Origin of the sequence: Amycolatopsis ponsaeliensis (assembly GCF_030182635.1) — a bacterium.
GTDB lineage: Bacteria > Actinomycetota > Actinomycetes > Mycobacteriales > Pseudonocardiaceae > Amycolatopsis > Amycolatopsis ponsaeliensis.
On sequence record NZ_JAPZLD010000010.1, the window covers coordinates 223348 to 280080 of the forward strand.

Consider the following 56733-nt stretch of genomic DNA (forward strand, 5'->3'; position numbering starts at 1 on the left):
GGAGGAGGTCCCGGGCGGCCGGCTGCTCGCACACGTCGGCCCAGTTCTCCGGCGTGCTGTGGAAGATCCCGTCCTGGGCCTCGAGGTCGGCGCCGTTCTCGACGAGGACGCGGATCGCGTCCAGGTGCCCGGACTGCGCGGCGAGGTGCAGGGCCGTGACGCCTTCGCCGTGGTTCGGGCCGCCGAAGGTGCCGGCGTGGTTCACGTCGGCACCGAGGTCGAGGAGCGTGCGGATCGCGGTGACCCGCCCGGTCGCCGCTGCCCAGGTCAAGGCCGTGCCGCGGTAGACGTCGGCGTCCACCTCGGCGCCCCGGGCGACGAGCGTGCGGAGGGCTTCGGCGCGGTCGTTGCGGGCCGCCCAGGCCAGGGCTTCGTTCTTGACCTCGGCGGGGTCGTCTTTCGGGTGCCAGGCCGGGAAACCGCTGTGCGGGCGGTAAAAGCCCCGGTGTGCGCCGGCCGCGGGGTGTCCCGGTCGCAGGAGTTCGCCGAGCAGGTCGGCGTCGCCGAGCCCGGCCGCGACACGCAGGTTGCCGGGCGCGCGGCTGTGGGGCGCCAGCTTCTCCGCGGCCTCACGGTGACCCCAGAACAGCGCGACGACCAGGGGAGTGCCGCCGTCGCCGCGAGCCGGGACGTCGACCGGGGCGCCCGCGTCCAGCAGCATGTCGAGCAGGAGCGGGAGGTTGCTGTAGGCGGCTTGGTGCAGCGGGGTCCAGCCGTGGACGTTGCCGCGTGCCGGGTCGGCGCCGTGGTCGAGGAGGACGCGGGTGAGCCGCTCGTCGCAGGTGGCGCCGGCCATGCCGAGGAGGTCGTTGCCGTTGGTGCCGCGGGCGGTGACGAGTCCGGGGAACTCTTCGAGGAGCCTGCCGAGGCTCTCGACGTCGCGCGCTTCGACTGCCCGGTATGCGCGGGCGAACGGTTCACCACTGTCCACAAGGGACTTTATGTGGGTGCGAAGTCCTTGCCAGGAAACGAAACCGTGTTCTCGGGCGACGACGGCGCGAGCTCCGTCTCGGGTGAGCGGCTGGTTCCAGCGCTCGAACGGCTCTCGCGCGCCGGGTGTCTCGTCTTCGGCCGAGGCGAGCAGGCCGAGCGCGCGTTCGGCGTAGTAGTGGACGTCCTGGTGGTACGGGTGCTGCAGGTTCTCGCCGTGTTCCGTGACGCGCCGGACGTACGCCTGGAGTTTCGGCCAGCTCGGGAAGCCGTGGTCGCGGGCGATCCGGAACTGCGCTTCGGAGAGTTTGACGCCCTCGGCGCGGGCGAGATCCTTCGCGCGCTTGCGGAGCTGGTCCAGGCTGGGTTTGGCGGGCAACGTGCCCATGGTGCCTCCTTCCCTCGACGCCCGTGGTCCGCCGGCACCGGGCAGGAAAGAAGGTGCGGAGCTGGGTGGTGCGGTGCTGCGGGGGTGGGCTCGGCCCTTTCCGCGGACGGGACGCGGCCCTCACCGCGTCCCGCCACCCTACCTCGATCACGGAACTCGCGTGATTGGCGACGGAACTCGCGTGATTGAAGCCGTGACTCGTGTGATTGGGGCCGGAACTCGCGAGTTCCGGCCCCAATCACACGAGATCCGGTCCTGATCACGCGAGTTACGGGAGGAGGTCGGCCAGGCGGTGGTAGGAGTCCGGTTTGCGGGCCAGGACCTGGACGCAGACGTGGTCGGCGCCCGCGTCGAGGTGGGCCCGGATCCGGTCGGCGACCGCCTGTTCGCCGGTCGCGACGATGGCGTCGACCAGGCGGTCGCTGCCGCCGTCGGCCAGGTCCTCGTCGGTGAAGCCGAGCCGGCGCAGGTTGGCCTGGTGGTGCGGGGCCTGCCGGACGTACATCTCCACGTGCTCCCGGGCGACCGACGGGTCGGCGTCCAGGACCACCGCCTGCTCGACCGCCAGGTACTTGCCCGGCCCGAGCCGGTCCCTGGCCAGTGCCGTGTGCTCCGGCGGGACGAAGTACGGGTGGGCACCGTCGGCGCGTTCGGCCGCCAGACCCAGGAGCTTCGGACCCAGCGCCGCGAGTACCCGGCGCGGCCGCGGTGCCGGCTGGGGCAGCCCGGGCAGCTCGGCCGCGTCCATCCCGTCGAGGTACTCGCGCAACGCCGTCAGCGGCCGCGCGCCCGGCCGGTGCCCGCCCAGCCCGGCGATGAACCGGCCCGGGTAGGCCTCGCCCAGCGCGCGGATGGCGCCCTCCGCGGCGAGTGGGGAGCGCTGGTCGAACCGCGCGACGCCGGTGGCGATCGTCAGCCTCGACGTCGCCGCGAGCAGCAGCGCCGCCTGCGTGAACGCCTCTCGCCCGGCGTATTCGCCGAACCAGATCGCGTCGAAGCCCAGCTCCTCGACCTCGATGGCCGTCTCGCGCAGGACGCCGACCGGGTCGCCGTCGAAGAACCGCCAGATCCCGACGCTCACCGGAGCACCGCCGGGGCCAGCTCCAGCAATACGTCCACAGTGGACTCGAAGGTCGCCGCGGACGGCGTCAGCAGCACGTGGTCCGCGCCCGCGTCGAGGAGTTCGTCCAGGCGCTTCGCGATGGTTCCGGCGTCGCCCCACAGGACGAGGTCGTCGACGAACCGGTCGCTCGGGCCGGCGATGTCGGCGTCGGTGTAGCCGAGCCGTTTCCAGCCCGCCAGGTAGACCGTGACGGAGTATTCGCGCGACTGCGCCACGCGCCGCCGGACGCTCTCCCGGGCGTCCTCGCGGGTGCCGAGCAGCACGGTCTGTTGCGGGATCAGCAGCTTGTCCGGCCCGAGGATTTCGCGGGCGTACGGCGTGTGCGAGACCGGCTGGGCGAAGGGGTGCGCGCCGTCGGCGTGGTCGCGCGACAGTTCCAGCATCTTCGGCCCGACGGCGGCCAGCACGCGCGGAAACGCGACCGGAGAAGGGTTTTCGGCCGCCGCCGCGTCCATTTCGGACAGGTAGTCACGCATCCGGTCGATCGGCCGGTACTCCTCGCCGAGCTTGGTGGCCTGGAACGCGTGCCCGATGCCGACGCCGAGCACGAACCGGCCGGGGTGGGCCTGGGCGAGCGTGGCGCCGCCCTTTTCGGTGGTCACCCCGCGCCGCAGCCAGGTGTTCGCGATGCCGGTGCCGAGCACGACGTCCGGCACCGAGGCGAGCAGGTCGCCGAAGTGGGCGAACACCTCCCGGGTGCCGGGTCCTTCGCCGCTCCACACCGAGCGGTAGCCGGCGCCGGCGAGCCGGCGGGTGGCCGTTCGCTCGACGTCCGGGGGTGGTTGCAGGGGCGCGCTCGGCAGCCAGGCGCCGATCGCGCTTAGCCGGGCACGCGTGTCTTCGACCAGGGTCATCCTCGTTCCCTCCAGTAATGTGAGGCTGCCTCCGGTTAATATACGGAGGTAGCCTCCGATTGGCTACCCGGTAGGGTCGGAAGGGCGATGACCGAAGTCAAGCCGATGCGCGCGGACGCCCGCCGCAACTACGAGCGCCTCCTCGAGGAGGCCCAGCGCGCCTTCGCCGAACACGGCGTCGAGGCGTCGCTGGAAGACATCGCGCGCCGCGCCGGGGTCGGCATCGGCACGCTCTACCGGCACTTCCCGACCCGGGAGGCCCTGCTCGAAACCCTGCTGCGCGCCCGGTTCGACGCTCAGGCCGAGCGGGCGCGCGACCTGCTCACCCACCCCGAGCCGCTGACCGCGCTGCAGACCTGGCTGGCCGGGCTCGGCGACGCCACCGGCACGTTCCGCGGCCTGGTGGAGCTCACCGCCGACGCGCTCAGCGACGAATCATCCCGTTTGTACGCGTCGTGCCACGAGATGCGCGAAGCAGGTTCCCATCTGGTGGAACGGGCGAAAAAAGAAGGCGCACTACGCAAGGACGTCACCACCCACGAGCTTCTTCTCTTGCTGCACGCGGCATCCTGGGCGGGTGGCCACCTGCCCGGCCCGGGCGGCATGCAACGGCTCCTGGCGCTTGTTTTCGAGGGATTACGAGTGAGTTAACACCGTGGGAAGCCAGGGGGCGGTCCAGCGGGTTAAACTCCGCCTCGACCGGGGCACAACGACGTGCACAGACCGTTTGTCGACACACAGCGTCCTGGAAGTGACCAGATAGTGGGAGTCGCATCGTGAGCAAGCCCAGCAAACCCGTCGTCCTCATCGCGGAGAAGCTCGCCCCCTCCGTGCTGAGTGTGTTCGGTGACGAGGTGGAGGTCCGGCACGTCGACGGCACGGACCGCTCCGCGCTGCTCGAGGCGGTGAAGAGCGCCGACGCGCTGCTGGTGCGCTCCGCCACCAAGGTCGACGCCGAGGTCCTCGGCGCCACGACGCAGCTGAAGGTCGTCGCCCGCGCCGGCGTCGGGCTGGACAACGTCGAGGTGCCCGCCGCCACCGAGCGCGGCGTCCTGGTCGTCAACGCGCCGACGTCCAACATCGTCTCCGCCGCCGAGCACGCCGTGGCCCTGCTGCTGTCGGTCGCGCGCCGGGTCCCGGCCGCCAGCCAGAGCCTGCGCGCCGGCGAGTGGAAGCGCAGCTCGTTCTCGGGTGTGGAGCTGCAGGGCAAGACCGTCGGCGTGGTCGGCCTCGGCAAGATCGGCCAGCTGTTCGCCCAGCGCCTCGCCGCGTTCGACACCAAGATCATCGCCTACGACCCCTACGTCTCGGCCGCGCGCGCCGGCCAGCTCGGCATCGAGCTCGTCACCCTCGACGAGCTCCTGTCGCGTGCCGACGCCATCTCCATCCACCTGCCGAAGACGCCGGAGACCAAGGGCCTCATCGACGCCGGCGCGCTGAAGAAGACCAAGCCGGGCGTCATCATCGTGAACGCGGCCCGCGGCGGGCTGATCGTCGAGGAGGACCTGGCCGACGCGCTGCGCTCGGGTCACGTCGGCGGCGCCGGCATCGACGTCTTCGTCACCGAGCCGACCACGTCCAGCCCGCTGTTCGAGCTGGACAACGTCGTCGTGACGCCGCACCTGGGCGCGTCGACGGCCGAGGCGCAGGACCGCGCGGGCACCGACGTCGCGAGGTCCGTGCTGCTGGCGCTGCGCGGCGACTTCGTGCCGGACGCGGTGAACGTCTCCGGCGGCGGCGCGGTGGGCGAGCACGTCCGCCCGTACCTGACGCTGACGCAGAAGCTCGGCCAGCTGCTCACCGCCCTGAACCCGACGGCGCCGAACTCGGTGACCGTGCAGGTCAAGGGCGAGCTGAGCAGCGAGGACACCGGCGTGCTGCAGCTGGCCGCGCTGCGCGGGGTGTTCACCGGCGTGGTCGAGGACCAGGTCACGTTCGTCAACGCGCCGCAGCTGGCGGAGAAGCTGGGCGTGCAGGTCGAGCTGGTGACCGAGTCGGAGAGCCCGAAGTTCCGCAGCCTGGTCACGGTGCGCGCGGTGCACGCCGACGGCGCGGTGCTGACCGTGTCCGGTTCGGTCACCGGCAAGGACGAGGTCGAGAAGCTGGTCGAGGTCAACGGCCGCGGCTTCGACCTGCGCGCCGAGGGCACGGTCCTGCTGGTCGAGTACGGCGACCGCCCGGGCGTGATGGGCCGCGTCGGGACGCTGCTCGGCGAGGCCGGCATCAACATCGAGGCCGCCCAGATCAGCCAGACGACCGACGGCTCCGACGCCGTGATGCTCCTGCGCGTCGACCGCCACATCGACGCGCACCTGCTGGAGCCCATCGGCGCTTCGGTCGGGGCGCACACGATCCGCGCCGTCGACTTCAACTGACGCGAAGCACGACAAAGGCCCCCTCGCCGTTCGCGGTGAGGGGGCCTTCGCGTGCAATCACATCTGTATAACGGAGTCCTTTGCCTACGTAAGTAGGTGTTTTGGGGCATTAAGTTCTCCCCGCGAGGTTGAACCACGCGCCGTCGAGGGCACGGCGCGGTCGCCGTGCTTCACCGTCGGGGGTGCTAGGAGCGGCAGGCAGGTTCGGGTCCAGACCTCGAGTAAGGGGCCGACTCATGAGCAGATCCCGCTTACCCGCTCGCGTCACGACGGCGTTCTTCGCCGTCGTGCTGGCGGCCGCGTTGGGGGCGCCGGTCGCGAGTGCCGCCACTGTGTCTACTCAAGACGCACCTCTCGCCGACGGAGTGGCGCCGGCGAAGATCGACGACGCGAAGCTGCAGGGCAAGCTCTCGCCGCGGCTGGGTGCCGCGCAGGGCCGTGTCACCGCGTTCGTCGAGCTGGCCAAGAAGCCCGCCGTCGACGCGTTCACCGCCGCGCAGCCGCAGGGCAAGGACCAGGCCAAGCGGGCCGCCCGTGCCGCGAAGGCCGACACCGCCGCCGCCGTGGAGTCGGTCCTCGGCCAGCTGCGCTCGGCCGACGCCAAGCCGCAGGTCGTCACTCAGACCGCCAACGCCGTCCCCGGCGTGGTCGTCACGGCCGACGCCGCGAAGCTGCGCGAAGTCGCGAAGCGCGCGGACGTCGTTTCGGTGCGCACGGTCGTGCCGAAGACCCGCACCAACGCCAGCGCCGAGCAGCTGACCAACACGCTCGCCGCGTGGCAGCAGACCGGCAAGTTCGGCGACAACGTCCGCGTCGGCGTGATCGACGACGGCATCGACTACACCCACGCCGACTTCGGCGGCCCCGGCACGAAAGCCGCGTACAACGGCGTCGACCGCAGCAAGCCGACCCCGCTCTTCCCGAGCGCCAAGGTCGTCGGCGGCACCGACCTCGTCGGTGACGACTACGACGCCGCGACCCCGGGCAAGACCACCCCGGCCCCGGACCCGAACCCCCTCGCCTGCGGTGAGCACGGCACGCACGTGGCCGGCACCATCGGCGGCTTCGGCGTCACCGCCGACGGCAAGACCTTCAAGGGCGACTACAAGAAGCTCGACGCCAAGAAGGTCGACGCGATGCAGATCGGCCCGGGCACGGCGCCGAAGTCGCTCCTCTACGCCATCAAGGTGTTCGGCTGCGCGGGCTCGACGAACGTCACCTCGCAGGCGCTCGACTGGGCGCTCGACCCGGACGGCGACGGCGACTTCACCGACCACCTCGACATCGTCAACCTGTCGCTGGGCTCCGACTTCGGCGCGCCGGACGACCCGGACTCGCTGTTCGTGCGCAAGCTCGCCGCGAACAACGTCCTCCCGGTGATCTCCGCGGGCAACGGCGGCGACATCAACGACATCGCCGGCTCGCCGGGCAACACCCCCGAGGCGCTCACCGTCGCCAGCACGCGTGACGCGGGCATCCTGCGCGACGCCGCCGAGGCCAAGGCCCCCGCGAACGCCGCGGGCCAGAAGACCGGGCAGTACAGCCAGAACTACACCGGCTACGACACCCTGGACCTGACGGCTCCGGTCGTCGCGCTGTCCGCCGCGAACGCCGCGGGCTGCGCGCCGTACTCCGCCGCGGACAAGGCGAAGGCCGCCGGCAAGTTCGTCTGGCTGGAGTGGGACGACAACGACTCGACCCGCGCCTGTGGTTCGGCGGTCCGGGCGAACAACGCCCAGGCGGCCGGGGCGAAGGGCGCGCTGCTGTCGTCCACTTTGGAGCACTTCAGCGCGGGCATCGCGGGCAACGCCGCGATCCCGATGTTCCAGTTCACCGGCTCCGCGACGAAGACGCTGCGCGCGTCGCTGACCGCGGGCACGCTGCAGATGCGGCTCTACGGTGCCGGGCGCGCCTCGGTCCAGACCTACGACAAGACCATCGTGGACACCCCGAGCTCGTTCACCTCGCGTGGCACCCGCGGCCCGGCGCTCAAGCCGGACGTCGCCGCACCGGGTGACACGATCACCTCGGCGTTCCGCGGCAGCGGCAACGGCCGGACCGTCCTTTCGGGCACGTCGATGGCCGCCCCGCACACCGCGGGCATCACCGCGCTGGTCCGCCAGTCCCACCCGGACTGGTCGGTCGAGGAGGTCAAGGCCTCGGTCATCGACACCGCCGGCCACGACGTCGGCGACGGCGCGGGCCACACCTACGCGCCGCAGCGCGTCGGCAGCGGGCGGATCGACGCCAAGGCGGCGCTGGACAACCAGGTGCTCGCCTACGTCCAGGACGACCCGGGCGCGGTCAGCGTCAGCTTCGGCACGGTCGAGGCCTCCGGGCCGGTGACGCTGTCGAAGACGATCAAGCTGGTCAACAAGGGCGTCACGCCCGCCGAGTACACCGTCGCCTACCAGGCGGTCAACGCGCTGCCGGGTGTCGAGTACACAGTGGACAAGCCGACGGTGAAGCTGACCGCGCGTGGCACCGCCAAGGTCAAGGTGACGCTGAAGATCACCGACCCGAAGGCGCTGCGCAAGGTCATGGACCCGACCATGCTGGCCACCCAGGCCGGCCTGGCACGGCAGTTCGTCGCCGACGCTTCGGGCCGCGTCGCCTTCACCCCGACCAGCGGGGCCAAGGTGCCGCTGCGGGTTTCGGTGTACGTGGCGCCCAAGCCGGTGTCGACGATTTCGACGCCGCAGTCGGTGAAGTTCGCCCCGGACGCCACCCAGGCCGTGCTGAACCTGACCGGCAAGGGCGTCGACCAGGGCTCCGGCGCGCAGCGTTACCGCTCGCTGATCAGCGTGCTCGAGCTGCAGGCGGAGTCCCCGCAGCTGCCCGAGTGCGACGCGGACGTGGTCACCGACTGCACGGTGAACAAGACCGCGAAGGGCGGCGACCTCCGCTACATCGGGGCGGCGTCCACCGCGCCGCTGGCGAAGGAACAGGGTGAGCCGGAGAACGCGATCCTCGCCTTCGGCCTGTCCACGTGGGGCGACTGGGCGAACATCGGCAGCAACACCTCGCCGTTCGTCGACATCGACACCACCGGGGACGGGACGCCGGACTTCGAGACCTACGTGACCAAGGCGACGTCCACGGACGTGCTGCTGGCCGTCACGGTCGCGCTGACCCCGGGCTTCCCGCAGGTCGACGTCCAAGCCGTCAACGGCCAGCTCGGCGACGTCGACACGAACGTGTTCGACACGAACGTGCTGACGCTGCCGGTTTCCCTGGCGGCGCTGGGCATCGACGCGAACGCGGACAGCCACCGCGTCTCCTACACGGTGGGTGTGAGCGGTTTCTACGTCGCGCCGGGCACCACGAACGGGCTGATCGACTACGTCGGCACGCCGCTGTCGTTCGACGCGCTCGCGCCGGGCTACTCGGTGCAGGGCGGCGGCGACGCCGCGCTGGGCTACGTCGCCAAGCCGGGAACGGCGCTGGTCGTGAACCGGAACGCGGCTTCGGCCGCGGCGGACAACGCTCTCGGTTTGTTCGCCATCGAGCACCACAACGCCGCGGGGAACCGGGCGAACGTGGTCAAGGTGGACGCCGCACAGGGTGCCCGGCCGGGCAACGACCGTCAGCCGATCGGGGCTGGTCACCGCTAGTCCGGAGCAAGATCGATCGATGCAGGAAGCAGGGGCGTTCCCGGCGGTTTCCGCCGGGGGCGCCCCGTTCCTGTTAACCCGATCGGGTGTCTCACCCTGCGGGAGGATGCGGCATAAGGGTGGTGCGGCTACGGCCGTTTGTCTACGGCCGGTAACCTTCCGGCTGCTGGCGTTTTGTTGCGGTGGGCCATCGGTGCGCCGGTGGCCCGGTCGACGGAGGTGTGTGGATGCGGCTCGCGGTGATCCCAGGTGACGGGATCGGGCCCGAGGTGGTCGCCGAGGCGTTGAAGGTGCTCGGTGAAGTGGCACCTACGGCGGAGATCACGAACTACGACCTCGGCGCCGCGCGGTGGCACGCGACCGGTGAGCTGCTCCCGGAGTCGGTGCTCGGCGAACTCCGCCAGCACGACGCGATCCTGCTGGGCGCGGTCGGCGACCCGTCGGTGCCGAGCGGCATCCTCGAGCGGGGTCTGCTGCTGCGCCTGCGGTTCGAAATGGACCACCACGTCAACCTGCGCCCGGCGCGGCTGTACCCGGGTGTCCGGGGACCGCTGGCCGACGCAGGCGACGTCGACATGGTCGTCGTGCGCGAAGGGACCGAAGGCCCGTACGCGGGCACGGGTGGTCTGATCCGCAAGGACACAGAGCACGAGATCGCGACGGAGGTCAGCACCAACACGGCGTACGGCGTCCGGCGCGTGGTCGCGGACGCGTTCAGTCGCGCCGAGGCCCGTCCGCGCAAGCACCTGACGCTGGTGCACAAGACCAACGTGCTGTCGTTCGCCGGCTCGCTGTGGTCGCGGATCGTCGAAGAGGTCTCGCTGGAGCACCCGGAGGTGACGGTCGCGTACTCCCATGTGGACGCGGCGACCATCCACCTGGTGACCGACCCGTCCCGGTTCGACGTGATCGTGACGGACAACCTGTTCGGCGACATCCTCACCGACCTCGCTGCGGCGGTCACCGGCGGCATCGGCCTCGCGGCGAGCGGCAACCTGGACATGACCCGCCGCAACCCGAGCATGTTCGAGCCGGTGCACGGTTCGGCGCCGGACATCGCGGGCCAGGGGCTCGCGGACCCGACGGCCGCGGTGCTGTCGGTGGCGCTCCTGCTGGACCACCTGGGCCAGAAGGAAGCGGCGCGGCGCATCGAGGCTTCGGTGGCGTTCGATCTGGCGACGAGGGACCAGGCGTCGCCGGGTGCCACGACGGCGATCGGCGACCGGCTGGCGGCTCTCGTGTCGTCCAACGTGCGTACGGCGGGCTGAGACCGCTTTCTCCTTGACGGAGGAGCCCCGCACCGAATCCGGTGCGGGGCTTTTTCGTGCGCGGCGTCTTCCCGGATGGTGGGAGCTTGACCCAGGTTGTGGACTTTCGCCGAAACCCTGTGGCATGATGCGACCGTGACCAGCTTCGCGATCATTATCATCGAGCGCGCCGGACGATAGCTCCACAAGAGCCCCCGGCGCGCAACCTCTCGCACCCATGCGGGAGGTTTTTTTGTTGCCTCGAAACGCTAGGAGAAGACCGTGACCCGCCAGGAGCCCGCCGATACCCCGCTCGGCGATGCCTTCCACCTCTACGACACGACCCTGCGCGACGGTGCGCAGCGTGAGGGCATCTCCTACTCCGTCCAGGACAAGCTGGCCGTCGCGCGGCTGCTGGACGAGCTGGGCGTCGGGTTCATCGAAGGCGGCTGGCCGGGGGCGCTGCCCAAGGACACGGAGTTCTTCGCCCGCGCGGCGAAAGGCGAGCTGAAGCTCAACCACGCGGCCCTCGTGGCTTTCGGCGCGACCCGCAAGGCCGGCACCACCGCGGACGTCGATCCGCAGGTCCGGGCCCTTCTCGACAGCGAAGCACCCGTCATCACCCTCGTCGCGAAGTCCGATCTGCGGCACATCGAACGCGCCCTGCGGGTCGACGTCGACGAAGCCTGCGCCATGGTCCGCGACACCGTCGAATTCCTGGTCAAGGAAGGCCGCCGGGTCTTCCTCGACGCCGAGCACTTCTTCGACGGATACGCGCATTCCCCCGAAACCTCACTGAGGATCCTCGACGCCGCCGGGAACGCGGGCGCCGACGTCCTCGTGCTCTGCGACACCAACGGCGGCCAGCTGCCGCTCGGGCTCGCGGAGACCGTGAAGACCATCAAGGAAAAGACGGGATTCCGGCTCGGGATCCACTGTCAGGACGACACTTCCTGCGCCGTGGCGAACTCCGTCGCCGCGGTGCAGGCCGGCGTGACGCACGTCCAGTGCACCGCCAACGGTTACGGGGAGCGGGCCGGCAACGCCGACCTCTTCGCCGTGACGGGAAACCTGGTGACCAAGCTCGGGATGGAGGTCCTCCCGACCGGAGGTGCCGCCGAGCTCACCCGGGTCTCCCATGCCCTTGCCGAAATCGCCAACCTCGCCCCCTACACCCACCAGGCTTACGTAGGGGCGTCGGCTTTCGCTCACAAGGCGGGACTGCACGCGAGCGCGATCAAGGTGGATCCGTTGTTGTACAACCACATCGATCCGTCTTCCGTCGGCAACGACATGCGGGTACTGGTCACCGAGATGGCCGGCAGGGCCAGCCTCGAGCTCAAGGGACGTGAGCTCGGGGTCGACCTTGCCGGCCGGCCCGAGGCGTTGACGAGCGCCATCACGAAGGTCAAGCGCCTCGAAGCGGAAGGCTGGTCCTTCGAGGCCGCCGACGCCTCCCTCGAACTCCTGCTGCGCCAGGAGGCCGACGTCCCCGCCGAGGCGCCGTTCGAGCTCGAGTCCTACCGGGTCGTGCTCGACCACCGCGCCGACGCCGAGGTCGTCTCCGAGGCGACGGTCAAGGTGCACGTCGGCGGGCAGCGCGTCATCGCCACCGCCGAGGGCATCGGTCCGGTGCACGCCCTCGACGCGGCGCTGCGGAAGGCGCTGTCGCCGCACCTGTCCTGGTTGGACAGTGTGGAGCTCGCCGACTACAAGGTGCGCATCCTCCAGGGCCACCCGGGCACCGACGCGGTGACGCGCGTGCTGGTCGAGAGCACCGACGGCGAACGCGAGTGGACCACGGTCGGGGTGCACGGGAACATCGTCGAGGCCAGCTGGCTGGCCCTGTGCGACGCGCTCGTGCACAAGAGCACGACCGTGGCCTGAGTCACAGTGACATCCGGGCCTTCGGCCCGGGCCGGGGGCTCCGCCACCCGGAACCCCCGAAGGCCGTTGGGCGGGCGCACGTAGACTGACGCCGTGCGCCTAGCCCGTATTGCTCATCCCGGTGGTGTCGCGTTCGCTTCGGTCGAAGGGGACGGTGACGACGCCCAGGTCCTGGAAATCGCCGAGCACCCGTTCGGCCAGCCCAACTTCACCGGCAAGCGGTGGCCGCTGGCCGACGTCCGGCTGCTCGCGCCGATCCTGCCGTCCAAGGTGATCGCCGTCGGCCGCAACTACGCCAAGCACGCGGCCGAGTTCGGCAACGAGGTGCCCAGCGCCCCGATGCTGTTCCTCAAGCCGTCGACGACGGTCGTCGGGCCGAACGCGCCGATCCGGCGTCCCTCGAACGTCGGCCGCGTCGACTTCGAGGGCGAGCTGGCCATCGTCATCGGGCAGCCGGTGAAGAACGTGCCTGCCGCCCGGGCCGCGAGCGCGATCCTCGGCTACACCGTGGCCAATGACGTCAGCGCGCGCGACCTGCAGAAGTCCGACGGCCAGTGGGGCCGCGCCAAGGGCTTCGACACGTTCTGCCCGCTCGGGCCGTGGATCGAGACGTCGCTCGACGCGTCCGACCTGGCGCTGCGGGCCGAGGTGGACGGCGAGCTCAAGCAGGACGGCCGCACGTCCGACCTCGTCCACAAGATCCCCGAGCTGGTCGAGTTCGTCTCCGGCGTCATGACGCTCCTGCCCGGCGACGTCATCCTGACCGGCACGCCCGAAGGCGTCGGCCCGATCGAGGGCGGCCAGAGCGTCTCGATCACCATCGAAGGCATCGGCACCCTGACCAACCCGGTCGAAAGCATCTGACGTGCCGTTAAGGCCACCTTACGGGCGTCAGACGCCCGTAAGGTGGCCTTAACGGCACTTGGCGCTACCGCTGCACCGGCTCCATCGGGCGCCGGGCGTAGGCCGGGGCGTGCTCCGGGCGCAAGCCCAGGCCGAGCAGCCGGGCCGGGAAGTACGACAGTCGCGGGAACCGGGCGAACAGCTTGATCATCGGCGCGGGCGGGCCGTTGCGCTTGCCCGCCATCACCGCGCGCATCACGCCGCGGTGCAGCAGTCGCTGCAGCCCCTGCACCAGCAGCGTCGGCGCGAGCCGCCGGGACCGCACCTTCGCCAGATCCGCCGGGGTGACCCGGCCTCGGCGCAGTGGCTCGGCCAGCAGCGTCGCCGCCGCGACCGCGTCCTGCACCGCCAGGTTGATGCCGACCCCGCCGATCGGCGACATCGCGTGCGCCGCGTCGCCGATGCAGAGCAGCCCGTCGACGTGCCACCTGCGCAGCAGGTTGAGCCGCACGTCGAGGAACTTGACGTCGTCCATCGTCTCGAGCTCGTGCACCCGGTCGGTGAACTCGGGGCAGATCTGCGTGACGTTGTGGCGGAACGCCTCGATGCCTTGCTTGCGCAGGTCGTCACCCTTCGGGCCGAGGTAGGCGACCTGGAAGAAGTCGGGCCGGGGGAGCGGCACGGCGAAGCGGCGGTCCCGCATCTTCGGCAGGAGCATGGTGCCCAGGTCACCTTCGGTCCGCGAGAGCCGGAACCACCAGACGTCGAACGGGCAGTCGTACTCGCGCGGCACGAGACCGGCTTCGCGGCGGGCCACCGACCAGCGGCCGTCGGCGGCGATCACCAGGTCGGCGCGGATTTCGCCGGTCTCCCCGGCACTCGTGCGGTAGGTGACGCCGACGACGCGGCCCTGCTCGCGGACGAGCCCGGTGCACTCGGTCTCCATCCGCTGGACGAACGTCGGCTCCTTGCGGGCGCTTTCGGCGAGCAGGTCGAGGAAGTCCCACTGCGGCACCATCGCGATGTACGGGTGGGCGACCTTCAGCCGGGTGAAGTCGGCCAGCTTCATCATCTCGCCGTTTTCCTGGGGGAACCCCGCCGACGTCAGTTCGCTGTGCGGCAGCGCGTGGAACTTCTCGCCGAGCCCCAGCTCGTCCAGCAGCGTGAGCGTCGACGGGTGGACCGTGTCCCCGCGGAAGTCGCGCAGGAAGTCCGCGTGCTTCTCCAGCACCGTCACCTCGACGCCGGCCCGCGCCAGCAGGAGTCCCGTGACCATCCCGGCCGGCCCGCCACCGATGACGACGCAGCCCGTGCGCTCGGTCATCTCCACCATCTCCCCATCTATTCATCGCTCGTTGAATAAACTGAGAGTGCACCCGGCCGGTCCCCGGCGTCAAGCGATGTGGCGACGGATACGCTGATCGGGCTATGAGTGAGACATCGGTGGTTCGCGCGCGCTTCTGTCCTTCGCCGACCGGCACCCCGCACGTCGGGCTGATCCGCACGGCGCTGTTCAACTGGGCCTTCGCCCGGCACAACCAGGGTCAACTGGTGTTCCGGATCGAAGACACCGACGCCGCGCGCGACTCGCAGGAGTCCTACGAGCAGTTGCTCGACGGGCTGCGCTGGCTCGGCATCGACTGGGACGAGGGCCCCGAGGCCGGCGGCGAGTACGGGCCGTACCGCCAGAGCGAGCGGCGAGCGATCTACGCCGACGTCGCCGCGAAGCTCCTCGAAGCGGGCGAGCTGTACGAAGCGTTCTCGACCAACGAAGAGGTCGAAGCGCGGCGCAAGGCGGCCGGCCTGGACCCGAAGCTGGGCTACGACAACTTCGACCGCGACCTCACCGACGAGCAGCGCGCCGCCTACCGCGCCGAGGGCCGCGCGCCGGTGCTGCGCCTGCGCATGCCGGAGATCGATCTCGCGTGGACCGACCTGGTCCGCGGGGACATCAGCTTCCCGGCGAACACGATCCCGGACCCGGTGCTGGTGCGCGCCAACGGCGAGCCGCTGTACACGCTGACCAACCCGGTCGACGACGCGCTGATGAAGATCACGCACGTCCTGCGCGGCGAGGACCTGCTGCCCTCGACGCCCCGGCAGATCGCGCTCTACGCCGCGCTGGAGCGCATCGGCGTCGCGGGGTTCACGCCGCAGTTCGGCCATCTGCCGTACGTCATGGGCGAGGGCAACAAGAAACTGTCCAAACGCGACCCGTCGTCGAACCTCTTCAACTACCGCGACCGCGGCTTCATCCGCGAGGGCCTGCTCAACTACCTGGCCCTGCTCGGCTGGTCGATCGCCGACGACCACGACGTCTTCAGCGTCGAGGAAATGGTCGCCGCCTTCGACGTCACCAAGGTCAGCGCCAATCCGGCGCGCTTCGACCTCAAGAAGGCCGAAGCGATCAACGGCACCCACGTGCGGGCTTTGCCCGCGGCCGAGTTCGTGGAGCGCGTCACGCCCTATTTGGTCACCGCGGGTGTCCTTCCGGAATCGCCGAGCGAGGAACAGCAGGCCCGGCTGACCGCGATCGCGCCGCTGGTGCAGGAACGCGTCACGGTGCTTTCGGACGCGGCCGCGATGGTGCGTTTCCTTTTTGTTGCGGAAGACGCGTTCGCGCCCGAGGAGGACGCCGCGGCGAAAAACCTCGGCGAAGCCGCGCAGCCGGTGCTCGTCGCGGCGGTCGGCGCACTCGAAGCGCTGCCGTCGTGGGAGACCGAGGCCATCGAGCAGGCGCTCAAGGACGCCCTTGTGGACGGTCTGGGTCTCAAGCCCCGCAAGGCTTTCGCGCCGGTTCGCGTCGCCGTGACCGGGCGGACCGTCTCCCCGCCGCTGTACGAGTCGATGGAACTGCTCGGCCGGGATGTCTCACTGGGACGTCTTCGCCGCGCATTGGTCGGATAACCGAAAGAAGACGGTTCGCCAACTGGGAGTAGAGCGACTGCGCCGGAACAGGCGAGCGGCAATCACCTCTTTGGCAGCGTCGCGAACGCTGTCGTTGCCCTAGCCTCACTGAGTGGATTTCGCTTTGGCACCCCGGACCCCGTCGCGAACCGTCCCCGCGGAGGCGGCGCCCGAGCCCTGGGCGCCGCCGGAGCTGCGGCTGGTGTGCCTGGACATCGACGACACCCTGATCGACTGCACCGCCGCGATCCGCCGCAGCCTCCACATCCTCACCGGCCGGGGCGACCTGTGGCCGTTGTGGGACCTGATCACAGAGGAGCACGTCGCCCTCGTCGTCGCCGGCGAAATCGACTACGCGACGATGCACCAGCGGCGCACCGACTGCTTCCTCGCGGAGATCGGCATCCTTGCCGACGACGAGCAGGTGAGCTCCTTCGAACGGCGCCGAAGAGAGCTGCTCGACCACTCGTGGCAGCTGTTCGGCGACGTCCTCGACTGCCTGGAATGGCTGCGCGCCGCCGGCCTGATGCTGGCCGCCGTGACCAACGCCTCGGGTGTCCACCAGCGGAAGAAAATCGCCGACCTGGGGCTGGCGCCGTTCTTCGACCACGTCGCCATCGCCGGCGAGCTCGGCGTGGCGAAACCCGATCCGGTGATGTTCCACACCGTCTGCCTCGGCCTGGGCTGCGCACCCGCCCAGGCCGTCCACGTCGGCGACAAACTGGACACGGACGCGATCGGCGCCCGCGACGCCGGCCTGGGCGCGGTCTGGCTCGACCGCGACGACATCGGCGAGCGCGCGCCCGAGGGCGTCCACCGGGTGGCGGGCCTGGCCGAGCTGCCTGAGCTGCTGGTTTCGGAGTACGCGACGATCGGTGTCCCCGCCCAGCGTGGAAGTGGCACCCCCGCGTTCACCGTCCGGAACGGCGTGCTCTAGTATTTCTCCTCGTGCGGTGCTGAACCGGCCGGGCCTGATCGGGTCGGTGGGTACCTCACTGGGGTATGGTGTAATTGGCAGCACGACTGGTTCTGGTCCAGTTAGTCTAGGTTCGAGTCCTGGTACCCCAGCTGCGGAGAGTGACCCCCCTGCAGAGCGAGAAATCGCCTCTGGTAAGTTCTCTCCAGCAAGAAAAACAGAAAAGCCCCTGGGAAACCAGGGAAGATCCTAAGCCCCCGTCGTCTAGCGGCCTAGGACGCCGGCCTCTCACGCCGGTAGCGTGGGTTCGAATCCCATCGGGGGTACCAGCAGTTACCGCGAGCCCGTCTGACCCAGGTCAGGCGGGCTTTTTGGTGCGCGGGAAACGACCATCCCGGCCGCGGTCCGAGCGGTTCCGGAGCAGCTTTCAGGCGGGCCCGGCGGGGTGGCCTGGGAGTGAGCGATCGAGGGGCGCGGAGTGGCCCGCTCGGCCAGGCGAACCGGGGGAGAAGCGGCCGTCGGCGGCGGAGGTGGATGTCCTCGCCGCCGACGGGCCGGTGGAATGACCGCGGTGATCTCTCCCCAGTGATCTGCCGTCGCCACGGTTACTTCTTGGCAGCGGCGACCTTCTTGCGGGCGGCACGCTTGCGCGGAGCGGGCGTGGGCGCCGCGGCTTCGGCGGCCTGAGCGGATTCGTACGCGGCGATCACCTCGGACGACAGCCGGCCGCGCTCGGAGACCTCGTAGCCGTTCGTGTTCGCCCAGGCGCGGATCTGCTGGTTGCGCTCGCGGTCGCTCGTGCTGGTCGTCGTCGACTGGCCGGTCGCGACGCGGACCTTGCGCCCACCGGTGCGGCGGCCGGCGGCGATGTAGCGGGCGAGCTCGTCGCGCAGGGCGGCGGCGTTTTCGTCGGAGAGGTCGATCTCGTACATGACACCGTCGAGGGTGAACGGGACGGTGTGGGCGGCGGGGGTACCGTCGATGTCGTCGAGCATCTCGACGAGGACCTTCTGGGCCATTCCTGCTCCTTGAAACGGTATATACCAGTAAACCGATGGCTGTGACCGAGCACACGAATGTGCTGCTCCTCCCCGGAGTATATCCATACCGGTCGGTTTGGGCAGATATCTGCTCGCCGGTATCGAAAACGGGAAGCCGCCCCGGAGAATTGTCCGGCGCGACGGTTGAACCGGTATTCACCACCAGGACGCCGATCCGGCCGGTCGGCGGAACGTCCTATCCGGACGGTGGAGCGGCGGCTCTGGAGGCGCCGCCGGGTCGGCAGGACGAGGCCGCCAGGAGGGCGGCGCTCCAGTAGACGCCCGTCACCGGCACCCCGGTGCTCGCCAGGTTCGCCAGGGCCGCGCCGGGTTTGCTGACCGGCGGCGCCGGCGCGCCGGCGGTCGTCCGCAGCTCGACGTCGGCGTAGAGCCGTGCCCTTGCCGCCGGCCATGGTGAGCTTCGGGTTCGCCGAGCGCGAACCGGTACGCGCCGATCGGGATCGCCTTGCCCGCCGACTCGACGACCAGGTCGGCGAAGTCCACTTCGGACGGCGACCCAGCCGCCGAAGGAGACGCTGCCGGCCGTGCCGGCCGGCTGTAGGGGAGCGGCGCGGCTTGGTCGAGGGTGGCGCCTTGGTCGGCGATGGTGCTGCCGAACCGGCTGATGTAGCCGCGCCGGCTCTGCTTGATGCCCCACGCCAAGCCGGTCGACGAGGGTGCCCGGGTCGCGATGCGGACGCGCACGTCCTCCCTGGCCGGGCCGCCGCGGACGCCGAACCCTTGCCGTCGTTGGCCGCCGGGCCGGCGGCCAGACAGTCGAGGAAGGTCGCGCGGCGAGGAGTCTTCGGAGCTTCACGAGCGGAGCGGCGGCGGTGACGGGCAGCGCGGCCCCGGCCGCGAGCCACCACAAGGTGCCGCGGCCGTGGGAGTGGGGGTCGGCGCCGCGGAGGACCCGCCGTGCCGGCGTCCGCGGGTTCCGCCACGCACAACGGCTTCACGCTCTCCGCGTCCGACGCGACGGGCTTGGCCGCGGCCGGCGAAACGATCACGGTCACCGGCGGCGGGTACAAACCTGCCGGGCGGCACTTCGGCGATCGCCGCGAACAGCATGTTCGCCACGCGGATTCGTGTCCCGCCGCGACCACCTGTCGGCGAACGACGGCACGGCGGACGTCGGTCGCGCCCCCTCTCGACCCGTTGACCCGCTTGGGTTTTCCGGCGATTTCGAGTCGAACAACTGAGCGACTGAGTCGCCTTGTCCTATATGGACATCACGCCGTATCGCGGTGAATTCGCAGGTCAGCGGCCGCTCAGTTCGTTTCCGTGCCGGGGGAGCGGGTTCGGCCGGACGAGACTTCTTCGGCGACACAACGGAGTTCTCGACCACCCCCTGTTTGGATTTTCGGCCGTCCTGGTAATACTCTGTGTGACGTCGGCCGCGATGGGCCTGACTGCTAGTTCCACTATGGAGGACTGGAATGACGAACAAGGCCCAGCTGATCGAGGCGCTGTCGGAGCGCCTGGGCGACGACAAGAAGGTGGCTGCGCAGGCCGTTGACGGTCTCGTGGACATCATCATCCGGACGGTCAACAAGGGCGAAAAGGTCAACATCACCGGCTTCGGTGTGTTCGAGAAGCGTGCCCGCGCGGCGCGTACCGCTCGCAACCCGCGTACCGGTGAGGCCGTGAAGGTCAAGAAGACCAACGTGCCCGCCTTCCGCGCCGGCACGACCTTCAAGGACGTCATCGGCGGTTCGAAGAAGCTGCCGAAGGCGACCCCGGTCAAGCGCGCCACCGCGACCCGGGCGACCGCCACGAAGACCGCCGCCGCGGCCGCTCCGGCCAAGGCGACCACGACCCGCACCACGCGTGCGGCCGCGGCCAAGCCGGCCACCACCGCCACGCGGGCGACGACCACGCGGACCCGCGCCACCGCGGCGAAGCCGGCCGCCAAGGCCACGGCCACCCGGGCGACCGCCGCCAAGGCGGCCCCGAAGGCCGCCGCTGCCAAGGCTCCCGCCAAGGCCACCGCGGCGAAGGCCGCCACCACCACGCGGGCGAAGGCTGCCGCCAAGCCGGCCGCCGCCAAGACCGCGGCGGCGAAGAAGCCGGCCGCTGCCAAGGCTCCGGCCAAGCGCACCTCGGCTGCCAAGAAGAAGTAACTCGCTTCACCGGAAGGGCCCCGCACCGGGTTGGTGCGGGGCCCTTCGGCGTTCCCGGCCGGAAGCCGGGACACCCGGTGCGGCCGCCACTCGGGCGAGCGCCTCCCCAGCAGCGCCCGCAGGCGTCCGCCCGGTCGTCGGTGCCGGCAGGCATCGTCCTGCGCGAACCCCTGTGTCAGGGGGCGAGCAGGACGGTGGTGCCGTTGTCGTACAGGGTCTTGCCGGCCGCTGACCCGTCGAGGTCAGGCGGCGGCCGGGCCGTCGCTCAGGACAAGGCGATCGATCCTCTCCGCTTCGGCCGCGGTTTTCGGACCGGGCGCACGCTTCCCTCGGAACCTGCTTAGTCCTTGCTCCGGGAAGTCTGCGGTGGTTCGCGCTTCAGCGGGCCAGGCATGTCCGGGATCCTGCGAATCGCGTCCCCGGTCATCCCGTAGTGGCCGAGGAACGCCTGCCGCAGGGTCTCCGCCGACCGGAAGCCGCACCGGCGGGCGATCGCGGCGAGCGAAAGTTCACTGCCCCGCACCAGGTGCGCGGCGGCTTCGGTCCGCGCGTCGCGCACCGCGCGGGCCGGGGTGACGCCCAGCTGGCGCGTGAAGAGCCGGGTGAGGTGCCGCGTGCTGATCCCGGCGCGGGCGGCCAGTGCCGGCGGGCTGAGGTCGTCGGCGAGGCGGGCGCTGATGTGGCCCAGCAGATCGCGGACGACGCGGTCACCGGGTGGCGGGGCCAGGAAAGTGCTGATCTGGGCCTGATCCGCCGGGCGGTGCAGGTAGGCGACCAGTTCGCGGGCCACCTCGCGGGCCAGGGTGGGGCCGTGGTCGTCCTCGATCAGGGCCAGGGTGAGGTCGAGCGCGCTCGTCACGCCCGCGGAGGTGTAGATGTTGCCGTCGCGGATGTAGAGCGGGGCGAGGTCCACGGTGACGGCCGGGAACGCCGACGCCATCAGCTCGCCGTAGCCCCAGTGCGTGGTGGCGCGGCGGCCGTCGAGCAGTCCCGCCGCCGCCAGCACGAACGCGCCGGTGCACACCGAGGCGATCCGCCGGCTCCGGGAAGCCAGCCGCCGCACCTGGGTCAGCAACGCGTCGTCGGCCATGGCCGCTTCCGTGCCGTTGCCGCCGACGATCAGCAGGGTGTCGATCCGGCCGGTGACGGAGGCCAGCCGCCGGGCTCCGGTGAGGCCGATGCCGGACGAGCTGCGCACCGGTTTCCCGCTCACCGTGGCGAGCTCGACGGTGTACGGCGGGCCGGCGCCGTGGCTGTTCGCGATCTCGAGCGACGCGCTGGGGCAGGCGACGTCCAGGATCTGCGCGTCGTCGTAGGCGACGACCAGTACTCGCCGGGTCGTGGTGGTCACCTGCGAATTGTGCCGCGTCACGGGGGGATCGAAGTGCGGAATGGCCGGCCGGCTTCGCGTGAGGTGACGCGCGTCCGGCGGGTCAGCGACCCGCGTGACCGGGCGGAAATGGCCTCTGCCGGCGGCGAGGACGAACTGTCCTCGCCGCCGACGGGCCTCGATCTCCCCAGTGATCTACCCATCGCCGTCACTTACGGGCGGCGGCGACCTTCTTGCGCGGGGCGCGCTTGCGCGGCGCCGCCGGGGCTTCGGTCTCGGCCACCTGGGCCTGCTCGAAGGCCGCGATCACCTCGGACGAAAGGCGCCCGCGCTCGGAGACCTCGTAGCCGTTCGCGTTCGCCCAGGCGCGGATCTGCTGGTTGCGCTCGCGGTCGCTCGTGCTCGTCGTGGTCGACTGGCCCGTCGCGACGCGCACCTTGCGGCCGCCGATGCGCCGGCCGGCCGCGATGAAGCGGGCGAGCTCGTCGCGCAGCGCGGCGGCGTTGTCGTCCGAAAGGTCGATTTCGTAGGTGACGCCGTCGAGGCCGAACTGAACGGTCTGGGCGGCGGTGGAGCCGTCGATGTCGTCCAGGATCTCGACGAGGACTTTCTGGGCCACGGGAATGCTCCTCAAGCTGGATGTGCGTCCGGGGAACGTGACGTGTGACAAGTTGCACAATGGCCGACGTTCTTGGGTGGAGTGTATCCACCCGGCGATCGGTACGGCAATTTCCCGGGGCCTTCCCGCGATTCCGTGGTCCTGATAGGACGTGCCGTGCCGGTTCCACTGTGGAGGCCCGGCGCGGTGATTCCGCCTTCCCCGGACGGTGTTCCGGGCGGCGCCGGGCCCAGCTCGCCGGGGGTGGGGTGGAGTCGCCGCCGCTCCTCGCCGGGTCTTCGGGCAATTCCGGCTATCCGCCGGTGCGGCAATTCCGGAAGCCTGAATGCCGGAGAGAGAAGGCGCGGACGGCTGTGGGGCCCGCCGATACATCCTGGCGGGGCTCAGGTGCGTGACGGCGTTCCTGGGGCCCCGGTTCAGCCCACCCGGCCCGGTGGTCCGCAGAGGCGGTGTCGTGAATTCTCCCGCTGGTGCGGCCGCGGTGTGGTGGGAGTGGCCGGGACCGGTTCCGCGTTCCCCGGCCCGGCAAGGCACTTCGACGCGTACGGGCGTTGAACGCTGTTTGCCCGTCGGCCCCGGGAACGCCGAAGGGCCCCGCACCAGCCTGGTGCGGGGCCCTTCGACGGATGAAGCGAGTTACTTCTTCTTGGCAGCCGACGTGCGCTTGGCCGGAGCCTTGGCGGCGGCGGGCTTCTTCGCCGCGGCGGTCTTCGTGGCGGCCGGCTTGGCGGCGGCCTTCGCCCGCGTGGTGGTGGCCTTGGCCGCGGTCGCCTTGGCGGGAGCCTTGGCCGCGGTCTTCGGGGCCGCCTTGGTGGCGGTGGCCTTGGCGGCCGGCTTCGCCGCGGTGGCGCGGGTCCGCGTGGCCGTCGCGCGAGCGGTGGCCGGCTTGGCCGCGGCCGCACGGGTCGAAGTGGCCCGCGTGCTGGTGGTCTTGGCCGGGGCGGACGCCTTGGCGGTGGCCGCACGGGTGGTCGTGCTGGCGGCGGTGGCGCGCTTGACCGGGGTCGCCTTCGGGAGCTTCTTGGAGCCGGAGATGACGTCCTTGAAGGTGGTGCCGGCGCGGAAGGCGGGCACGTTGGTCTTCTTCACGCGCACGGCTTCGCCGGTGCGCGGGTTGCGGGCGGTGCGCGCGGCACGGGCCCGCTTCTCGAACACACCGAAGCCGGTGATGTTGACCTTTTCGCCCTTGTTGACCGTCCGGATGATGATGTCGACCAGACCGTCAACGGCCTGCGAAGCCACCTTCTTGTCGCCCAGACGCTCCGACAGCGCCTCGATCAGCTGGGCCTTGTTCGTCATTCCAGTCCTCCATAGTGGAACATCTAGTCACGGCCCATCTCGGCCGACACTGCACACGGTATTACCAATACCGCACAAAATCCAACCGAGGGCCGAAATATTTCCTTGCGAGGGCGCTGGTTCCGCCTCTCGAAGAGTCTTCGTGAGACACGCACAGGAATGGGAACGGGACGTCGACCATGGCCCTGAGCAGGCAAAACCCTAGGGCAGTGCCGTCCACAGTGGTCGTCCATATAGGACCGGAGGCCCTTCGGAACCTTTTTTCCGCGACACGCCGGGAGAGGGCCTCCCGGCGTGTGGCCGGAGCCACTCGGAGCCCGATCCCGCGTGGCGGCGGGGGTTCCCGGACCCGTCGCGGAGGGCCGGGGCGCCGCTTCGCCGTGGCGCCAAGGCAGTAACGCCCCGCCCGCCTCCGGCGACCTCTCCGGGGTGCGGCGAGGTCCGTTGCGGCGCAACCGGTGGCGCCCGCGCCGGAAGTACGCTGAGGCGAAAAGGATCTTCCCCGTAGGGTGAACTCACTCGTTCGGCCCAGCCGTGGCCGCACGGGGCGTGTCCGGTACCCCGTGCTCCCAACGCCGTGTTGGGCGCGGGACTGTCGGTCCGGCGAGCTAGTCTGCCGCCGGAGGAAGCGCCGGGCGGACAGGGAGAACCGTGGACCAGGACACGCTCACCACCGTGGTCGGCCGGGTGGCCGGCACCGAGGACTCGACGCCGCTGCAGTTCCACGTGGCCATCGATCCCGAGGCCTACCTGCAGCTCGACGACGTCGTCGTCACCCGCCGGGAACTCCCCGGCCTGGGCGAAGTCACGTCCTTCGGCGTCGTGACGCAGGTGAGTGCGCGGCACGAGGGCGCCAGCTTCGGCAGCGACGTCTTCCTGATCTCCGACGGCGTCCTGCCCGCGCAGGTGCAGGAGATCGCCGAGATCGCGACCACCCGCGTCGAGCCCGAGTGCTACGTGCCGCCGCGGCCGGGAGCCGTCGTCCAGCGCGCCGTGGGGGAGGATCGCGCGCAGGCGCTGTACTTCGACAACATGACCCGCCAGGTGGCGGTCGGGCTGGGGCGGGACGGCGAACCCGTCTTCCTCAACATGGACTTCCTCGACGGCACCCGCGGTGCGCACGTCAGCATCAGCGGCGTCTCCGGCGTGGCCACGAAGACGTCGTTCGCGTTGTTCCTGCTGCACTCGATCTTCCGCGGCGGCGCCCTGCCCAACGCCCACAACGCCAAGGCCCTGGTGTTCTCGGTCAAGGGCGAGGACCTGCTGTTCCTCGACACCCCCAACATCCACCTCGACGAGAAGCTCAAGGCCGAGTACGCCAAGCTCGGCCTGCCCGCGGAGCCCTTCGCCTCCGTCGGCTTCTACGCGCCGCCGACGCCGTCGGACACCACGGGGAAGCCTTACGTCACCGGGCGGACCTCGGGGGTCGGGGCGTTCTGGTGGACCATCGCGGAGTTCTGCGCGAAGGACCTGCTGCCCTACGTCTTCGCCGACGCCGAGGACGAGCGCAACCAGTACACGATGGTCATCCACCAGGTCGCGAACCGGCTGCGCCTCGACAGCACGCCCGCGGGCAAGGACGGCGCCGCCAACGTCGACGGCGTGCTCTGCCGCACCTACGCCGAGCTCATCGACGTCATCTGCGAACGTGTCACCGACGAGGAAACCCGGGCGAGCTGGGCGGGTGCGGTCACCGGTGCGGGCACGGTCAACGCGTTCATCCGGCGCCTGCGCTCCAGCCAGCGCGCGCTCAACGGCCTGATCCGCGGCGACCTCACCGACCACCCCGCGCGTCAGCTGTCGACGGAAAACCAGCAGGTGACCGTCGTGGACATCCACAACCTCGTCGAGCGCGCGCAGCGGTTCGTCGTCGGTGTCACGCTCTCCGCGGAGACCGCGCGCAAGGAAGCCGCCGGCCCGGGCGGGCTCCTGTTCACCATGCTGGACGAGCTGAACAAGTACGCGCCGCGCGAAGGCAGCAGCCCCATCAAGGAGGTGCTGCTGGACATCGCCGAGCGCGGCCGTTCCCTCGGCGTCATCCTGATCGGCGCGCAGCAGACCGCCAGCGAGGTCGAGCGCCGGATCGTCAGCAACAGCTCGGTGCGCATCGTCGGCCGCCTCGACGCCGCGGAGGCTTCGCGCCCCGAGTACGGCTTCCTCCCGGCCAGCCAGCGGGTCCGCGCGACGCTCGCCACGCCCGGCACGATGTTCGTGAGCCAGCCGGAGATCCCGGTGCCGATCGCCGTCGGCTTCCCGTTCCCGGCCTGGGCCACGCGGCTTTCCGAAGCCGGGAAGGTGCCGACGACCACGGTGTCGTCGAAGAAGTCCGATCCTTTCGCCGGTTTGCCGTCGGGGAGCGGCGACCCGTTCGGCGACGACCCGCCGCCGTTCTGAGCCCGCTGCCCGTCACCTGAACGGAAGGACGCCGCGTGAAGTTCCTGCACACCTCCGACTGGCACGTCGGCAAGACGCTCAAGGGCCGCAACCGCCTGGACGAGCAGCGCGCCGTGCTCGGCGAGATCGTCCGGATCGCGCGGGAGCAGGCCTTCGACGCGATCCTCGTCGCGGGCGACCTCTACGAGACGTCGGCGCCGTCGGCCGCCGCGCAGGAGCTCGTGGTCCAGGCGCTGATGGCGTTGCGCGACACCGGCGCCGAGGTCATCGCCATCGCCGGGAACCACGACCACGCGGCGACGTTCGAGGCGTACCGGCCACTCCTGCGGAAAGCGGGCATCCACCTCACCGGGAACCCGCGGCCGGTGGCGGACGGCGGAGTCGTGTCGTTCGACGCGCGTTCGACCGGCGAGCGCGTCAACGTGGCCGTGCTGCCCTTCCTTTCCCAGCGCTACGCGGTCCGCGCCGCCGAGCTGCTCGCCGGGACCCCGGCGGACAACGTCGGCGAGTACGACCAGCGCGTGCGCGACATCCTGGAGCACCTCAAGTCCGGTTTCTCGGCCGGTGCGGTGAACCTCGTCATGGCGCACCTGACGGTGACCGGCGGGACGATGGGCGGCGGCGAGCGCGCCGCGCAGTCGATCTTCGAGTACCACGTGCCCGCGACGGCCTTCGGCGCCGACCCGCACTACGTCGCCCTCGGCCACCTGCACCGGCGCCAGTCCCTGCCCGCCGCCTGCCCGGTGCACTACAGCGGCTCACCGTTCGCCGTGGACTTCGGCGAGCAGGACAACAAGAGCGTGGTCCTGGCCGTGGAGGTCACGCCGACGACGCCGGCGAAGATCACGGAAATCCCGATGACGGCGGGACGGCGGCTGCGGACCGTCCACGGCACGGTGGTGGAACTCGTCGGCCGCGCGGCGGAGTTCGGCGAGGACTACCTTCGCGTGTACGTCCGCGAAGCGACCAGGGCCGGGCTGCGCGAAGAGATCCAGGAAGCCCTGCCCAACGCCCTGGAAATCCGCATCGACCCGGAGTTCGCCGCACCGGTGACGACGGCGGGCGGCGACCGCGCGATCGCGGACCGTTCGCCGGGGGAGCTGTTCGCGTCCTACTGCGAAGAACGGACTGTCGAGGACAAGCGCGTCCAGTCGCTCTTCGCGCGGCTGCACGACGAAGAGACGAGCGGGGTGTGACATGCGGCCTGTGCTGCTGGAGATGACCGGCTTCGCGTCGTTCCGCGACAAGACCGAAGTCAGCTTCGAGGACACGGACTACTTCGCGCTCGTCGGGCCGACCGGCGCCGGCAAGAGCACGGTCATCGACGCACTCACCTTCGCCCTCTACGGCTCCGTCGCGCGCTGGGACCACGAAGGGCTCGTCGCGCCCGCGCTCGCCCCGACGGCGAACCGGGCCACCGTGCGGCTGGTGTTCGACGCCGGCGGCGTGCGCTACCACGTCGTGCGGGAAGTCCGGCGCAGCGGCGGGAAGAAACCCACGGTCAGCGTGAAGAACGTCCGCCTGGAACGGCTCGCCGACCCCACCGCGCTGGGCGGCGCGGAGGACGACGCCGACCCGGTCGCCGCGGACTCCGAGGTCACCCCGGCCGTCGAGCGGCTGCTCGGGTTGACGTTCAAGCACTTCTGCACCTGCGTGGCGCTGCCCCAGGGCGCCTTCGCGGAGTTCCTGCACGCCAAGGCCGCCGACCGGCAGAAGATCCTCATCAAGCTGCTGGGCCTGGAGGTCTACGAACGCATCGGCCGCCGCGCCGGCGTCACGGCGGAGCAGCAGAAGCAGCGCGCCGCCGTCCTCGCCGAACAGCTCGGCAGCTACGCCGACGCGACCGAAGAGGCCGTCGAAGAGCTTTCCGGGCGGATGACGGCACTCGCGGACCTCGACGCGCGGGTGAGCGCGGCCCTGCCGGGTTTGTCCGACGCCACCCGTGTCCACGACGAAGCCCGTCAGCTCGTCGCGTCGCTGACGAAAGAGCTGGGCGTCCTCGACGCGCTCGAGCGTCCGGACGGCGTCGAAGACCTCGAAACCCGGCGTCAGGCCGCGGTGGACGCGGCCACCACGGCGCGAACCGGGCTGGAGCAGGCCGAAACGGCGGACGAAGCCGCGCGGGCCGCCCTCGCCGCCGCGCCCGCCCGCGGCGAGCTGGAACGGATCCGCGCCGCTCGCACCGAACTCGCCGAGGTCGAGCAGGCCCTCCCGCGCCGCGAAGAAGCGGCGACCGCGGCGGCGACGGCGAAAACGGCTGCCGCCACGGCGGTCACCGAGGCCGTGTCCGCGGTCGATGCGGCCCGGGAAACCCGGGACGCGACCGCACGCGCCGCCGAGAACGCCGCTGCCGAAGCGGCGCGTGCCCGCCAGCAGCGCGATCGGCTGGCCGGGCTGCGGCCGCCGGCCGAGCTGGGAGACCTGTCGAAAGAGGCGGCGCGGGTGGCGAAGCGCACGGCGGACGCCGACGCCCGGCTGCGGGGCGCCGAGACCGCCGACGCCGAAGCGCGCGCGGAACTGGCCGCGCAGCCGGACGTCGCGCCGCTCGCCGCGGCCCGGTCCGACGCGAGGACGCTCTACGCGGTCTGCGAAGCCCAGCGGAAGGCGGCGCCCGAGCAGGCCGCTCGCCGGAAAGAACTCGAAGCGGCGCGAACCGCCTTCGCCCGCGCCGACACCGAAGTCACCGCGGCGAAGACGGCGGTGACCGAAGCCGAGCGGGCCGGGCAGGCGCTGAGCCTGCGTGCCGGGCTCGCCGTCGGGCACCCGTGCCCGGTCTGCGAGCAGGAAGTCGCGACGCTGCCCGATGCGGGCGGCCACGCCCACCTGGCCGAGGCGGGGGAACGGCTCGCCGCCGCCGAATCCGGCCGCGCCGCCGCCGAGTCCGCGCTGCGCAAGCTGGAACGGGCCGCGGACCGCGACGCCGACTCGGCCGTGTCCGCGGCCGCGCAGGCGGAAGAACTGCGTGTCGTGCTCGCGGGTGTCGACGGCCCGCCGGAGTCGCCGGTGCTGCTGCGCCCGGTCGAGGCTGCTTTTTCCGAGCAGGACTACGCGGATCTCGTCGCGGCGGTGCGCGCGCGGGGTGAGTGGCTGTCGGCGACGATCGACGGCCGCACCCGTGTCGCCGAAGTCGCGCACGCCGCCGACAAGGAACTGGCGGCGGCTCGCGCCGAGCGCGCGGCGGCGCAGAACGAGGCCGACGTCGTCGAAAAGTCGTTCGCGGCGGCGCGGGAGGCGTTGCGCGCGGCGCGGGATCCGCTGGTGGAGCTGGGTGCGCCGGCCATCGACAGCGACGACGTCCCGGCGGGCTGGCAGCGGCTCACCGCCTGGGCGGCAGCGATGCTCGAGGATCGGCGGACGGCGCTGGCCGCGCTCGAAGCGGCCGCCGAAGCCGCGGGCAAGGAAGCCGTCGTCGCGGCGGACGACCTCGCCTCCGCCGAGCGGAACGCCGAGCAGCGGCGGAAGCGGGCTTCCGAGGCGGCGCTCGCCGAACAGTCCGCGAGCACCGAGTGGGCGAACACCCGGCGCCGGCACGGCGAACTGATCGAGACCCTGGACGGCGCGCCGTCCGCCGAGGTGGTCGCCGGGCAACTCGCGAAGGTCGCCGAACTCGAACAAGCCGCGAAGACGGCTGACGCGGAATTGCGGACCGCCCGTGCGGCCGCGAAACAAGCCGCGGAAGCCCAGGCTCGGATCGCCGACCAGGTCGACGCCGAACGCCAGCGGCTGTCCCGGGCGCGCGACCCGTTGGTCGGCCTCGGCGCTCCGCCGATCGACGGCGAGAGTCTCCTCGGTGCTTGGGCCGCGCTCACGGACTGGGCGGCCGGGCAGGCGAACCGGCACCGCGACCGGCTGGCCGCCGCCACGACCGCCGAGGGCGAAGCCGCCGAAGCGTTGCGGGTGGCCGAACGCGCGGTCGTCGACGAAGTCACCGCGCTCGGGGTTTCCCTGGACGAAACCGGCGCGGTGCGCGACCGCGTCCCGGTGGCCGTCGCCGCGGCCCGGGCGCGCGCCGAGGGCGACCACACGGAGATGAAGCGGCGCGTGGCCCGCGTGGCGGGCCTGCACGGCGACATCGCGGCCGCGGAGTCCGAAGCGCAGGTCGCGCGGCTGCTCGCGGATCTCCTGCGCTCGGACAAGTTCCCGCGCTGGCTGATCGCCGGGGCGCTCGACACGCTCGTCGCCGAGGCGTCCGCGTCGCTGCTGGAGCTGTCCGGCGGCCAGTTCGAGCTGACCCACGACAAGGGCGACTTCCTGGTGGTGGACCACAACGAGGCCGACGCCCGCCGCCCGGTCAAGACGCTGTCCGGCGGAGAGACGTTCCAGGCGTCGCTTTCGCTGGCCCTCGCGCTGTCTTCCCAGCTCGGGGCGATGGCGGCGGACGGCGCGACCAAGCTCGAGTCGATCTTCCTCGACGAGGGCTTCGGGACGCTGGACGAGGCCACCCTCGACGTCGTGGCGTCCACTTTGGAGAACTTGTCGGCCACCGGCTCCCGGATGGTCGGGGTGATCACGCACGTGCCGGCGCTCGCCGAGCGCGTGCCGGTGCGGTTCCAGGTCACCCGCGACGGCTCCGGCTCGCACATCAGCAGGGAGGGCGCATGACGGCGGTGGCCGGGATGAACTTCAGCATCGACTCCTGGGACCCGGGCTACGGCAGCTCGATGGAGGCCGAGGAGCTGGCGCGGTCGGGCGCCGAGGTCGAGCTCGAGGTCGAGGTGCCCACGGAAGAATGGGCGCCGATCGACCCGTCACCGGTGTCGCCGCCCGAGGCGGTGCTGTTCGTCGACGGCGTCCGCCGGATCGACGCCCGCGTCTGGATCGACGACCCGGCCGGGATGAACTCGGCGTCCATCGGGCTCTGCGCGTCGTACGCGGCCGGGGTGGTGTGCTGCTGTGCGGGCCGGGCCCACGTCGTCGCGACCGACGTCCGGCGCGGGGTGTTCACGGTGGCTTCGGAGGCCGGTGACATCCCCACCTCGGCGGGGGTCTACCAGGCGTTCCGCTCCGCGGCCAAGGAGGACAAGCCGCTGGCGGTCGTGCTGTCGTCGGCGTTGCAGGAGCAGCTGGCCGAGGCCGAGCTGGACACGGCGGGCGAGGCGCGCCGGGCGATCGCCGGCCACGTCCGCAGTGACCTGCTCGTGGTGGACGGGCCGTTGAGCGGCCGCACGCACCTGCCGCGGGCGGTGGGGTTCATCAAGAGCCACCAGACGACGTACCTGCCGGGCGAGCTCAACGCGATGGTCGGCCGGCTGGGCCCGCACCAGCGCACGCCGGTGTTCCTGATGGGCACGACGTGGGTCCGGCATTCCTGGTACCTGCGGCTGCCGTCGGTGGGCGGGCCCCCGTGGTCGGGCGTGGTGCGGGTGGAGGCGGCGCCCCATCTCGGGCGTGCGGAGGTGGCCGAGCTGGCGAACCTGACGCAGTCGGTGCTGGGCCGGTTCGCGTCGGTGGAATACAAGGACTCGCGGGCGCCGCAGAACCTCTATCCGATCGCGGGGCTGGAGCGTGACCTGCGGCATCGGCTGGGGGACCAGCAGTTCGTGTACCGGGCGCTGAGGCGGGCCGCGGCCCGCTGAGGTTCACTTAGACCGGCCCGGAGGGCGTGGACCGCCCGCCGGGCCGGAATCCGCCCTCTGGGGGTGGGCGGCCCCGGGACGGCGGGCCTGGGGACCCGCGCCCGCCCCGGGGTATCCTTTGTGGAGGGTCAGCTCGGCGAGCCGTCCCCCGTCTGCGGTGCACCCGCCGGCTTCACCGTGACCTGCGGCTTCGCCGGCTTGGCCGCCTTCGACGGCGACGTCGGCTTCGGCTTGGCCGTGCTGATCGGCGGCGTGCCCGTGACGGTGAAGGAACCGGTGGCCGTCCGGCCGTCGGTGCACGGAAACGCGGCCAGGTACTTGCCGGGCTGCTGGACCGCCGTCGTGTACCCGGCGTGCCGGCCCCAGTTCCCACCCTCGGTCCACCGCAGCGGTGCGGTGAAGCCCCTGGAGGTGACCGGTCCGCTCGGCGTGCAGCCCACCTCCCACTCCGCGAACACGACCGCCTGGATCTGCCCGCCCGGCTCGACCTGCTGGGTCAGCGACCACACCACGGCTTGGTCCGCGTCGGCCGGTGCCGCCAGTGCGAGTGTCGCCGCCCCCGCGGCCATTAGTCCGATCAGTGTTTTCTTCAGCATGACCGATCCCCTCTCCCTCATCTCCTCTCCACGCTTGAGCCGCGAAAACGGTTGAGCCCCGGAAATGTTCAAGTACGTGAACGACTATCGAGTCTATGTTTCATGGTCACGTATGCGTTAGCTTGTCCGCCGTTGATCCCGTTCGGTGTCAAGGGAGACTCGATGCGCAACGGCCGGCTCGTTCTTGCCGCGGTACTGGGGTTGTCACTGGCGGCGCCGGTCACGGCGTCGGCGGACGCGCAGCCCTGGCGCGACGCCCGCCAGTCACCCGACCGCCGGGCCGCGGAGCTCGTCGCCGCGATGACGCTCGACGAGAAGATCTCCCAGCTGCACCTGCAGCCCGACGCCGAGCACCAGCGGTTCGTGCCGCCGATCCCGCGCCTGGGCGTACCCGGCTTCCGGATCGCCAACGGCCCGGCAGGCATGGGCCCCGCCGACGACAAACCGCAGAAACCGGCGACCGCGCTGCCGGCCACGATGGCGCTGGCGTCGACCTTCGACACCGATCTCGCGCGCCGCTACGGCCGCCTCATCGGCGACGAAACCCGCGCCCTCGCGCACAACGTGTCCGAAGGCCCCGACATCAACATCGCCCGCGTCCCGCGCAACGGCCGCACGTTCGAGGGGATGGGGGAGGACCCCGTGCTCGTCGGGGACCTCGGCGCCGCCGACATCCGCGGCATCCAGGAGAACGGGACCATCGCCGAGGTCAAGCACTACGCGGCGAACAACCAGGAGACCCAGCGCCAGAGCATCGACGAGCACATCGACGAGCGCACCCTCAACGAGCTCTACCTGCCGCACTTCGAGCAGGCCGTCACCGAAGGCCGCGCGGGCTCGGTGATGTGCGCCTACCCGAAGATCAACGGCGTCTTCACGTGCGAGAACCCGGCGCTGCTGCAGGACAAGCTGCGCGACGACTGGGGGTTCAAGGGGTTCGTCCAGTCCGACTGGGGTGCCGCGCACAGCACCGTCGGGTCGGCGAACGCCGGCATGAACCTCGAAATGATCGACGGCACCTGGTACGGCGAGAAGCTGAAGCAGGCCGTGCTCGCCGGGCAGGTGAGCGAACAGCGCGTCGGCGAGCTGCTGCTGCCGCGGTTCCGCACCATGTTCGCGTTCGGGCAGTTCGACCACCCGCCGGTGCTCACCCCGCTGCCGGCCGCGCAGCACGACGCCGCCGCGAAGCAGTTCGCCGAACGCGGCATGGTGCTGCTGCGCAACGAGCACGCTCAGCTGCCGCTCGACGACCGTGCGGTGAAGTCGATCGCCCTGATCGGGCCGTTCGCGACGAAGGCCAAGACCGGCGGCGGCGGCAGTTCAGCCGTCATCCCGACGTCCACAGTGGACCCGTTGCCCGGGCTCCGGCAGCGGGTTCCGGGCGCCGCGGTGACCCTCGACGACGGCAGCGACCCGGCCCGCGCGGCTGCGCTGGCGGGGACTTCCGACGTCGCCGTGGTGATGGTCGGCGACAACGAGGCCGAGGGCAAGGATCGGTCGACCCTGGCCCTCGACGGCAACCAGGACGCCCTGGTGGCGGCGGTCGCGGCGGCGAACCCGCACACGGTGGTCGTGGTGAAGAGCGGCGGCCCGGTGCTGATGCCGTGGGCGTCGTCGGTGCCGGCGATCCTGCAGGCGTGGTACCCGGGCCAGCAGGACGGCGCCGCGGTGGCGGGCGTGCTGTTCGGGGACGTCAACCCGTCGGCGAAGCTGCCGATCACGTTCCCCGCGGCGGACGCCGACACCCCGGCGAACACCGCGGCGCAGTTCCCGGGCGTGAACGGCGTCGCCGAGTACTCGGAAGGGCTGCAGGTCGGCTACCGGTGGTTCGACGCGCAGGGCCGCACGCCGCTGTTCCCGTTCGGGTACGGCCTGTCGTACACGACGTTCGCGTTCTCCGGCCTCTCGGTGCACAACACCGGCCACGGCGCGACGGCGACGTTCACGGTCCGGAACACGGGCAAGCGGGTGGGCGCCGAGGTGGCGCAGCTGTACCTGGGCTTCCCGGCGGCCGCGGGCGAACCGCCGCGGCAGCTGAAGGGGTTCTCGCGGGTGGAGCTGGCGCCGGGGCAGGCCCGCCGGGTGACGATCGAGCTGGACGCGCGCGACTTTTCGGTGTGGGACACCGGCAGCCACGCTTGGCAGCCGGTGAAGGGCGGGTTCACGGTGCAGGTGGGCGACTCGTCGCGCTCGCTGCCGCTGCAGGCGCCCCTCACGCGCCGCTGAGGCCGGTCTGCCGCGGCTGGTCGTGAGTGGGAAACAGGGTTAGAACACTGTTTCCCACTCACGACCGGCGTCGGTCAGATCTTGCAGCCCGGGGCGCTCGCCGCCGCGGTGAGCAGCTCCGGCGACTTCGCCAGCGGCTCGACCGGGTCGTACGTGCCGTCGACGTCCTGCTGAGCCTGCTGCACCGCCTTCATCGCCGGATCCTGCGACGCCACGTCGCCCGGCTGCGCGCGGTCCAGCGCCGTCTTCGCGTCGCGGGCGCGGTCGCGGGCCGTCGCGTACTTCCCGGCGAATGCCTTCCGGACCGTCTCGGCCAGCGGAACCGGGGCCGGCGGCAGCGCCGCCAGCCTGTCGACGGCTTCGCCCGCGCGGTCCGCGATGCCGCCCAGCTGCTCGCTCAACCCCTTCTGCGCTTCCGCGACCGACTTCGGCACGGACGTCCCCGGCGCCGCTTCTTCGTTGGTGCGCGTCCGGTAGCCGTGGACGGCGGCGCAGAAGCCGTCCATCCAAGCGAGCGTCGCCGGGTCGACGGCCGATGCCGTGGTGAGCGGGGCCGTCACCGTCACGGTCGGTGGCGCGGACGGGCGCGGCTGCGAGCACGCGGTCAGCAGCAGGCAGGCGCCGAGCAGTCCCGTGACGATCTTCATGGCTTCCCCTCGCGACGCTTTGCGGATACACGCGTGAGGCGGCCCGGTGGTTGCCTCAGGCCGCGGTGAGCGTCTCGCCCAGCGCGAGCCTGCCGTCGTCGGTCAGCTCCGCCCGCGTCCACTGCCCGACGGCCACGACCGGCCCCCGGGCCGGCCGGATCAGCCCCGCCCGCACCAGCTCGTGCGACGTCGCCTGGTCGCAGCACGCCAGCCCGTCGACCCGCAGGTCCGGCTCGCAGCTGCAGGTCAGTTCGGCCCGCCCCGCGCCGACGGCCCTGAGCATCGCCAGCGCTCGTCTGTTCACCATGTCCGTTCCCCCTCCGTGGTGCTGTCCTGAAGGAGACGTGACCGCCGTCACCGAATACGCAGCTTTCGCGAGGTTCCCCCGAACGGTGCACCATGACCCCATGACGGATTCGATCGGCGACCCGGCGGTGCGCGCATTCATCGACGCGCTGAACGCGGGCGACCGCACAGCGTTCCGGGCGGCGCTCACCCCGGATGCGACGATGTCGGACGACGGCACGGACCGCGACCTGACGGCATGGACCGAGAAGGAGATCTTCTCCAGCCAGGGCCACCTCGAGGTGGAGACGGCCGAGGACGACGGTCGCGGCTTTGTCGCGAACTACTCGAACTCCACTTGGGGCGCGATGCGGACCCGGTGGGCGTTCACGGTTCGCGACGGCAAGGTGGCGCGCTTCGAAACGGGCCAGGCCTGAAACCATTGTGACTCCTGGGGCGGGAGTTACAGGCGTTCCTGCAACGCATCCGCCGCCGCGAGCAGGTCCGCCGCCCAGCGGGCGCCCGGTTTGCGGCCGATGCGCTCGATCGGGCCCGACACCGACACGGCCGCCACGACCGTGCCCGCCGAATCGCGCACCGGCGCGGAAATGCTCGCCACACCCGGCTCGCGCTCGGCCACGCTCTGCGCCCAGCCGCGGCGGCGCACCTCCAGCAGCGTCCGCTCGCCGAAGACCGCGTCCGCCAGGATCGTGCGCTGCGTGTGCGGATCCGCCCACGCCGCCAGCACCTTCGCGCCCGAGCCCGCCGTCATCGGCAGCCGCGAGCCCACCGGAACCGTGTCGCGCAGGCCACTCGGCGGTTCCGCCGTCGCGACGCACACGCGCTGCACGCCGTCGCGGCGGTAGAGCTGCACGCTTTCGCCCGTGACGTCCCGCAGCTTCGGCAGCACCACGCCGGCCGCGTCGAGCAGCGGGTCCGTCGAACCACCCGCCAGTTCGGCCAGCGCCGTACCGGGACGCCAGCGGCCGTCGGGTCCCCGGCGCAGCAGCCGGTGCACCTCGAGCCCGACCGCGAGCCGGTGCGCGGTGGCCCGGGGCAGGCCCGTCCGCGTGCACAGTTCCGCCAGGCCGCAGGGGTCGTCCGCGACCGCCTGCAGAACGGCCACTGCTTTGTCCAGTACTCCGATACCGCTATGCTGTCCCACGAACCGATACTAGCGTCCCGCACTTTGGGAAGTCCAGTATCTGGGAAACCCTGAACTCGAGCTGCGCCCCTCCTTCGCGGCTCGCATTCGCCCCCGCGGTGCGCGCCCGAGTTCCGACGTCGAACCGTGGAAGGAGCCGGAGATGACCAGCTCGACCGGCAAGGCCCGCACACTCGCGGAGAAGGTGTGGGAAAGCCACCTCGTGCGCCGAGGGGAAGGCGCCGAACCGGACCTGCTCTACATCGACCTCCACCTGCTGCACGAAGTGACCAGCCCGCAGGCCTTCGACGGCCTCCGCCTGGCCGGGCGGCCGCTGCGCCGCCCCGACCTCACCATCGCGACCGAGGACCACAACGTCCCGACCGTCGACATCGAGCTCCCCATCGCCGATCCGGTCTCGCGCACGCAGGTCGACACCCTTCGCCGCAACTGCAAGGAGTTCGGGGTCCGGCTGCACCCGATGGGGGACGCCGAGCAGGGCATCGTGCACGTCATCGGCCCGCAGCTCGGCCTGACCCAGCCCGGGATGACCGTGGTCTGCGGCGACAGCCACACCTCCACCCACGGCGCGTTCGGCGGCATCGCCTTCGGCATCGGCACGTCCGAGGTCGAGCACGTCATGGCCACCCAGACGCTGCCGCTGCAGCGGTTCAAGACGATGGCGATCACGGTCGACGGCGAGCTGCGCCCCGGCGTCACGGCGAAGGACATCATCCTCGCGGTGATCGCCAAGATCGGCACCGGCGGCGGGCAGGGCTACATCCTCGAGTACCGCGGCAAGGCCATCGAGGCCCTGTCGATGGAAGCCCGGATGACCGTCTGCAACATGTCGATCGAGGCCGGCGCCCGTGCCGGGATGATCGCCCCGGACGAGACGACGTTCGCCTACCTCAAGGGCCGTCCGCACGCGCCGAAGGGCGCCGACTGGGACACGGCCGTCGAAAACTGGCGGCAGCTGCGCACCGACGACGGCGCGGAGTTCGACGCCGAGGTGCACCTCGACGCGAGCGCGCTGACGCCGTTCGTGACCTGGGGCACCAACCCCGGCCAGGGCCTCCCGCTGGGCGCCGACGTGCCCGACCCGGAGCAGATCCCGGACGAGAACGACCGCATCGCCGCTGAAAAGGCCCTGTCCTATATGGACCTGAAGCCCGGGACGCCGCTGCGGGAGATCTCGGTCGACACCGTCTTCCTCGGCTCCTGCACCAACGGCCGGATCGAGGACCTGCGGGCCGCGGCCGAGGTACTGCGCGGGCGGAAAGTGGCGGACTCGGTCCGCATGCTGGTGGTTCCCGGCTCCATGCGCGTCCGCAAGGCCGCCGAGGAGGAGGGCCTCGACGAGGTCTTCACCGCCGCGGGCGCCGAGTGGCGCCAGGCAGGCTGCTCGATGTGCCTGGGCATGAACCCGGACCAGCTGAAACCGGGCGAGCGCAGCGCGTCGACGTCGAACCGCAACTTCGAGGGCCGGCAGGGCAAGGGCGGCCGGACGCACCTGGTCTCGCCGCTGGTCGCCGCCGCGACGGCCGTGCGCGGCACGCTGTCGTCGCCGGAAGACCTGCTGACCGCCGCCCGCTGACCCACCCGAGGAGCTCCCACCATGGAACCGTTCACCCAGCACACCGGCATCGGCGTCCCGCTGCGCCGGTCCAACGTGGACACCGACCAGATCATCCCGGCGGTCTACCTCAAGCGGGTGACCCGGACCGGCTTCGAGGACGGCCTGTTCGCCGCCTGGCGCGGTGACCAGGACTTCATCCTCAACACCGAGCCGTTCAAGAGCGGCAGCGTGCTGGTCGCGGGCCCGGACTTCGGCACCGGCTCGTCCCGCGAGCACGCCGTCTGGGCGCTGAAGGACTACGGCTTCCGGGCCGTCATCTCCGCCCGGTTCGCCGACATCTTCCGCGGCAACTCCGGCAAGGGCGGCCTGGTGGCCGCGCAGTGCGAGCAGCACGACGTCGAACTGCTCTGGAAGCTGCTCGAAAACGAGCCCGGCACCGAGGTCACGGTCGACCTCGAGACCAAGACCGTGCGCGCCAAGGACTTCACCGCGCCCTTCCAGATCGACGACTACGTCCGCTGGCGGCTGCTCGAAGGCCTCGACGACATCGCTCTGACGTTGCGCCATGCCGGTGAGATCGACGGTTACGAGGCGGCCCGCCCGTCCTGGAAGCCGACGACCACGCCGGTCGCCGCGAGCTAGTCTTCGACGGAGGCGGAATCCCTTTTGTACAAAGGGATTCCGCCTTTTTCGTACCTCATCGAACGGACCTCCTGCGGTTCCCTCGAGGGCCGCTCCGGGAGGCGGAACCCGCCCTCGGGCAAGGGAAGGATTCCGCGTCCCGTCTGGAATTTGTGCTGCCTTGGTAATACCGTGTCGCTAGTCGGCCCTGCGCGGCCGTGGACGAGTACTTCCTTCTTGGAGGACTGGTATGGCCAACAAGGCCCAGCTGATCGAGGCGCTGACGGAGCGCCTGGGCGACAAGAAGGCCGCTTCCGAGGCGGTCGACGGTCTGGTCGACATCATCATCCGGACGGTCAACAAGGGCGAAAAGGTCAACATCACCGGCTTCGGGGTGTTCGAGAAGCGGGCTCGCGCGGCGCGGACGGCCCGGAACCCGCGCACCGGTGAGGCCGTGCGGGTCAAGAAGACCAACGTGCCGGCGTTCCGCGCCGGGACCACCTTCAAGGACGTCATTTCCGGCGCGAAGAAGCTGGCCAAGGCAGCACCGGTCAAGCGCGCGGCCGCGGGCACCCGCGCACCCACGACGACGCGGGCGACGACATCCCGCGCGGCGGCGGCGAAGCCGGCGGCGGCTCGTGCGACGGCCACGCGGACCCGCGCGACGGCGGCGAAACCGGCTACGGCAACGCGCGCGACGGCGGCGAAGGCAGCCCCGAAGACGACCACGACGCGGGCGAAGGCGGCCCCGAAGACCGCGGCGGCGAAGCCGGCCGCGGCCAGGTCGACGGCGGCGAAGACGACGGCCGCGAAGCCGGCGACGGCGGCGAAGGCGACCACGGCCCGGAAACCGGCGGCGGCGAAGACCACGACGGCCCGGAGGACCACGGCCGCCAAGGCTCCCGCCCGGCGGACCACGGCCGCGAAGAAGAGCTGACCACCCGAAACTGTCGTACCCCTGCGGTAACGTGAAATCCGGGGGACCCCTTGGGGGGTACCTCTGGGGGCGCGTGACTTTCCGGCCAGGGCCCCGCGTGTGCTGCGCGGGGCCCTGCCGCGTTTCCGGAGCCGGCAGGGGAACGCGGGCGGGCTCCTCGGGTGCGTCCGCGTTACCCGCTGCCAAGATCCGCCGTCCGAACGGGACCCGTGCACCACCCGCTCGGAGCACCCGGCCGCCCCGGGACCGGTTCCGCCCAATTTCGCAAAGTTGCTTGAGCGCCCGGCCGAGTGATGCCACGCTGCGTTCCTCGGGGTCCGCGTCCGGCGGGTGCCCTGCGGCGCGCGCGAACCCTGGGGGCGACCACCATCGACATCCGGCTGCTCGGCCCGTTCCAGGCGCTCGTCGGCGGCTCGCCGGTCGTGCTGACCAGTTCCCGGCAGCGTGCGCTGCTCGCGACGCTGGCCTTGTCCGCGGGACGCCTGGTGTCGATCGACGCGCTCGCGCGCGGCGTCTGGGGCGAAGAGCCACCCGCGCACATCCGCGGCAGCCTGCAGACCTACGTCATGCGGCTGCGCCGGCTGTGCGGCGAAGAAACCGTCGTCACCGAACCGGACGGGTACCGGCTGGTCGTCGACCCGTCCCGGGTGGACGCCCTGCGTTTCCTCCGCACCCTCGACCAGGCCGCCGCAGCGACCGAACCCACCCGCCGCCGCGGCCTGCTCACCGCCGCGCTCGCCGCCTGGGGTGGCGTGCCGCTCGAAGGTGTCGGTTCTCCCGCGCTCGCCGCGGAATGGGGGCCGCTGCTGACCGAGCGGTACCTCTTCGCCGTGGAGCAGCGCATCGACCTCGACGCCGGGCTCGTCCCCGACGCCCGGCTCGTCGCCGAGCTCACCGACCTCGTCGCCCAGCACCCGCTGCGGGAATCGTTGTGGGAACGGCTGGTGCGCGTCCTGGCCCGGTCCGGCCGCCGCGCCGAGGCGCTGGCCCGCTACGCCGGGCTTCGCTCGTTGCTGGCCGACGAGCTGGGCGTCGAGCCCGGGGAGGACCTGCGCCGCCTGCACGCCGAACTGCTCACCGCCGACACCGAACCCGCCGTTCACACGGTGCCGCGGCAGCTGCCCTTCGACGTCGCCGGGTTCACCGGCCGCGGCCCCGAACTCGCCGAACTCGACCGCCTCCCGCCCGGCGGCGCGTCCGGCATCGTCGTCATCGAAGGGACGGCGGGCGTCGGGAAGACGTCGCTGGCCGTGCACTGGTCGCACCGCGTCCGCGACCGCTTTCCCGGCGGTCAGCTGTTCCTCGACCTGCGCGGCCACTCCGCGGACACGCCCGTCACCCCGGACGCCGCCCTGGCCGGCTTCCTCCGCGCCCTCGGCGAGCCGGCCGAGACGCTGCCTTCCACAGTGGAGGAACGTTCGGCGCTCCTGCGCAGCCGGCTGGCCGGCAGCCGCACGCTCATGCTGCTCGACAACGCCCGCGACGCCGACCAGGTCCGGCCGCTCCTGCCCGGCCCCGGCAACCTCGTCGTCGTGACCAGCCGCAACCAGCTGCGCGGCGTCGTCGCCCGCGACGGCGCCCGCCGGATCACCTTGCGCTCCTTCGACGACCAGGACGCCACCGCGCTGCTCGCCGGCAGCGTCGGACCGCAGCGTCTCGCCGCCGAACCCGCCGCCGTCGCCGAGCTCGTCCAGCTCTGCGGCCGGCTCCCGCTCGCGCTGGCGCTGGCCGGGGAACGCGCGTCGCGGTTTTCCGGCGTCTCGCTCGCGGGGATCGTCGAAGAGCTGCGCGACCAGCGCCTGCGGCTCGACACCCTGCGCGACCCGCAGGACGCCGGCACCGACCTGCGCGCCGCGTTCTCGTGGTCGTACAAGGCGTTGCGGCCGGCCGCCGCGCGCTTCTTCCGGCTGCTGGGCCTGCACCCCGGCCACGGCTTCAGCCTGTCTTCGGCCGCCGCGCTGGCCGGGGCGAACCTGCGCGAGGCCCGCGAGCTCGCCGACCAGCTCGCCGCCGCGCACCTGCTCAACCAGCCCAGCACCGACCGCTACCAGTTCCACGACCTCCTGCGCGTCTACGCGGCCGAGCTCGTCGAAACCGAGACGACGGCGGCCGAACGCGCGGCCGCGCGGCGCCGGCTCCTCGACTGGTACCTCGCGAGCGTCGCCGAAGCGACCAAGCTCGTCCGCCCCGACCTGCTCACCGACGACATCACGCTCGGCCCCGCGCCGGTGCCCGCCATCCGGTTCACCCAGCACGAACAGACGATCGCCTGGTACACGACCGAACGCACGGCCCTCACCGCGCTCGTCGGCGTCGCGGCCGGAAACGGCTTCACCGCCCACGCCTGGAAGCTCGCGTGGCTGCTGCGCGGGTTCTTCGCCGAACGCCACGACCGCGACGACTGGATCACGACGGCCCGGACGGCCGTCGCCGCCACCCGCGAAGCCGGCGACAACACCGGCTTGCAGTACAGCGCCAACAACCTCGGGTCGGCCTACCTGCGCACCCTCCAGCCCGACAAGGCCCTCGAAGCCCTGGAAGAGGCGCGCGCGGCGTCCGAAGCCGGCGACGGAACCGCGCTGGCGGTCGCGATCCTGTCCAACCTCGCCGGCGCGTACTACGTCCGGGCCGAGTACGCGGAAGCCGAGCGCTACGCCCTCCAGGCAGTTCGTCTCGCGCGCGACCACGGCCAGCGGACGTTCGTGCCGCACGCCCTCCTCAACGTCAGCGCGAGCCGCATCGGCCTGCGCAACTACGACAACGCCGCCGAAGCGGCGCAGGCCGCGCACCAAGCCTTCGCCGACTTGGGCGACCGCTACCACGCGGCGCTGGCGCTGGGGAACGTCGCCGAAGCGCTCGAAGGGGCCGGCCGGCAGGACGAGGCGGAGAAGGCGGGCCTGGAAGCGCTCACCGAGCTGAAGGAGCTGAACGCCGAGTACGGCACGATCGACGTCCGGATCACCCTCGGCCGCCTCAAGCTCCGCACCGGCCGGGACGAGGAGGCGCGGGAGCATTGGGCCGAGGCGCTGACCGTCTGCCAGCGCCTCGGCGACCCCCGCATCCCGGAGATCCGGGCTCTGCTGGCGACGGTGCCGACAGACAGACCCCCGGCCCGGGATGCGCCGTACCCCTAGCCCGGCGCAGCCCAGCGGGACCCGGACCCAGTACACCAAGATCGACTGTCACCGCACTGTCGCCGGACGGGCGAGCGGCTCAGGAACGGGTCGGGGACGGCGTGGGCAACGCGCTCGGGTGGTAGTCGGCCGCCAGGAGGACCGGGCCCTTCTCCGCCGTCGGTGCCCGGAACGACAGCACCCAGAACGAGCCCTTCTTGCTCGGCACCACGCCGCCTCGGGCCGCCTGGAGCTCCACTCCGTCGCGGTCGGCCAGCGCGCTGATCAGGTCCGGGATCACGCCGCCCTGGCTGCACACCACCGGCGTCCCGCCGTCGCCCGCCACCGCCAGCAGCCGCGCGACGCCCAGCACCGGGTCCGGCCAGTACCCGTCTTCCGACAGCAGTGGCTCGTGCCGCACCTCGAGCCCGAGGTCGTCGGCGATCCCGTGCACCGTCTGCACGCAGCGCAGCCGCGGTGCCGAGAGCACCCGGTCCGGTCCGTACAGCGCCAGCACCCGCCGCAACGCCGAGGCCTGCCGCACCCCCGCTTCCGACAGCGGCCGGAGGTCGTCGTCGCCGGTCCAGTCGTCGCGCTTGCCCGCCTTCGCGTGCCGCACCAGCACCAGCGTCGTCAGGCCTGCCGGCACCTCGCAGAACGCGCGCAGCACCCGCACGTCCTCCTGGCGTGTCAGCAGTCTCTCCGCCGCCGTCGGGTCGAGCCAGCGCAGCTCGTCGACCTCGTCGTTCGCGGCGAACTCGCCGGACACGGCTTCGGCGCTGAAGTAGTCGACCGTCTTCGGGACCGTGCCGGAGCCGGTGCGCGCGGGCACCCGGTACTCCGTCCGGGCCAGGTAGCGGCCCAGGACCGCGTCGAACCCGGTCTCTTCCTTCACTTCCCGTACGGCGGCTTCGGCGGTCGCCTCGCCGGGGTCGAGCTTTCCCTTCGGCAACGACCAGTCGCCGTACCGCGGGCGGTGCACCAGGGCGACTTCGGCCGCCTTGCCGGCACCGCGCCACAGCACCGCGCCGGCCGCCCGTACCTCCTGGGTCATCCGGCGGCCCCGTGCAGCTTCGCCAGCTCCAGCTGGTGATCGCGCACCCGCGAGCCGTCGGCCGGGAACGGCGACCACTCGCCGCTCGCGGTCAGCACCCAGCACCGCGTCGCCGGATCGAGCGCCGAGTTGAAGATGTCATCGAGCTGCCCGGTCAGCTTCGGGTCCTTGACGCGCACCAGCGCCTCGATCCGCCGGTCCAGGTTGCGGTGCATCATGTCCGCGCTGCCGATCCAGTGCGTGCCGCCGGCGCGGAAGTGGAAGACCCGCGAGTGCTCCAGGAACCGGCCCAGGATCGACCGGACGTGGATGTTCTCGGAAAGCCCTTCGACGCCGGGCTTCAGCGTGCAGATCCCGCGCACCACGATCTCGACCGGCACCCCGGCCTGCGACGCGTGGTAGAGCGCGTCGATGACCTGCTCGTCGACCAGCGAGTTGCACTTGATCCGGATGCCGGCGTTCTGCCCGGCGCGCGCCAGCTCGATCTCTTCGCCGATCGCGCGCACGATGCCGCGGCGGATGCCGTGCGGCGACGTCAGGATCGTCCGGTAGGTGTCCTGGCGGGAGTAGCCGGTCAGCACGTTGAACAGGTCGGTGACGTCCGCGCCGATGCTCGGGTCGGCGGTGAACAGGCCGATGTCCTCGTAGAGCCGCGCGGTCTTCGGGTTGTAGTTGCCGGTGCCGATGTGGCAGTAGCGGCGGATGGTCGAGCCCTCCTGGCGCACGATCATCGACACCTTGCAGTGCGTCTTCAGCCCGACCAGGCCGTACACGACGTGCACGCCCGCGCGCTCCAGCGTCCGCGCCCAGGTGATGTTCGCCTGCTCGTCGAACCGCGCCTTGATCTCGACCAGCGCGACGACCTGCTTGCCCGCCTCCGCCGCGTCGATCAGCGCGTCGACGATCGGGGAGTCACCCGACGTCCGGTACAGCGTCTGCTTGATCGCGAGGACCTTCGAGTCGGCCGCCGCCTGCTCGATGAACCGCTGCACGCTCGTGGAGAACGAGTCGTACGGGTGGTGCACCAGCACGTCGCCCTCGCGCAGCGTCGCGAAGACGCTCTTCGGCGTCTCGCGCTCGCCGAACGCGGGGTGCGTCGCCGGCACGAACGGCCGGTCCTTCAGCTCCTTGCGGTCCACACCGGACAGCTGGTGCAGGCAGGTCAGGTCGAGCAGGCCGGGCACCTCGACGACGTCGGCCGGGTCGACGTCCAGCTCGCGCAGCAGCAGCTCGAGCATGTGCTCGCTCATGTCCTGCGCGACCTCGAGGCGCACCGGCGGGCCGAACCGGCGCTGCGCCAGCTCGCGCTCGAGGGCCTGCAGGAGGTCTTCGTCGCGGTCTTCGTCGACCTCGAAGTCGGCGTTGCGGGTGACGCGGAAGACGTGGTGCTCGGTGACGTCCATCCCGGTGAACAGCTCGCCGAGGTGCGCGGCGATGAGCTCTTCGAGGGGCAGGAACGTCGCCGTCCGGCTGGTCCGCTCGGTCTCGACGCGCATCAGGCGCTGGACGTTGCTCGGCACCTTCACCCGGGCGAAGCGCTCGGTGCCGCCCTCCGGGTCGCGGACCGTGACCGCGAGGTTGAGCGAAAGGCCCGAAATGTACGGGAACGGGTGCGCCGGGTCGACGGCCAGCGGCGTCAGCACCGGGAAGATCTGCTCGGAGAAGTAGCTGGACAGCCGGAGCTGGTCGGCGCCGGAGAGGTCGGCCCAGCCGACGATCAGGATGTCGTGCTCGGCCAGCTGCGGGCGCAGGTGCTTCTCGAACGCGCCGGTCTGCCGCTCGACCAGGTCCTGGTTGCGCTTGGCGATGTAGTCGAGCTGCTCGCGCGGGGTGAGCCCGTCCGCGCTGCGCACCAGGAGGCCGGTCTCGTCGCGGCGCTTCAGGCCGGCGACGCGGACCATGTAGAACTCGTCCAGATTGGACGCGAAGATCGCGAGGAACTTCGTCCGTTCGAGCAGCGGCTGCGACTCGTCCTCGGCCAGCGCGAGCACGCGGGCGTTGAAGTCCTGCCACGAGAGCTCGCGGTTGAAGTACCGGTCGTCCGGCAGGGTCTCGGTGGCGGCCGGGGCGGTGGTGACCGCGGGCGGCGCCGACGGGACGGCGCGGAACTCCTCGGCGCCGCGTGCGTTGCCCTGCGCGGCGCTGCGGCGCCGGGTCGTCGACGTGGCGGGCGTGCTCTTGCGGACTCTGGCCTTCCCGGCGGTGGCACGGGCGGCGGTGTCGCGCGCGGTGGACTTCGACGGGACCTTCTTCGCCGCCACCGGTTTGGCCGCGGTGGTCTTCTTCGCCGATTCCGAAGATCCGCTTGCCGGGTTCCGTCGCCTCCGCGGTGCGGGCGTGCTGCCGTCGTCTGTGCTCACGGCCCCCATTCTTCACTAAGCACGGCGGATTTGCTCCGGCCGCGGTGAAGGTCGGATGAACAGCTGTGCGGTGTGTTTCCCGACACCCAGCGCGCGCACGTGGGCGAGGTCATCCGGGGTGTCGACGTCGCTGCGCAGGCTCGGGAGCGGGTTTTTCAGCGGAACGGCCCCGGAGGCGGTGTGCTCGCGCGCGGAGCCCGGGCCGAAGCGCGGGTCGAGGGGCGCGCCGGGGGCCGACAGCAGGAGGGTGGTGCCGGTGCCCTGGCGATCGGCGACGAAGGCGCGGTTTCCGGCTGCTTCGGCGAGGGCATCGGCCAGGTCGCCGGCGCGCAGGGCGGGGAGGTCGGCTTGCAGGGCGCCGACGATCGCCCGGGGGTCGTCTCTCCGGAGGAGTTCCGCGCCGTGGCGGAAGGCGGCGTTGAGGGTTTTCTCGGCGGGTTCGGCGACGATTTCGACGCCGAGCTCGGCGAGTTCGGCGACGGCCCCGGGATCGGCGGCGACGAGCAGGACCCGCCGGACGTGCGCACCCGAGGTGACGGCGGCGAGGGTGTCGGCGGCGAGGGCGAGGACGAGGCCGGGGTGGCGTTCGGCTTCGACGGCGCCACGCAGCCGCGACTTGCCGTCGCGGGGGTGTTTCATCGGCACGACCAGGTCCACGTCCACCCGTCCATCTTTACCCGAAACGGCGGGTGGGTGTCGGCAGGAGGGGCGGGTTGTCCACAGGCGACGGGTGTTGTGGACAAGTGCGGGGGTGGGGTGGTTTCGGGGCCGGGTGGTGTCGGTGGGCGCCGATACGCTCGAGACGGGGTGGCCCCCAGGGAGGGCGGGTTGTGCTGGGGACCCGATGGCAAGAACGACTCGTTCACCTCGCCGGACGACCACCCACCGGGTTCGAAGGTCTTGAATGAGTCATTCAGGACCTCCGAAGACCTGAATGACTCATTCAAGACAGCGGACCCGGCCGGGCGACTTGGCCGAGACCCTGTCGCCCGGACTCCCCGGCACCCCGCTGATCACCGCCTCGACCTCGGCGAAGGCACCCTCCCTGGACTGCCCTCACCCCGGCGCGGCAGGATCTGGGGCGGACGTGACGCGTGGAGGAGGAGATCGTGGCCCGGCGTGAGAAGGGCGGCTTCTGGGTGGGGTTGGCCGCCGCTGTGTTCTACCCGCTCACCGGCATCGCGCGGCGGGTTTACGCCGGGAACGAAAAAGTTCCGCGGCAGGGACCTGCGCTGCTCGTCCTGAACCACATTTCGCACCTCGATCCCATCGTCGACGCCGTCTTCGTGCACCGGCAGAAGCGGGTTCCGCGCTTCCTCGGCAAGGAGAGCCTGACCCGGACCCCCGTCTTCGGGAAGGTCTTCGTCGGCTCGGGGCAGATCCCGGTTTCGCGCGGCTCGGCCGCCGCCGGGGACAGCCTCAAGGCCGCGCACCAGGCCCTGCAAGAGGGCAAGATCGTCGTCATCTACCCCGAGGGCACGATCACCAAGGACCCCGCCGGCTGGCCGAAGGAGTCCTTCACCGGCGCCGCGCGGCTCGCGCTGCAGAACGACGTCCCCGTGATCCCCATCGCGCGCTGGGGCACCAGCGAGCTCTTCAACGGCTACACCAAGAAGTTCAAGCCGTTCCCGCGCAAGACCATCACGCACAAGGTCGGCGACCCGATCGACCTCTCGGCCTACCGCGAAGGCAGCGCGCGCAGCGCGTCGAAGCTGCGGGAGGTCACCAAGGTCATGATGGACGACGTGACCCGCCTGCTCGGCGAGATCCGGCACGAGGAACCGCCGTCGGCCAAGCCGGGGGACCCCGCCTGATGCGCGCCGACGTCCAGCGGGTCACCGTGCTCGGGGCCGGCTCCTGGGGCACCGCCTTCGCGAAGGTGCTCGGCGACGCCGGCCGCGACGTCACCATGTGGGCACGCCGCGAGCAGGTCGCCGAGGACATCCGCGAGCGGCACGTCAACAGCGCCTACCTGCCCGGTGTCGGCCTGCCGGAGAACATCACCGCCACGACCGACCCGGTGAAAGCCCTCGAAGGAGCCCAGGCCGTCGTCCTGGGCGTGCCCAGCCAAAGCCTGCGGGCGAACCTCTCGGAGTGGCGCCCCCTGCTGCCGCCCGACGCGATCCTCGTCAGCCTCGCCAAGGGCGTCGAGCTCGGCACGCTCAAGCGGATGAGCGAGGTCATCGGCGAGATCGTCGGGATCGACCCCGGCGACGTCGTCGTCGTCACCGGGCCGAACCTGTCCAAGGAGATCGCCGCCGGGCAGCCGGCCGCGGCGGTGCTCGCCTGCGCCGACCACGAACGCGCCGTCGCGATCCAGCGCGCCTGCGCGAACTCCTACTTCCGCCCCTACACCAACACCGACGTCGTCGGCTGCGAGCTCGGCGGCGCCTGCAAGAACGTCATCGCGCTCAGCACCGGGATGGCCGCGGGCCTCGGCCTCGGCACCAACACGATGGCGACGCTCATCACCCGCGGCCTGGCCGAAATGGCCCGCCTCGGCGCGAAACTGGGCGCCGACCCGCTGACGTTCGCCGGGCTCGCCGGCGTCGGCGACCTGGTCGCGACCTGCTCGTCGCCGCTTTCGCGCAACCGGACGTTCGGCGAGCGCCTCGGCCGCGGCGAGACCCTCGAACAGGCGCAGGCCGCGGGCGGTGGGCAGGTCGCCGAGGGCGTCATGTCGTGCTCGTCGATCCGGGCACTGGCCCTGAGCGTCGGTGTCGACATGCCGATCACCGACGCGATGCACCGCGTCTGCCACGAAGGCGTCGACCCGCGGCAGGCCGGCGCGGAGCTGCTGGGCCGCTCGCAGAAGCACGAGTGGTCCTGAGCCTCCCGGCAGGTGGGACGTCTTGACCGGGTCGAGGCGGTAGGGAACGCTGAGCGCCATGTTCGCGTGCGAGATGACTGAGCTGCGGGGCCGCCACGGCCTTCGCGCCGTCATGTGCGCGTGTCGCTGTTGTCGGTGAACCCCGCCCCGGCCCAGTTCGACACCCCTTTCTCTTCCGTGAGGACCCTCATGTTCGCCGTTCCGGACAACACCCTGCTGCGTCCCGAGAACCCCGCGCTGCGCCACCCGGTGCGCGTCGCGCTGGAGGTCGCCGCCGACCGCGACCGCTGGAAGCACCTGCTGCGCTACGACCCCGACCAGCGTTTCGCGACGCTCGTCGAGAAGGACGGACAGCAGGAGGTCTGGCTGATGAGCTGGCTGCCCGGCCAGCGCACCGACCTGCACGACCACGCGTTCGCCAGCGGCGCGTTCACGCTGGTCAGCGGGCACCTGACGGAGGCGGTGGCCCGCCGCGCGCCGGGTGGGCGCGCGATCACCGAGCTGCACGCGCTCTCGGCGGGGCAGTCGCGGGTGTTCGGCCCGGGGTACGTGCACGAGGTGCGCAACGACGGCCCGGACCCGGCGATCTCGATCCACGTCTACCGCGACGCCGAGCGCGAGATGCGCTCCTACCACCTGGACCCGCTGGGCGGCCCGGTCCTGGACTGAACCACTCAGTCCAGGTCGCCGCGGGCCCGGAACTCGCGCTCGATCGCCGCCCGGTCCGCGCCGCCCGCCAGCAGCATGTGCAGCAGGATGCGGGACTTGCGCACGTCCAGCCAGCCGGCCATCGTCGCGCCCATCGCGATCAGGCTCGACTCCGACCCGTGGAAGCCGTACGTCGACCGCAGCGTCGGGCCCGCGCCCGTCCGCGAAGCGACGACCACCGGCAACGACGGCACCAGCCGCGCCACCACGTCGGCCGTGCCCGCCGAAACGTGGCCCACGCCCGTCGCCGCCAGCACGACTCCGCGCACTCCAGGCTGCGAAGCGGCGTACGAGAGCACCGCGCCCGAGTCGTCCAAGCCGGCTTCGACCACCGGCACCAGCCCCGAAAAGTCCGTCCCGGCCAAGGCGGGAAATCGCGGCGGCGACGGGTGGAAGTAGTGCACCGCCCCTTCGACGACCATGCCGAGCGGACCCGCGGGCGCCGACGAGAACGCCTCCAGGTGGCTCGAATGCGCCTTCCGCACCCAGCGCGCCGCGTGGACGTCGTCGTTCAGCGTCACCAGCACACCCCGCCCGCGGCTGCGCGGATCGGCCGCGACCGTCAGGGCGGTGCGCAGGTTCGCCGGGCCGTCCGGGCTGAGCAGGCCCGCGTTGCGCATCGCCCCGGTGACGACCACCGGGATCTCCGACGGCCAGCACAGCTCCAGGAAGTAAGCGGTCTCCTCCAGGGTGTCGGTGCCCTGGACGACGACGAACCCGTCGGCGTCCTGCCGCAGCCCCCATTCGCGGCACCGCAGCAGCGTCGCGAAGTCCATCGACGCGCTGCCGATCCCGGCCAGCGTCTCGGCGAGCACGTCCATCGGCAGGTCGCCGATCCCGCCGATCAGTTCCGCGGCGCCGAGCCGCGGGACGGCGCCGCCTTCGCCGCCGACGGGAGCCATGGAGATGGTGCCGCCCAGGGTGGCGACCGCGATCAGGGGACGTGCCATGCCGTCACCTTATTCAGGCGCCCTTGACCGCCTGGATCGTGTAGCTCGCGGCCAATCGCGACGGCGTGTCCTTCATCCGCCATTCGTCGGTGGCCTCGTCGTGCGTCATCTGCCCGGGGATCGCGTTCCACGGGACGCTGTCGTGCTCGGTGAACGCGGTCAGCGTGAGGCCGTGGTCCAGCAGCGCGGTGATGATCTCGCCGAGCGAATGCGCCCACTCGTGGTTCACCGTGTGGGTCAGCTCACGGTCGACCTCGACGTAGGTGTTCGGCTCGTCGAACACCATCGGCTCGGCGTGCTCGAAGTACGGGTAGTGCGGCGCCGCCGGGTCGTTCTCGTCCAGCGTGCCCAGCATCGGATGACCTTCGCGGATGAACAGGCGCCCGCCCGGGCGCAGCAGCCCGGCGACCACCGACGCCCAACGATCGACCGACGGCAGCCAGCACAACGCGCCGATCCCCGTGTAGACCAGGTCGAACCGTCCGGCACCCAGCACCTCGACGGCGTCGTACACGTTCGCTTCGTGGAAGTCGATCCCGGCGCCCGCGGCGGACGCGAGCCGCCGCGCTTCCGCCAGAGAGGCCGCCGAGAAGTCGAGGCCCGTCACCGAAGCGCCCAGCCGGGACAGGGAAACCGTGTCCGTGCCGATGTGGCACTGCAGGTGCACCGCGCGGAGCCCGGTGACGTCGCCCAGCCGGGGCCGGTCGAACCGGACCACGTGGCTGAGGTACGCCGGATCCGCGATGAAGCCGGCGAAGTTGTAGTCCGGCGACGCCGCGTGCAGCGGCGCCCGCTCGTCCCAGTTGGCCTTGTTCAGGGCGAACGAGTCCGTCACGGCGTCGCGGCCCGCTCGGCCGCGCTGCGCAGCACGCAGAACTCGTTGCCCTCGGGGTCGGCGAGCACGGCCCAGCCCGTGCCGTCCGGTTTGCGGAGGTCGTTCACCAGCGTCGCGCCCAGGCCGAGCAGCCGGTCGACCTCCTCGTCGCGCGGTCCGTCCGGCCGCAGGCACACGTGGAGCCGGTTCTTCACCGTCTTCGGTTCCGGAACGCGCAGGAACAGCAGGTCGATCCCGCCCTCGAGCTCGATGCCGCACTCGTCGTCCCCGGGCTGGTCCTCGTCGGGAACCGGCTTTCCGGTGACCTGACTCCAGAATTGGCAGAGCGCGTAGGGGTCGGCGCAGTCGACGGACACGTGCAGGACGGACGAAGGCATGGCACTCCTCGGGATCGGGTGCCGCCGAGTCTGGCGGAGCCCCGCCGCGAGGGCGAGCCGATTTCAGGAAGCCAGCGCCAGGCCCGCCGTCCGGTGCACGCGGCGGCTGTCGTCGACGATGAGGATCTCGCAGTCCGGCCGGTCGGCCGCCCAGGTGATGCCCTCGGCGCCCATCGCGAAGGCCGCGGTGGCCAGCGCGTCGGCGGTGACCAGGTCGCCCGCCACGACGGTGACGCTCATCAGCCCGGTCGCCGGCGCTCCCGAACGGCCGTCGAGGATGTGCGAGCCGCGCTCGTAGGCCGCCGACGTCGCGATGGCGCCGTTGCGCGACTCCAGCACCGCGCACACGGCGAGGGGCTGCTCGGGGTGGCGGATGCCGACCCGCCACGGACGTCCCGGCTCCGGTTCACCCGCGGTGACGACGTCGCCGCCGGCGTTGAGGCAGAACGTCGTCGCGCCCTCGGCCTTGAGCATGTCGGCGGCGCGCTGCACCGCCCAGCCCTTCACCACCGCGCACGGGTCGAGGCCGCGGCCGGGCAGCCGCGCGCGGAACGCGCCGCCGGAGAGCTGTTCGTAGTACGCGCAGAGTTCCAGGACCTCCAGGAGGTCGTCGGTCAGCCCGTCCGCGGTGAGCTCGCCGCGGTCGTACCGGCTGACTTCGCTGTCCTCCTTGAACGGGCTGAACTTCGCGTCGACGTCGCGGAACCAGGCGAAGACCTCGTCGACGATCTCGGCGAAGTCGCCTTGATCCCGAAGGTCGAGAGAGATCGGCAGGCCCATCACCTGCTCGACGCGCGTGGTCATCTGTTGCCCCGGGCGTCGATGGCCGCCTGCAGCGACGTCTTGTACGACTCGCTCGTCTCGGTCGCGCCGGTGATCGTGTCGATGTCGGCGCTCTGCGCTTTCATGGCTTCCTGCTGCAGCCGCGGCAACGCGGTGAGCGCGCGGCCGTCGTCCGGGGCCTGCAGCAGCGTGACCGCGACCATCCGGGTGCCGGTGAACGTGACCTCGACCTGCACCGTCCCGTAGGTGCTCGACTCCGGCGTGCCCTGGGTCGTGACTGTCGCGTTCGCACTGTCCGGAGTGGACGGAGCCGACGAGGGAGACGTCGAGTTCGGCGGAGCGGGTGCGGTGGACGGAGCGGCGACGCTCGGCGGCGGAGCGGCGACGGCGGTGTTGTGCACCGGCCCCGGCTCGAACCGCCAGACCGCGATGAACCCCGCGATCGACAGCGCGACGACGAAGATGGTCCGTTTCACTGGAATGTCCCCCTAGGCCGCGAGGCTGAAGCGTTCGGCGTGGACCTGGGCTTTCGGCACGCGCAGCTCCCGCAGGCTGCGCAGCACGGCCGACGTCATCCCCGGCGGGCCGCAGACGAACACGTCCCGCTCGTGCACGTCCGGCACCATCATGTGCAGGTTCGCCGGGCCGAGCATCGCCCCGCGCGGCCCGACCGCCTGGTCGGATCCGGCGAGGACGCTCACCACCGCGCCGCGGGCCTTGGCGAGCCCGTTCAGCTCGGGCAGCAGCACCGCGTCGGCCTGGGTGCGCACCCGGTAGAGGACGACGACGTGGCCGTCGATGTCCTCCAGCAGCGCGCGGATCGGCGTGATGCCGACGCCGCCCGCCACGAGCAGCGCGTTGGGCCGCTGCTGGTGGATCGTCGTGAACGCGCCGTACGGGCCTTCGGCGAACACGCGCGTCCCGATCCGCAGGCTGCGCAGCGACGCGCTCGAGTCGCCGAGCGCCTTCGCGGTCAGGCGCAGCGTGCGGCCGTCAGGCGCGGCGGACAGCGAGAACGGGTTGGCCTGGTACCAGCGGTCCTTCGTGAGGAACCGCCACAGGAAGAACTGGCCCGCGCGCGCCGGCATCTTGTCGAGCTTTTTGCCCGTCATGTACACCGAAACCACGTCCGGGGCCTCGGAAACCACCGCGGTGACGCGCAGCTGGTGGCGCAGGTTCCGCCACAGGGGGAGCACGACGCGCCCGGCGAGGACAGCGGCCCCGGCCCCGAGCCACATCGTCCACCAGTACGCCTTGGCCGTCGGCGCACTCGCGAACGACGTGCCGAGCGCGATCTGGTGCGTGAACGCCAGCACGATGGCCGCGTAGGTGTAGAGGTGGATGAAGTGCCACGTCTCGTAGGCCAGCCGCTTGCGCGCGAACTTCGCCGAAGCCGCGCCCACGATGAGGATGACGGCGAACGCGACCAGCGCCCGCAGGATCCCTTCGAGGGTGTTGGCCATTTCGACCAGTTCGTCGACGACGCCCTTGTTCGAGACCTCCGCGTACCCGAACGAGATGAACACCAGGTGCGCCAGGAGGGTCCACAGGATCGTGAAGCCGGTCCAGCGGTGCCACGTCGTGAGGCGGTCCATCCCGATCCGCCGGTCCAGCCAGGGCAGCCGGGCCACGAGCAGCAGCTGGACGGCCATCGCCAGCGCGCCGTACATCCCGGCGAGCCTGCCGATGCTGATGAGCACGTTCTGCGACAGCCCGGCCTCGGCGAAGAGCACCGTGACGGCGGCCACGTTGGCGCCCAGGAAGATGAAGAGGCCGGATTTCGCGGCGATCCGGGGGCGGATCGCCGGGCGCGTGGCCTCGGCGGTCTGCGTCATGCTGGTCACACGGATCCCCCTCGGGTTCGGTTCACGACGCTCAGCCTCGCGACGCAGCCTGTGGCGAGTCTGGGTACGGGCTGTCGGATTCCTGTCGGCCCGCGCCACCGGTCGCCGCCCGCGCGTGCGCCGGGAGAAGATGGACTGGTGCAGCCCTCCGAACCCGTGCGCCTGCTCGTCGTCGACGACGAGCCGCACATCGCCGACCTGGTCGCCACCGTCGCCCGGTACGAGGGCTGGCAGGCGGTCACGGCCGGGTCCGGCAAGGCCGCGCTGACCCAGGCCGCGGAGTTCGGGCCGGACATCGTCGTGCTCGACCTGATGCTGCCCGACCTGGACGGCTTCACCGTGCTCGACCGCCTCCGGGAGAACGGCAGCGCGGTGCCCGTGGTGTTCCTCACGGCCAAGGACGCGACGGCCGACCGGATCGCCGGGCTCACCCGCGGGGGTGACGACTACCTCGTGAAACCGTTTTCCGTCGAGGAGCTGATGGCGCGGTTGCGGGCGGTGCTGCGGCGCAGCACCGGCGTCGCACACCAGGCGGCGGCGCGCGGGGCCGTGCTGCGCGTCGGGGACCTGACCCTGGACGAGGACACCCGCGAGGTCCGCCGCGGCGACGGGCCGCCCGCCGAGCTGACGCCGACCGAGTACGAGCTGCTGCGCTACCTCATGCGCCGCTCGCCCTCGGTGCTGACGAAGGCGCAGATCCTCGACCACGTCTGGGAGTACGACTTCGGCGGCCGGTCCAATGTGGTCGAACTGGTCATCTCGCACCTGCGGCGCAAGGTCGACGCGGGTGATGGCGAACCGCTGATCCACACCGTGCGCGGCGTCGGGTACGTCGTGCGCCAGGTCAACCGGTGAAGCGCTTCTTCCGCCGGTGGTACGGGGCCTGGCGGCGCACGCGGCTGGGCACCCGGATCACGCTCGGCCTCGGCGCGCTCGCGCTGGTCGTGTTCGCGGCCGTCGGCGTGACGACGGTCGGGATCATGCACGGCTACCTCGACCGGCGGCTCGACGAGCAGCTGTCCAAGAGCCAGAACACCCAGCTCCCGCAGCTGCGGGAGACGCACGGCTCGCCGCAGTCGGTGTACTCGTGGTACTCGGCGCTGTACAAGGTGCGCGGCGGCGTCGCGACGCCCCAGCCCGGCGGCCAGCTGCCCGGGGACGCCAAGCAGCTCGCGAAGATCGCCGTCGACGCGGTGGACGGCGACGTCACGCGGACCGTCTACCTCTACGGCGACGGGCCGTACCGGGTGCGCGCGTGCCCGGTCGACAACGGTTCGGTGCTGCTGTCCGCCGCGCCGCAGAAGGACCTCGACGGCACGGTCCAGCAGCTGATCTGGGTGGAGGTCGGCGCGTTCGCGTTCGCGCTGGCCGTGCTGGTGGTCGTCGGGCGGCTGGTGCTGAGCCGGGGCCTGCGTCCGCTGGCGGACATGGCGGGCACCGCGCACGACATCGCGTCGCACGACCTCACCGCGAACCCCGCCCTGCCGGTCCGCGCGGCGGGGACCGGCGGCGGCGCCGAAGTCGACGAGCTGCGGACGGCGTTCAACGTGATGCTCGCGCACATCGACACGTCCCTGGCGGCGAAGACCGAGGCGAACGAGCGGTTGCGCCGGTTCGTCGCGGACGCGTCGCACGAACTGCGGACGCCGTTGACGTCGATCCGGGGCTACGCCGACCTTTTCCGCTACGCGGCGGCGAACGAGCCGGCGGAGCGGGAAGCGCACCTGGCGAAGATCCGCTCCGAGACGGCGCGGATGAGCGTCCTCGTCGACGACCTCCTGCTGCTGGCCCGGCTGGACGCGCGGGCCGCGGAGACGCCGTTGCGGCCGGAGCGCGTCGACCTGGCCGAGCTGGCCGGCGACGCCGCGGACGCGTTCGCCGCCGGGCGGCCGGACCACCCGTTGACTCTTTCCGCGGCGCCCGCGCAGGTGGACGCCGACCCGGTGCGGCTGCGGCAGGTGTTCGACAACCTGCTGGCGAACGCCGCCGTGCACACCCCGCCCGGGACCGCGGTGCACGTCTCGGTGGCGGCGTCGGAGTCCGAAGCCGTCGTGCGGGTGACCGACGCCGGGCCGGGGATCGCGCTCGCCGATCAGGAGCGGATCTTCGACCGGTTCTTCCGCGTCGACGACTCGCGCACGCGCGGCAACGGCGGCACCGGGCTCGGGCTGTCGGTGGTCCAGTCCCTCGTGACGGCGCACGGCGGCACGGTGTCGGTGTCCTCGGAGCCGGGCCACACGGCGTTCACGGTCCGGCTGCCGCTCGCCGGTCGTGAGTGAGAAACAGTGGTAACTAGTCAGGTGGTTGCGGGGCTGGTTGGAAGCCAGGGGTTTCCGGTGATGGCGTCGCGGAGTGCGGTGATGACGTTGAGGCCGTTCT

46 protein-coding genes and 2 tRNA genes (1 of these 48 only partly in view) are annotated in these 56733 nt (G+C 71.5%); 26 read left to right on the forward strand and 22 right to left on the reverse strand.

What is annotated here, in order from left to right:
- From QQ657_RS17640 to QQ657_RS17650, 3 genes are all read right to left on the reverse strand, one after another.
- Positions 1-1318: the 5' portion of an ankyrin repeat domain-containing protein gene (locus QQ657_RS17640; protein WP_284743240.1), read on the reverse strand. The gene continues 11 nt to the left of window position 1, outside the view; 1318 of the gene's 1329 nt are visible here — the first part of the coding sequence; its start codon is at positions 1316-1318; its stop codon lies off the left edge, out of view.
- A 268-nt stretch (positions 1319-1586) separates the two neighbouring features.
- Positions 1587-2399, reverse strand: a complete 813-nt coding sequence (locus QQ657_RS17645) for a TIGR03620 family F420-dependent LLM class oxidoreductase (protein ID WP_284743241.1) — start codon at positions 2397-2399, stop codon at positions 1587-1589.
- Positions 2396-3295 carry a TIGR03620 family F420-dependent LLM class oxidoreductase gene (locus QQ657_RS17650; protein WP_284743242.1) on the reverse strand — a complete coding sequence of 300 codons (900 nt, stop codon included), beginning with the start codon at positions 3293-3295 and terminating at the stop codon, positions 2396-2398. Before QQ657_RS17650 ends, QQ657_RS17645 begins: the two co-directional genes overlap by 4 nt.
- Before the next feature lie 87 nt (positions 3296-3382).
- On the opposite strand from QQ657_RS17650, the gene QQ657_RS17655 reads away from it, so the two are divergent.
- The 6 genes from QQ657_RS17655 to QQ657_RS17680 all read left to right on the forward strand — a co-directional run bounded on the left by QQ657_RS17655 (position 3383) and on the right by QQ657_RS17680 (position 13282).
- On the forward strand, positions 3383-3946 hold the full coding sequence (locus QQ657_RS17655; protein WP_284743243.1) for a TetR/AcrR family transcriptional regulator: 564 nt from the start codon (positions 3383-3385) through the stop codon (positions 3944-3946).
- 125 nt (positions 3947-4071) lie between these two features.
- Positions 4072-5670: a phosphoglycerate dehydrogenase gene (gene serA, locus QQ657_RS17660; RefSeq protein ID WP_284743244.1), complete on the forward strand. Its 1599-nt coding sequence runs from the start codon at positions 4072-4074 to the stop codon at positions 5668-5670.
- A 236-nt stretch (positions 5671-5906) separates the two neighbouring features.
- Positions 5907-9284: a S8 family serine peptidase gene (locus QQ657_RS17665; protein WP_284743245.1), complete on the forward strand. Its 3378-nt coding sequence runs from the start codon at positions 5907-5909 to the stop codon at positions 9282-9284.
- 227 nt (positions 9285-9511) lie between these two features.
- Complete coding sequence (locus tag QQ657_RS17670; protein ID WP_284743246.1) at positions 9512-10552, forward strand: 3-isopropylmalate dehydrogenase; 1041 nt, start codon at positions 9512-9514, stop codon at positions 10550-10552.
- Positions 10553-10813: 261 nt separating this feature from the next.
- The gene (gene cimA, locus QQ657_RS17675; RefSeq protein ID WP_284743247.1) at positions 10814-12418 is read left to right on the forward strand and encodes a citramalate synthase; all 1605 of its coding nucleotides are present in this window, start codon (positions 10814-10816) and stop codon (positions 12416-12418) included.
- A 93-nt stretch (positions 12419-12511) separates the two neighbouring features.
- A complete protein-coding gene (locus QQ657_RS17680; RefSeq protein ID WP_284743248.1) occupies positions 12512-13282 on the forward strand; it encodes a fumarylacetoacetate hydrolase family protein in 771 nt (256 codons plus the stop codon).
- Positions 13283-13346: 64 nt separating this feature from the next.
- On the opposite strand, the gene QQ657_RS17685 is transcribed toward QQ657_RS17680, so the two are convergent.
- Complete coding sequence (locus QQ657_RS17685) at positions 13347-14585, reverse strand: FAD-dependent oxidoreductase (protein WP_284743249.1); 1239 nt, start codon at positions 14583-14585, stop codon at positions 13347-13349.
- Positions 14586-14689: 104 nt separating this feature from the next.
- Between QQ657_RS17685 and gltX the strand changes: the two genes are divergently transcribed.
- From gltX to QQ657_RS17705, 4 genes are all read left to right on the forward strand, one after another.
- On the forward strand, positions 14690-16168 hold the full coding sequence (gltX, locus tag QQ657_RS17690; RefSeq protein WP_284743250.1) for a glutamate--tRNA ligase: 1479 nt from the start codon (positions 14690-14692) through the stop codon (positions 16166-16168).
- Positions 16169-16370: 202 nt separating this feature from the next.
- Positions 16371-17105: an HAD family hydrolase gene (locus QQ657_RS17695; RefSeq protein ID WP_284743296.1), complete on the forward strand. Its 735-nt coding sequence runs from the start codon at positions 16371-16373 to the stop codon at positions 17103-17105.
- 59 nt (positions 17106-17164) lie between these two features.
- Positions 17165-17236: transfer RNA gene (locus QQ657_RS17700), tRNA-Gln, on the forward strand.
- Between the two features lie 101 nt (positions 17237-17337).
- Positions 17338-17413 (forward strand) — tRNA-Glu (locus tag QQ657_RS17705).
- 276 nt (positions 17414-17689) lie between these two features.
- Here QQ657_RS17705 and QQ657_RS17710 read toward each other — a convergent pair.
- Both QQ657_RS17710 and QQ657_RS17715 read right to left on the reverse strand, forming a co-directional pair.
- Positions 17690-18103, reverse strand: a complete 414-nt coding sequence (locus QQ657_RS17710) for a histone-like nucleoid-structuring protein Lsr2 (RefSeq protein ID WP_284743251.1) — start codon at positions 18101-18103, stop codon at positions 17690-17692.
- A gap of 306 nt (positions 18104-18409) precedes the next feature.
- Complete coding sequence (locus QQ657_RS17715) at positions 18410-18829, reverse strand: hypothetical protein (protein ID WP_284743252.1); 420 nt, start codon at positions 18827-18829, stop codon at positions 18410-18412.
- 734 nt (positions 18830-19563) lie between these two features.
- Between QQ657_RS17715 and QQ657_RS17720 the strand changes: the two genes are divergently transcribed.
- Complete coding sequence (locus QQ657_RS17720; protein WP_284743253.1) at positions 19564-20247, forward strand: HU family DNA-binding protein; 684 nt, start codon at positions 19564-19566, stop codon at positions 20245-20247.
- A gap of 340 nt (positions 20248-20587) precedes the next feature.
- Here the strand turns inward: QQ657_RS17720 and QQ657_RS17725 are convergent, their stop codons facing one another.
- From QQ657_RS17725 to QQ657_RS17735, 3 genes are all read right to left on the reverse strand, one after another.
- Positions 20588-21598: a GlxA family transcriptional regulator gene (locus QQ657_RS17725; RefSeq protein WP_284743254.1), complete on the reverse strand. Its 1011-nt coding sequence runs from the start codon at positions 21596-21598 to the stop codon at positions 20588-20590.
- 187 nt (positions 21599-21785) lie between these two features.
- The gene (locus tag QQ657_RS17730; RefSeq protein ID WP_284743255.1) at positions 21786-22196 is read right to left on the reverse strand and encodes a histone-like nucleoid-structuring protein Lsr2; all 411 of its coding nucleotides are present in this window, start codon (positions 22194-22196) and stop codon (positions 21786-21788) included.
- Between the two features lie 636 nt (positions 22197-22832).
- Entirely contained in the window at positions 22833-23495 is a 663-nt protein-coding gene (locus QQ657_RS17735) for an HU family DNA-binding protein (RefSeq protein ID WP_284743256.1), read from the reverse strand.
- Between the two features lie 651 nt (positions 23496-24146).
- On the opposite strand from QQ657_RS17735, the gene QQ657_RS17740 reads away from it, so the two are divergent.
- The 4 genes from QQ657_RS17740 to QQ657_RS17755 are packed head-to-tail and all read left to right on the forward strand — an operon-like array spanning position 24147 to position 31465.
- Entirely contained in the window at positions 24147-25889 is a 1743-nt protein-coding gene (locus QQ657_RS17740; protein ID WP_284743257.1) for an ATP-binding protein, read from the forward strand.
- A gap of 35 nt (positions 25890-25924) precedes the next feature.
- Positions 25925-27085, forward strand: coding sequence for an exonuclease SbcCD subunit D (locus tag QQ657_RS17745; RefSeq protein ID WP_284743258.1), 1161 nt, complete (start codon positions 25925-25927; stop codon positions 27083-27085).
- 1 nt (position 27086) lies between these two features.
- On the forward strand, positions 27087-30491 hold the full coding sequence (locus QQ657_RS17750) for an AAA family ATPase (protein WP_284743259.1): 3405 nt from the start codon (positions 27087-27089) through the stop codon (positions 30489-30491).
- Positions 30488-31465 (forward strand): hypothetical protein, encoded by a 978-nt coding sequence (locus QQ657_RS17755; protein WP_284743260.1) that lies wholly within the window; start codon positions 30488-30490, stop codon positions 31463-31465. Before QQ657_RS17750 ends, QQ657_RS17755 begins: the two co-directional genes overlap by 4 nt.
- A 128-nt stretch (positions 31466-31593) precedes the next feature.
- Here the strand turns inward: QQ657_RS17755 and QQ657_RS17760 are convergent, their stop codons facing one another.
- On the reverse strand, positions 31594-32061 hold the full coding sequence (locus QQ657_RS17760; RefSeq protein ID WP_284743261.1) for a hypothetical protein: 468 nt from the start codon (positions 32059-32061) through the stop codon (positions 31594-31596).
- Positions 32062-32223: 162 nt separating this feature from the next.
- Between QQ657_RS17760 and QQ657_RS17765 the strand changes: the two genes are divergently transcribed.
- On the forward strand, positions 32224-34287 hold the full coding sequence (locus QQ657_RS17765) for a glycoside hydrolase family 3 C-terminal domain-containing protein (protein WP_284743262.1): 2064 nt from the start codon (positions 32224-32226) through the stop codon (positions 34285-34287).
- A 74-nt stretch (positions 34288-34361) separates the two neighbouring features.
- Here QQ657_RS17765 and QQ657_RS17770 read toward each other — a convergent pair whose 3' ends face one another.
- Complete coding sequence (locus QQ657_RS17770) at positions 34362-34934, reverse strand: hypothetical protein (protein WP_284743263.1); 573 nt, start codon at positions 34932-34934, stop codon at positions 34362-34364.
- Between the two features lie 55 nt (positions 34935-34989).
- Positions 34990-35241, reverse strand: a complete 252-nt coding sequence (locus QQ657_RS17775; RefSeq protein WP_284743264.1) for a hypothetical protein — start codon at positions 35239-35241, stop codon at positions 34990-34992.
- Between the two features lie 37 nt (positions 35242-35278).
- On the opposite strand from QQ657_RS17775, the gene QQ657_RS17780 reads away from it, so the two are divergent.
- The gene (locus QQ657_RS17780; protein WP_284743265.1) at positions 35279-35656 is read left to right on the forward strand and encodes a nuclear transport factor 2-like protein; all 378 of its coding nucleotides are present in this window, start codon (positions 35279-35281) and stop codon (positions 35654-35656) included.
- Positions 35657-35682: 26 nt separating this feature from the next.
- Here the strand turns inward: QQ657_RS17780 and QQ657_RS17785 are convergent, their stop codons facing one another.
- The gene (locus tag QQ657_RS17785; RefSeq protein WP_051183801.1) at positions 35683-36384 is read right to left on the reverse strand and encodes an IclR family transcriptional regulator; all 702 of its coding nucleotides are present in this window, start codon (positions 36382-36384) and stop codon (positions 35683-35685) included.
- A gap of 142 nt (positions 36385-36526) precedes the next feature.
- On the opposite strand from QQ657_RS17785, the gene leuC reads away from it, so the two are divergent.
- The 4 genes from leuC to QQ657_RS17805 all read left to right on the forward strand — a co-directional run bounded on the left by leuC (position 36527) and on the right by QQ657_RS17805 (position 42634).
- Complete coding sequence (gene leuC, locus QQ657_RS17790; protein ID WP_284743266.1) at positions 36527-37960, forward strand: 3-isopropylmalate dehydratase large subunit; 1434 nt, start codon at positions 36527-36529, stop codon at positions 37958-37960.
- Between the two features lie 21 nt (positions 37961-37981).
- Positions 37982-38584, forward strand: coding sequence for a 3-isopropylmalate dehydratase small subunit (gene leuD, locus QQ657_RS17795; RefSeq protein WP_284743267.1), 603 nt, complete (start codon positions 37982-37984; stop codon positions 38582-38584).
- Positions 38585-38813: 229 nt separating this feature from the next.
- A complete protein-coding gene (locus tag QQ657_RS17800; protein ID WP_284743268.1) occupies positions 38814-39500 on the forward strand; it encodes an HU family DNA-binding protein in 687 nt (228 codons plus the stop codon).
- Positions 39501-39793: 293 nt separating this feature from the next.
- Positions 39794-42634 carry an AfsR/SARP family transcriptional regulator gene (locus QQ657_RS17805; RefSeq protein ID WP_284743269.1) on the forward strand — a complete coding sequence of 947 codons (2841 nt, stop codon included), beginning with the start codon at positions 39794-39796 and terminating at the stop codon, positions 42632-42634.
- A 79-nt stretch (positions 42635-42713) separates the two neighbouring features.
- Here the strand turns inward: QQ657_RS17805 and QQ657_RS17810 are convergent, their stop codons facing one another.
- From QQ657_RS17810 to cofC, 3 genes are read right to left on the reverse strand one after another with little or no spacing between them, the layout of a single operon-like run.
- Positions 42714-43667 carry an NUDIX hydrolase gene (locus QQ657_RS17810; protein WP_284743270.1) on the reverse strand — a complete coding sequence of 318 codons (954 nt, stop codon included), beginning with the start codon at positions 43665-43667 and terminating at the stop codon, positions 42714-42716.
- Entirely contained in the window at positions 43664-46036 is a 2373-nt protein-coding gene (locus QQ657_RS17815) for an RNA degradosome polyphosphate kinase (protein ID WP_284743271.1), read from the reverse strand. The genes QQ657_RS17810 and QQ657_RS17815 overlap by 4 nt, the downstream gene beginning before the upstream one ends.
- A gap of 6 nt (positions 46037-46042) precedes the next feature.
- Positions 46043-46690 carry a 2-phospho-L-lactate guanylyltransferase gene (cofC, locus tag QQ657_RS17820; RefSeq protein WP_284743272.1) on the reverse strand — a complete coding sequence of 216 codons (648 nt, stop codon included), beginning with the start codon at positions 46688-46690 and terminating at the stop codon, positions 46043-46045.
- A gap of 431 nt (positions 46691-47121) precedes the next feature.
- Between cofC and QQ657_RS17825 the strand changes: the two genes are divergently transcribed.
- The 3 genes from QQ657_RS17825 (at position 47122) to QQ657_RS17835 (ending at position 49526) form a co-directional block, all read left to right on the forward strand.
- Positions 47122-47841 carry a lysophospholipid acyltransferase family protein gene (locus QQ657_RS17825; RefSeq protein WP_284743273.1) on the forward strand — a complete coding sequence of 240 codons (720 nt, stop codon included), beginning with the start codon at positions 47122-47124 and terminating at the stop codon, positions 47839-47841.
- Positions 47841-48857 carry an NAD(P)H-dependent glycerol-3-phosphate dehydrogenase gene (locus tag QQ657_RS17830; protein WP_284743274.1) on the forward strand — a complete coding sequence of 339 codons (1017 nt, stop codon included), beginning with the start codon at positions 47841-47843 and terminating at the stop codon, positions 48855-48857. Before QQ657_RS17825 ends, QQ657_RS17830 begins: the two co-directional genes overlap by 1 nt.
- Positions 48858-49046: 189 nt before the next feature.
- Positions 49047-49526 (forward strand): cysteine dioxygenase, encoded by a 480-nt coding sequence (locus tag QQ657_RS17835; RefSeq protein WP_284743275.1) that lies wholly within the window; start codon positions 49047-49049, stop codon positions 49524-49526.
- 5 nt (positions 49527-49531) lie between these two features.
- On the opposite strand, the gene QQ657_RS17840 is transcribed toward QQ657_RS17835, so the two are convergent.
- The 6 genes from QQ657_RS17840 to QQ657_RS17865 all read right to left on the reverse strand — a co-directional run bounded on the left by QQ657_RS17840 (position 49532) and on the right by QQ657_RS17865 (position 54345).
- Positions 49532-50515 (reverse strand): asparaginase, encoded by a 984-nt coding sequence (locus QQ657_RS17840; RefSeq protein WP_284743276.1) that lies wholly within the window; start codon positions 50513-50515, stop codon positions 49532-49534.
- A 13-nt stretch (positions 50516-50528) separates the two neighbouring features.
- On the reverse strand, positions 50529-51350 hold the full coding sequence (locus QQ657_RS17845) for a class I SAM-dependent methyltransferase (protein WP_284743277.1): 822 nt from the start codon (positions 51348-51350) through the stop codon (positions 50529-50531).
- Positions 51347-51727, reverse strand: a complete 381-nt coding sequence (locus tag QQ657_RS17850) for a VOC family protein (RefSeq protein WP_284743278.1) — start codon at positions 51725-51727, stop codon at positions 51347-51349. Before QQ657_RS17850 ends, QQ657_RS17845 begins: the two co-directional genes overlap by 4 nt.
- A gap of 63 nt (positions 51728-51790) precedes the next feature.
- Positions 51791-52531, reverse strand: coding sequence for an FAD:protein FMN transferase (locus QQ657_RS17855; RefSeq protein WP_284743279.1), 741 nt, complete (start codon positions 52529-52531; stop codon positions 51791-51793).
- The gene (locus QQ657_RS17860; RefSeq protein ID WP_284743280.1) at positions 52528-52986 is read right to left on the reverse strand and encodes an FMN-binding protein; all 459 of its coding nucleotides are present in this window, start codon (positions 52984-52986) and stop codon (positions 52528-52530) included. Before QQ657_RS17860 ends, QQ657_RS17855 begins: the two co-directional genes overlap by 4 nt.
- Before the next feature lie 12 nt (positions 52987-52998).
- On the reverse strand, positions 52999-54345 hold the full coding sequence (locus QQ657_RS17865) for a ferredoxin reductase family protein (protein ID WP_284743281.1): 1347 nt from the start codon (positions 54343-54345) through the stop codon (positions 52999-53001).
- 147 nt (positions 54346-54492) lie between these two features.
- Between QQ657_RS17865 and QQ657_RS17870 the strand changes: the two genes are divergently transcribed.
- Both QQ657_RS17870 and QQ657_RS17875 read left to right on the forward strand, forming a co-directional pair.
- Entirely contained in the window at positions 54493-55209 is a 717-nt protein-coding gene (locus QQ657_RS17870; protein ID WP_284743282.1) for a response regulator transcription factor, read from the forward strand.
- A complete protein-coding gene (locus QQ657_RS17875) occupies positions 55206-56633 on the forward strand; it encodes a sensor histidine kinase (RefSeq protein WP_284743283.1) in 1428 nt (475 codons plus the stop codon). The genes QQ657_RS17870 and QQ657_RS17875 overlap by 4 nt, the downstream gene beginning before the upstream one ends.
- The last annotated feature ends 100 nt before the right edge of the window (positions 56634-56733 follow it).

Bases quoted from the DNA above. Each gene is read 5' to 3' on its own strand.
- QQ657_RS17650 (WP_284743242.1), bottom strand. From the start codon at position 3,295: ATGACCCTGGTCGAAGACACGCGTGCCCGGCTAAGCGCGATCGGCGCC.
- QQ657_RS17655 (WP_284743243.1), top strand. From the start codon at position 3,383: ATGACCGAAGTCAAGCCGATGCGCGCGGACGCCCGCCGCAACTACGAG.
- QQ657_RS17665 (WP_284743245.1), top strand. From the start codon at position 5,907: ATGAGCAGATCCCGCTTACCCGCTCGCGTCACGACGGCGTTCTTCGCC.
- QQ657_RS17670 (WP_284743246.1), top strand. From the start codon at position 9,512: ATGCGGCTCGCGGTGATCCCAGGTGACGGGATCGGGCCCGAGGTGGTC.
- QQ657_RS17685 (WP_284743249.1), bottom strand. From the start codon at position 14,585: ATGACCGAGCGCACGGGCTGCGTCGTCATCGGTGGCGGGCCGGCCGGG.
- gltX (WP_284743250.1), top strand. From the start codon at position 14,690: ATGAGTGAGACATCGGTGGTTCGCGCGCGCTTCTGTCCTTCGCCGACC.
- QQ657_RS17710 (WP_284743251.1), bottom strand. From the start codon at position 18,103: ATGGCCCAGAAGGTCCTCGTCGAGATGCTCGACGACATCGACGGTACC.
- QQ657_RS17720 (WP_284743253.1), top strand. From the start codon at position 19,564: ATGACGAACAAGGCCCAGCTGATCGAGGCGCTGTCGGAGCGCCTGGGC.
- QQ657_RS17735 (WP_284743256.1), bottom strand. From the start codon at position 23,495: ATGACGAACAAGGCCCAGCTGATCGAGGCGCTGTCGGAGCGTCTGGGC.
- QQ657_RS17750 (WP_284743259.1), top strand. From the start codon at position 27,087: ATGCGGCCTGTGCTGCTGGAGATGACCGGCTTCGCGTCGTTCCGCGAC.
- QQ657_RS17755 (WP_284743260.1), top strand. From the start codon at position 30,488: ATGACGGCGGTGGCCGGGATGAACTTCAGCATCGACTCCTGGGACCCG.
- QQ657_RS17760 (WP_284743261.1), bottom strand. From the start codon at position 32,061: ATGCTGAAGAAAACACTGATCGGACTAATGGCCGCGGGGGCGGCGACA.
- QQ657_RS17765 (WP_284743262.1), top strand. From the start codon at position 32,224: ATGCGCAACGGCCGGCTCGTTCTTGCCGCGGTACTGGGGTTGTCACTG.
- QQ657_RS17770 (WP_284743263.1), bottom strand. From the start codon at position 34,934: ATGAAGATCGTCACGGGACTGCTCGGCGCCTGCCTGCTGCTGACCGCG.
- QQ657_RS17775 (WP_284743264.1), bottom strand. From the start codon at position 35,241: ATGGTGAACAGACGAGCGCTGGCGATGCTCAGGGCCGTCGGCGCGGGG.
- leuC (WP_284743266.1), top strand. From the start codon at position 36,527: ATGACCAGCTCGACCGGCAAGGCCCGCACACTCGCGGAGAAGGTGTGG.
- leuD (WP_284743267.1), top strand. From the start codon at position 37,982: ATGGAACCGTTCACCCAGCACACCGGCATCGGCGTCCCGCTGCGCCGG.
- QQ657_RS17800 (WP_284743268.1), top strand. From the start codon at position 38,814: ATGGCCAACAAGGCCCAGCTGATCGAGGCGCTGACGGAGCGCCTGGGC.
- QQ657_RS17805 (WP_284743269.1), top strand. From the start codon at position 39,794: ATGCCACGCTGCGTTCCTCGGGGTCCGCGTCCGGCGGGTGCCCTGCGG.
- QQ657_RS17810 (WP_284743270.1), bottom strand. From the start codon at position 43,667: ATGACCCAGGAGGTACGGGCGGCCGGCGCGGTGCTGTGGCGCGGTGCC.
- QQ657_RS17815 (WP_284743271.1), bottom strand. From the start codon at position 46,036: ATGGGGGCCGTGAGCACAGACGACGGCAGCACGCCCGCACCGCGGAGG.
- QQ657_RS17830 (WP_284743274.1), top strand. From the start codon at position 47,841: ATGCGCGCCGACGTCCAGCGGGTCACCGTGCTCGGGGCCGGCTCCTGG.
- QQ657_RS17835 (WP_284743275.1), top strand. From the start codon at position 49,047: ATGTTCGCCGTTCCGGACAACACCCTGCTGCGTCCCGAGAACCCCGCG.
- QQ657_RS17840 (WP_284743276.1), bottom strand. From the start codon at position 50,515: ATGGCACGTCCCCTGATCGCGGTCGCCACCCTGGGCGGCACCATCTCC.
- QQ657_RS17850 (WP_284743278.1), bottom strand. From the start codon at position 51,727: ATGCCTTCGTCCGTCCTGCACGTGTCCGTCGACTGCGCCGACCCCTAC.
- QQ657_RS17855 (WP_284743279.1), bottom strand. From the start codon at position 52,531: ATGACCACGCGCGTCGAGCAGGTGATGGGCCTGCCGATCTCTCTCGAC.
- QQ657_RS17865 (WP_284743281.1), bottom strand. From the start codon at position 54,345: ATGACGCAGACCGCCGAGGCCACGCGCCCGGCGATCCGCCCCCGGATC.